This is a genomic window from Enterobacter sp. JBIWA008 (assembly GCF_019968765.1).
In the GTDB taxonomy this organism is placed as follows: Bacteria; Pseudomonadota; Gammaproteobacteria; order Enterobacterales; family Enterobacteriaceae; genus Enterobacter.
Genome location: NZ_CP074149.1, coordinates 1,831,705 through 1,888,617 on the forward strand (window position 1 = coordinate 1,831,705; position 56,913 = coordinate 1,888,617).

The window sequence follows — 56,913 nt, forward strand, 5'->3', positions numbered from 1 at the left end:
AAAAAACATATGAGATTGATGCACAAAAGGTACAAACCATAACCAGTATTTTTGAATGGTATCGCGATGGCTATGGCGTGACTGAAATCGTCAACCGACTTAATAGTGAAGGCAATAGGTACAATGGAAGAGGCTGGAACACGGTCACAGTTTATAACAAGTTAAGAGATCGCCGTCTCAATGGTTATCTAATCGGTAAGTACAAAACAATTCCAAAGAAAGATAGTGAAAGTACTACTGACACTGAAAAGCGAATCTTAGAAAATATCAAGATTAAGAAAGAAGCAAATGATAATGCACAGCGTATCTATCCTGTAGTGATTGATGATGAATTGTTTACAAAAATTCAATCCATGATGGATAGAAACGTATCTTCCAAAAAACAAAGAAGTACTACGACGAAGCAAAGAAATCTCTTTAACGGTTTAACTAAGTGCCATGAGTGCGGTAGTCCTATGATCGTTCAAAGTATGTCTAATGGTGGACAGTATTTGAGGTGTTATAGACAACGTACAAAAGATGAGAAATGTAATTCAAAAATGCTTCGGTACTTTGAAAGTGAGAAGGTTCTATTAGGACACATTAAAAATCTTAATCTTGATGAAATTTATAGTGACCGAAAACACGCCCAATCGTTAGATGTACTGAAAAGACAACTTTCAGATGTTAATGAAAAAATAGTGTTGCTTAATGATAAGGTCAAGAGTGCCAGTGATGAAGATGAACTTTTTGCTATCATGGAATTTAAAAGGAAACGTATACTAGAAAAAGATGAGTTAAATCAGAAGATAAGTTCACTTGAAAACGAAAGCGAAATCGTACGTCTGAATTATAACTATGATATAGATAAGCTCACAGACCAGGACAACACAGCACTTAGACGTAAGGCTAATGAGCATATAGCGAAGGTTATTTCTGCAATTAAATGCCGAAGAATTGATTCGAGTTACATAGGTGCTTACTATCTTTATGATATCACCTACCATAGAGATATACTAAAGCACATACTGATTACTGATAACAGCGGCAAGCTGATTAGTGAAATCACCATATCCGAAAAAGACAACGAACGTACTTATCTGGTAAGAGAAGAAGATCAAACTGTATTCAAGGTAGAATCTAATGGCAATACGTGGGTAATGTATGCGAGTAGAACAAAAACAATAGATGATCTACTCTATTATATAAACACAATGATGGTAGGAAGAGAGCCTGATGATTTCGCATACCAACTGAACGAAGACCATATAGAATGGATTGACTAATACTGAAGATGTTAAATGACATGTGGATTAACCCACTTATAGATATGATACTTGGTATTGGCCTAGTGTGCGGTATTGGTTGGTTAATCATTAGGTTTTGGCCTTACTTCTTTAGTGTAGTATTCATAATGGCGACGATTTATGAAGTGTGGAATATCTTCAGATGATAGATACGCCGAAAGGGGGGTTGCGGGATTAGTAACTATCTATAACTATGAATAGTACTGAAAAGATTCAGAAAGGTAGTTTCATCATTTAAAACTTAATTTTGACCTCACCTGATGCTCTGTGTGAGGTTTTTTTGTATAAGGAGTGTGTTTCTGTGTCTGAAGAAATCAGACGCATATGGAGCGTTAAAGGGGTCGTTGTGAGGTGCTATTCAAATAACTGAAGACTGAACCTAAGCTATACACTTGCTTTTGTAGAGAGCAGATCCGATATGAGAAAAGAGAGGAAATCTCTCTAATTCAATCACTTGCGTGATTTTTGGGATAATCGACTGAAAATAGATAAAAAAAAGTAAGAAAATCTATAATAGATGAAAGCTAATAAAAAATGATTTTTAATAGCTTAGTGTCTCACGGAATTAATAAAAAGTCAACATCTGAAATTACAATACCGCACCCAGTGGGTTTGATTTCATCAATTGAAGTAACATTGTACCACTCTTGATTGTAACTTGTCAAAATCCTGTTTGATTTCATTTAAGTAACTTTTTGACTAAGCCGTTTTCCGCCCTTACCATAGCAACTGTCAAAACGAGATGGTTTCAATACACGAGTAAAACAATAGATAACAGGAGGTAGCCCATGAGATGACTTTTAATTTAGACAACAAAGGGGGTCTCTATGACCGTATCAAAACGTGGCCGTGTGCCAAAAACAATCAAAGAAGCAGTACAAGCACAGTTTGCTCACATGGGGGAGGGCTATACAACACTTACAAAGTGGAAGAAGACTGAAAGCGTAGCCTACTTTAGTGTCTATCGTGAGTTGCCAAATGAACCAGAACCAATAATCTATACATTTGCTATTCATGGTGATGAAATACGCTACACATGTTGTGACGTGAACACCTGTGAAGCAACTCAGATATCATTAGCCTACTCAGAGGATGCTTTCTTTCAGTTCATGTTCAAATGTAATCTACCATTAGAATTTGAAGCATTTTCAGAAATAATGCGTCTGATAACTATACATGGGATAGACGTTTCAGCATTCTATAAATAAAAAGAATGAGAGGCATTATATTATGCCTCTTCTATATCAACTCCTATTTTTGCTAGTCACTATAAATAGTACTACATGAATAGGAGAGTGATTATGGTTTGGTTAGGTAATGTACTCATTGAAGTACTTGCTACTATTGTATATATGTTTGTACTATTCCCACTTTGGGTAGTGCTATATCTTTGTTTTATGGTTTTAGTGTTACTGTCACTTCCCCTAAAGATTACGATGATTAGAAGGTGCCTCGGAGTTAGTAACTCACAAGATTCTACAAAAGAAGATAATTAAAACGTAAGACAGAAAAATGAAACGGGATTTGTTTACATGGTATAATATAAGTATCTTGGGACACTTGGGGATCTATGTCCTATAATAAGATGTTGCTATTTGTATAAAGTCGAAAAACATCCAGATAGCCGAAATCCCCACTCTATCTACAGAGAATAAATAGTAGTAATAACATTATAACTCCTCCTATTGCTAATTAAAGATAGTCCTTTTAGGGCTACTTTTTTACGCATGAGAACGTGAATTATGTAACACAAAAGGTATACATTATGGAAAAGAAAAATAAAGATATTCCAGTATCTATTCGTATCACGGCAGAACAAGCTGAAGCAATTCAAAAGATGCTAGTTGATACCGGCAAGGCAAAGAACCGTTCCGCAGGTATTCAGTATTTGATCACTCAAATGATGATTCAGGGATAAATTATATAATGGTTGTCTACTAACCACACAATAAGTAGAAACGTAGTTACAGGAAGTAACGCGGAATCATAAGGAAACAAACATGAGAAGACAAGTAAGTTATAGTAAATTGAAAAGAACAATCAGGACTAATAGAAAGTCATTGAACAAATCAATACAAAAGAAAGAAAAGGTAAATTTCATTCAACTAACATTTTCACAGTACGAAAATATCCTACTAAGCGATATGACAAGTGCTAGAATTTGTAATGTACTAAAAGTGAATTGTGATAAACATTTCATTAGCAATCTACGCAAAAATAAAGTTCCAGAGTATCGTGAATGGTTCAAAAAGGTACGCGGAGTGTAATGCCTTCCCAAATTTTCCGGAGTAAAAAAGCCTGAGTGCTAGGAACACATCAGGCCAGTATTAATTAACATTTTTATAGGGATAATTATCATGACGAAAAAGAAAGAAGCACATGAACTAAAGAAACGTGGACGAAAATCGAAAGAACACGACAATGCAGAATTACAAGATCATCTAAGAGGGGTACGCTACCTCAATCAACTTACAGATGAAGCACGTAGAGTAATATCCAATTCAGTAAAAAGTTACTTTGAGAAGAACAAGAAACGTAAGACTTTTGCAAACAAAAACATGCTGCTATTAGTAACTTCTACACGCTACATCACTGATATATCAATAAAGCACAATATTGAGTTCTACGATGCTTTTACACAAAAGGAGTATGGCGATTCATCAGTACGTGATTACAAGATGGTTACGATAGCCATATGTGAGGGTTTAAATGAACTTCTAAACAGTGGTAAGCCTATCAGAAGTGATACACCAGAGGGAGCAGAGTACCTAACAGGTGAGGAAGCGTATCAACTACGCGAAGCTATTGATGCTGGGTGCTCTAAAGCCGATTTACTAAAGGTTATAGCTTCAATTTATCCCGAATTAAAACATTCTATGTAGTGTTTTAATTCAGGGTCAAATGTCGTAATTCGGGTTAAAGTGGGGTTTTATAGGGAAAATTAGTGATTTAGGTACTCCATTTAGTGGTGTAAATGGCCTAAAAATCACCATATATAGTGATTCCCGAATTTCGACACCATAATTAGAAATTATTAAGACCTCTTGAACTACGTCCAAATCGGTCTTTGAGTGCCTACACTCCCTGCGGTCGTATAGTCACTGAAACACAAATTAAACCGATCCTTGCGTTTTTTCTCGGTAGTACTCGAAAAGAACGCGAGGGATTTTACTCGCTTTCGCTCAGACAAGTAACAGTACTGTCAAAGTAACAAAAACCCAAGAGCTACTATCAAAGTAATTAATCAAAGTATTTGTGAGTCACCACGGAGTTACGCCTGAACGAGTCACCCGCACACGCAGCCGCCCACAGAGGGCATTACTAACAAGAAGGAATACCTAATGAAACCTAACTGGAAACACGGCCAGTATTGACTTTATTAAATATTTCTCTAAAGGGGTTCACTTTTTAATTCAGTCTGGAATAATAGACTTATCAAACACACACGAGGATGATAGAAATGACCACATACACAAAGATTTATGGGAGATATGCCGTTAACGCTGATAAAGTAGATACGGTTATATTGTATGATGGAATTACTAACCAGCAATTACCATCAGATGCACAAATCAATTTACCAGTTAGTGATATCCAGAAAATGTTTGAACAGGCCTATAATAGGAAAGGTGATTCAGATACTTTCGATAACTAATTCACTACTAAATATGAATTAGAAGATAAAGCCGCAAATTATATGCGGCTTTTTTACTGGGCAAAACCTGTATGCTAATAATCCCAATTATATGTACTTACCAAACAGTGTAATACTTACTGGATGGTACTGAGTAGTAGAGAGGCCAGCCAGTTGGCAGGGATGCTTGAAAAAATTCATTGTATTAATTTAATTTTTTACAGCCTCATTTAAGCATTATCAGTAAATACATTGAAGGGTTAGCTATACTAACCTAATAACAGGATTTAAATATGCTTAGAACAGAATTTCAAACTTATGATGATGATTCATTTTACTTTCTATATGTTACAGACAAGATAAGAATAGAAACTGATGGCGATAGTGGTTTGGTACTTGAACATATTGGCTCATTTAGGCAAGAACCAATAGACATGAACTATTATCTGAACCTGCCAGATGATGAGGCTGCTTACTTCCAGCAATCATTGGTAAACTCAGAACTGGATACAATAATTAAGGGGATGAATATTTTATATGTCAATTTATACTGGAGTCTTCATAATCCCCCTTCAAAGGTATAGGGGGAGTATATCCGATTACAAACTATGATTTTTATATCTTGGAGTTCTAAATCTGAATTGACGAATACGATTGTCATCATTATTCGATGTGTCTTTTATTTTTTTATCACAAAAAAATAATGTTGTTCCAACAGAATAAATAAAGGCGAGGAAGTAGAAGATAGATAAATATAGATGGCTGCTAAATATATTATAAAAAGAATAACAAAAACATGCGAGCCATACAGCTATAATAAACCTGCTCAGATAAATGTTTATTTTTGATACTGATGGTCGCTTTGTATGCTCACTTTCGAAAAAAAATGCTTTGTAAAGATTTCCTGTTATGTAGTATTCAATTTTATCAATTATAAATTCCCAGTTCTCTTGCCAATACTTGCTGCCAACATTTACATAATAAAAACAGCAAGAAAATACAACGCCAATTATGGCAATGGCTGGGGCAAGATGGCTATAACGGTAATTAGATAAAGTTAGTCCAAAAGCAGTAGTAACAACAGTGAAAAAAGCGAAGAAATAAGTAGCACGTTTCCAGTATAACTCTATTTCAAACTTTCTAATATCATGGGCTTTTTCTAACGCAAGTCCTAACATCTTATGATGTCGTGATTCTTCTTCGAAACTCGACACATCTTCTTCAAAGAAATGGCTAAAAAACTCTCTATCTTGCGGACGTATAACTATTGCATTTTTTACTTTCATTTTGATTTATTTCCGTATATATGATAAGAATTACTTTACCACTATAAACTCAATCAAGTACACTCACAACCTCACGCCCCCCACGATGGGTAGGTTTGTTAAAGGTGTGGGTGTGGCGTGAAGCTATCTTATGGTAATCCTCAGTACTGATTTACTCCCTTCAGTTCACATGTAAGTAAAGAAATTCTACTTAAGGCCGATACTACCCATGATAGGAAATCTGTTGTTGATTTCCTAACTATCATTACTGATAGCTTATAAGGACGAAAATGAAAAAACTATTATTAGCAACATTATTCATGGCGAGTTCATCACAGGCCGCTACTATCTCTGAGGGTTTTTACTGCGACAGCTACGGCAATCTGATGAAGATGATTAGTGCTATCTCGACTAAAGATCAGGGTGTGATGTTGAAGATGGTCAAAGCTGGTAGTTGCGTTACGGTTGAAGAACCTATGACGATACGTAACGTACAGGTTATGGATCATGGGTTCGTGTCATTCGGTCATTCAGGCGAAGTAGGGTATTCAGTACAACAATTCATTAAGGAATGATGATATGGTAATCACAGAAGCAGGCATTAAACGTACATTCACTGGTACTAAAGCATTGGCAGTACTCTCTATCCTGGGTGGTGTGTTAGTGATGTTCAATGTTAGAAGAGAAGACGGATATGTCTCTACATTCATGGGGGATACTGCTGTATTCATACTTGGGATGATTGCTACAGTACTGTATGGTTGGGTAGGTATGTTGGTCGGATTACTGACTATTCCAATTGCGAAAATGTTTAGCATTGAGAGTAGTAAACTCAAGAAAGTATTAAGCATAATTTACTGGTTCGTAATTTCGTGGGCTGTTTATGTCATTGGATTTATCGTCACTTACTTTATTTTCGGTGATGATGAAATGACTTTAATGGAACTTAAACCAGCAGTAGCCGTTGCCTCATTGGTTGTAGCGAGTATTCACACCGGGCTGTTTAGAGAAATGTTGAATAAAGAAGCATTACCAAATTAAAAAGAAATGCCCCTCTAAGTAGGGGCTTTTAATTATAAATTATAAAGCTAATCAACCTTTGAGTAAAACTAAATAGACGTTAGCCTTTATTAAGATTGTTTTTCTCAAATAGACATTCATCAGTAGATATTAATTTAAACTTATTATCCCCAAGTCTTACAACGACAGATGAATCCTGCGTTTCATAAATGACAAAGCCATTACAAGTTAAATCAAGTTTAGATGTCATTGCTACAAGTCCACCTAATAAATGCGAAATAGAGATTGCTATCATAAATAAAATCAAATAAATATTGAAGTTGGTTTTGGTTGCCTTAGCAAATAAATTAAGAACGTTTGACTGAGATTGTTCTTTTGCATTTTCATCAATACTTTGGGAAAGTGATAGATCACGTTTAAATAGCAGTGGAATTAGAATGTCATTAGCAACTAATGTTAACAAGAAAAGAAATTGCAGTATGGTACTCAGAAGTGACATCACATGATGAAAGACAATAATATATAAAAAGAAAACTATGAACATGAATATATAAGTTAGTATAGTACTATTGATTGGTGTTTGTTGATTAATTTTCTTGCGTTCATAAATTATTTTTGAAATGAGATTTGCAAAAGGAATGAAGATAACGAAGGTGAATGATAGAAAGATAAATCCAAAAGTGATAAGTGTTTTAAGATTAACATTGATTAATTCGTTGGGAAGCTCAAAGTATCGGAAGTAACCACTTTCATAACTAAATGTCAATAAATAGCACGTAGTTGTGAGAAGTAAAACACGAACGCCATCAGAAAGGCTCATCCTCAAAACCCCATCATCAGTAAAAAAAATATTATAGGTACTCCTACGCGAAGTGTCTAGTAGCGAGTTTTCGGCAGCGGGTTTAATTATTTATGTGTTAGAAAAATAATCATACCCGCACCGCATTAAATTACGGCGAAGCCGATGTTTCTTTCTTCACAATCACATTCAACATCATCACCACAATCGCATAGCTTCATTACTTCATGATAACCATACTCATAACCATCAATGTAACTTTTGATTTTTGCTACACTACGGGGGGAGCAATTCAAATGAAAACCAACACACCAAAATGATCTGGTGTCGTAAACACATCTCTTGATTGCATTTATTTTTTTAATGTCCTTTTCAAATCCATTAATCAATGGTTGAATGTCGCGAGAGCATTTTAATTCTAGGAAAATGAAGGAATTTAAACGAGTACGCTTTTTTCTTATGGCGAGATCTATAAACATATTATATCTCTCGCGTAACATACGGTTATCTGGAATTGCCTCAATTTCTCTTTCTACTTGGATGCCCTCTGTTTGTGTAATGAAGTATTCAAGCTCAACCTGTAACCATTTCTCCCAGTCATTTCTATTTCTTTCACGAATCATCTTAAGCCTGGCTTTTACGCCTTCATCTTTAAGAAACTGAACCATTATTGTTCTAACTGTTATGGCATCGGCTTTATAGGTCATAAATAGGTCCATAGGATAAATGAATATTGTTATCGGCAAACTGGATAAATACTTTAACAAAAAAAGGATAAATCATGATTACTATAAGATCACTGGCCGCACAGTACGGATATGATGAAAGTACGGTACGCCAATGGAAAGCAAACGGTATGCCTATAGGTGAAGGTACTGAAGAAGCTGATACACGAGCATGGATAGTACAGAATGTAATTCTACCATTACGTAATACCGATACACGCGAACAAATAGATCAAGAACGCCTACGTAAGCTAAAAGCAGAAGCGGCATTATCTGAGCTTGAATTACAGGTGAAAAATGGAACGGTAGTTAGTACTGAATATCTTGAACAAGTACTAACTGAATACCTATTTCAAGTTAAAACAGCAATGAGAGCAATCCCTTCTAAAACATACTTAGAGTTATTCGCACAGACAGACGCAAAAGATTTACGAGATATATTAAAACAACATATTGATAGTACTTTATTCCAGCTAGGAAGCATGGAATTTGAACTACCCACGGATGAAGAAATATTAGAAGATGGAAACGAACAAGAAGAAATTAATGCAAGTACTGATGAAAGTACTGCCGACGATACAGCCACCGAAGATACAGAAAACAAGTGAATGGATTAGTAATGGTGTAGTTAAGTTTGTTGACGGGCCGAATATGGGGCTTGATTGGGTTCCGTTTTCCTTTCAACGCGAACCAATGGATATAGCACAACATAGAAGTACTAAAAAGATCATTCTACAGTCATGTAGTCAGCTTTTAAAAACCACTGTTTTACAATCAATAGCATTTAACCTAATGGCAAATGATCCATGTAATTTTGCTTTTGGTAGTTCTTCAGAATCTGAAGTGAAGAAATTCAAGGATGGTAAATTTCTACCAGCTATTGAAACTAGTGAAGTACTAAGCCTACTGGTAACAGACAAGAACGATAAGAACGCCGCCAATAACGCAAAACAAACACAAATGATAAACGGTACTTTTGTGTACTGGCTAAACCTCAATACACCAGGAAACCTACGCGGGATTACTTGCCGTGTGGTTCTATTGGATGAGGTGAGTAATGTTTCTATTACAGAAGAAGGTTCACCAATAAAACTAGCAGAAGCACGTACTAGTACTTTCGGTGATGATGCTCTTGTAGTCATTTCCAGTACTCCACTGTATAAAGATGATCTAATTAACAGTGAATATAATCTCTCTGATAAACGCCGTTGGTTTGTTACTCACACTTGCGGTCATGAATATACTTTTGAATGGGAACAAGTAGCATTTGAATTCAAACAACTTGAGAATGGTAGAGCAATACCAGACAGTACAACTACCCGTTTAATTTGTCCCCATTGTCAGGAAGAGATAGACGAGCATACACGCCACCAAATGATCGATAACGGGCGATGGATAGCTACTAGTACTGATGGTGATCCGGGTGTAGTTGGCTATCAAATATCACGTATGTATTCCCCATTAAATACTATTTCCGAAATGGTAAGTAAGTTTGCCGATGCTCTTTATAATTTCAATCTTCAAACATTTTATAATAATGAATTGGGATTACCCTATGAAGATGAATATGCGAAAGAACTAGATATACTTCGATTGGAATCGCTACGTGAAGATGAATTTAATCTACATAGAATACCAGAATCAACACTCGGAATTTGTATAAGCGTAGATCAACAATTGGATAGGTGTGAGGCTACAATATTAGGCTTTGATGAAAAGAACATTTATGTACTTGGTCATGAATTTTTCTATGGTCATGACTGTACCAAGATTGAATCTCAAGCATGGAAGGACTTAGATCAGTTTTGCCGTCAAGATTTCCGAAGCATTGATGGTCGCATAGTACCTACACTTGCCGTATTCGTGGATAGTTCGAACGGTAACGCTACAGATACAGTTAAGAAGTTTACCGCACGTTGGGCTAAGTATCATCCTATTAAGGGTTCTAGCAGTACTACAAGTGACTTATTCAAACAGAGTACACAGGCGGGATATAAACTACAGATCCTAAATGTTCATGAGCAAAAGAATACTATTCGTAAACTTTTAAACTTGATGCTCAGTACTGAAGCAGAGAACGCACCAATTCAATTACGTTTTTCCAGTACTCTACCATCAGATTACTTTGAACAATTATCCTCTGAAGAACTAAAACCCGCTGGTGGTAAATTAGTATGGCGACTAAAGAAAGGGCAAAAGAGAAACGAGGCTCTAGATTGTCTGGTCTATGGAATGATCGCAATCGTATATTCTCAATCACAATTAGGTATACAACCGTTTAGAAAACTACGCGAACATAAAGCCAAATCATTACCACAAAAGATAAATAAACCAGAAGAATCACAACCTACCCAAAGTACCAGACGTTCTAGGCGTACTGGTGTGGGTTCAAGCTGGTTTGGAAAAACGTAAAATGATAAGGATATCCAATGGCAATTTTACCAGAAAAGATTTATATGGTTTCAAACCCATATGATTACTCTGTAACAATTCCTGCTAAAACACTTTTCGTTATTTCATATGTCAGTACTGGTAATTCAATTACATTAGATAACAGTAATAGTGATAGTGAAGGTTCATTTACTATCACCTTTGAAACTAACGTTGCTTCAGAAAAGGTATTCTGTACAACTATTACTAATGGCATTGCCAGTACATTCCAATGTGAAGTAATCGATCCAACAAAACATACTGAAGAATACGCACGTATTCGTAAGATGATTGAAGAGATCGAAGCGGTAATTGAAGCAAAAATACAAGGTGGTGCTAACTACAGCATTACAATAAATAATAAAACTCTAGTTAGTGAGTCATTAGCAAACTTAGAAGCAATCCGTGCTCGTTATATTGAACGTGCTAATTCTCTATGGGCTAAAATGAATGGTCAATCTACATCCGGTTCAAGTAAACCATTTAAGAGTATGACTGTATTCCGAGATCCTAACTATCCAAATCGTTGGGGTACTCGCTAATGTGGTTTAAGAAAAAACAACCAGAACAACCAAAACCAGTACAGAAAACTAATGAAGTCCGTGAACATGTTGGTAAAACATTACAACGTGATTTAAACCAGATTCGTACAACTAGTAATGGTGTGAATGCTTTTGGCTTTGGTGTCGGTACTAACTCAGTAAGTATTAATAACATCATTAAATGGCATTTATCAGAATGGCGTAGCCAATCACGTGACGCAACACTAGTAAACCCAATCGCACGTAAGTACATGATGCTTTCTGTAGATGGTGTAGTAGGCAGTAATGGTATCTATGTAAAACCATCAGTAGATATTGATGTTGATGAAGAAACCAAACATACCATTAACCAACAACTAGAAAAACTATTTGATAGTTGGGCTTATGATGCTAGTAAATTCTCTATTGATGGCTCAATGACTTTTGATCTATTCGCACAAGTACTAGAGAAACATCGTTGCCGTGATGGTGAAGCATTTGTACGTATTCATAATTTTAACCGCTCAATCAAAATTGAAATTATTGATTCTGCTAGATTGACTCAATTTAATAACGCAGTACTGGCAGATGGATATATTAGTAATGGAATTGAATATAACAAGTATCGTCAACCAGTTAATTATTATTTCGCTAAATATAATCCAGTAACATATACATATGATGCTACTAGTTATGAAGTTGTACCAGCAAGTGAAATCCTACATTACTTTGTTATGGATGATGCCACACAGGAACGCGGTATACCGGATCTAATTGCCAGTACTAAAGTATTAGCAGACCTAAAGAACTTCCAGGAAGCAGCATTACTTGCTAAACGAATCTCAGCCAGTGTAACCACATTCATTACCAATAATGGAAACAACAATGAATTAGCACTAACTGAAGGTGAACAAGATACAGCGATTTATAACGAGTACTTAGAACCTGGTGCTATCTTTGAATTAAATGCTAATCAAGATGTTAAATCAGTTGATCCTCGTAATGGTGTTGACGGTATAGCAGAATTCACAGATGTACTATTTGATAATATTTCAATGGGCTTAAACGTCACTAAGCAATCCCTAATGGGAAGTACTGCTGATGCGTCATTTAGTGCTGCGAAACTTGCCGAACGCCTACAAGCTACAACTTTCAGTACTCGAACTAATGTACTCATAAATAAAGTACTCAAGCCAATTTATACAGCTTGGTTAAAGAATGAAATGCTAAATAATAATAAGTTGAAATTAAGTTTTTCTGATTTCGATGATCTTGTATGTGCTCGTTATATCCCTACTAAACCTATTTCACTTGATCCATTGAAGGATATTCAATGTGAAGTAGCTGCTATTGATGCTGGTTTGAAATCCCGTACACAGGTAATTAGTGAAATGGGCGGTGATCCACGTGTTGTACTTCAAGAAATAGAGAATGAGAAAAATATGAACAAGGAAGTTCTAGATGAAAATAAAAAACCAGACGAGGGAATTAACCCTACCAACGGCGATTAATTCTGATAATCGTACCGTTGAAGTTGCTTTTTGCTCTGAAACTCCTGTAGCACGTGAAATAGAAGGAAAGTTATATAACGAAGTAATTCTATGTAATCCAGAAAATGTAGACCTATCGCGTTTGAACAATTCAGGGGCAGTACTTTTTAATCATGACCGAGATCATTTGATTGGCAAAGTACTAGCGGCACGTATTGATTCAGATAAGGTAGGCCGTGCTGTTTTACAGATTTCCAATGCTTCGGAAAAGGAATGGGAACAAATCAATGAAGGTGTATTAACACATATTAGTTTTGGTTACACAGTTAATGATTACCGTATTGAAGGAAACATTATCTATGTAACTCATTTCACCCCATATGAAATATCACTAGTAACAGTGCCAGCCGATGTATCCGCCGGAGTTGGTCGCTCATTGATAAATAACAATGATGACAACCAGAAGGATATGATCATGGAAGATGAAAAAGAAATTGAAAGTACTGAACCTGAAATCAATGATGAATCAGAAGTAGTTAGTACTGAACTTGAATCTGAAGAAGAAGTAGAAGAATCCCTAGAAGAAGAAATTACTGAAACTGAAGAAGTGCGTATGAGCGATGAAGAACTATTAGAACAAATTTCTAATCGTCCAGACTTGCTTGAACGAATGATAAATAAAATCGAAGTTGAAGAAACACGCGAAGAAGTACAAGAAAGTACTGCCAATTCTGAATCAGAAGATTCTACCGATGAAGTAGAACGTAAACGTGAATTGGAATCAATCGGCGTAGTTCTAAATATTGATGTGTCTGAAGCAATTGAAAATGGAATTTCAGTTGAGGACTTCAAACGCACACTAAATACAAAAACAAATCCTAATCATGATAAGGAAATCAAAATGGATAAATCCGTATTAAATGGCCTAATTCGTTCACTAAGTGAAGGTAATTTTGCTGGTAAAACTGAAATCCCTGCGAGCGATTTCGTTCGTACTTCTACTACTGTTGGCGGTGCTGCTCTAGTTAAAGAAGTATATGCTGATTCTTATATTGATGTGCTACGTGCTCAATCAGTATTTGCGAATCTACCTGTACAAGTATACTCAAATCTAGAAGGTGAGGGTAATCTAGTTCTACCTAAACTATCTTCTGATTTCACCGATAACTTCGGATATGTTACTGAAGGTGCTCCATCACCATCTTATAACGCAGCTTTTGAGAAGATTACTCTAAAGCCAGAAATCTTTACTGGTTCTGTTGAACTAACTCGTACTCTAATTAAATCCGCGTCTACTGCTGAACAATATATTCAAGACGCAATGGTTAAAGGTGCTGCTCTAAAACTAGAACGTCTAATTCTTACTGACGTTGTTGCTGCTGCTCCAGAAGTTACACTAACTGCTGCTATTACTAAACAAGATGTTATTAGTGCTCTAGCTACTCTAGCTGCTGCTAACGTCCGTATTGAAAACGTAGTTGCTATTGTACACCCTACTACCGCTGCTGTATTGCGTACTACTCTAGATGGTTCTAACACCGCTGCTAAGTACTTGCTACAAGGCTATATGGGTGACGGTATCCTAGCTGATTCAGTACGTATTGTTGAATCTACTCAAGTTGCTGCAGGTGCTATTGTTTTCGGTGATTGGTCAAATATCGTTATGGCTCAATGGGGTTCAGTAACTATGGATCGTGACGATACAACTCAACGTAACTCTATGGGTATCGTTCTACGTACCTTTAGCTTCCAGGCTCATGCTCTAGCACACGATGAAGCATTCCTAGTACTTAAGTTAGCTTAATACAAGGATGACAAATGAGAGCATTTTTTAGTAACTCACAAATAGAGTATCTATTAAATGCTTTTGGTGAAAAGCTCGTCATTGTTCAAGATGGTGTATCAATAACGATTACCGCAATTTTTGAACAAGACGAGCTTTTTTTCGATGATAGTCAAACTACCGTAACATATTTTAGTGCTAAGTCAGGAATTAAACTAAATAGCACCTTCACGATTGATAACACCGAATACGTAGTAAATAGAATAGATGATGATACGAGCGGTATCTCTAACTATCACTATGTTCGCAAGATCGATTTAGAAGAGGAAATATAATATGTTCACGGCAGACTATACAATAAGAAAGTATTTGATTAATAAATTAGCAGTAATTGTTAATCTACAATATCCATCAAAAGCAACGGTAGATGATACCACTATGGTTTACATTGGTGATTCTTCAGTACAACGTTCACAGATAGCCAAAGCAAATCAAATTGTAAACAATCAAATCGTACCTTCAACTATTAGAAATTTATGTGAATTTCGAGTTGAGTTTGTAGCTGTCGGACAATCATTTAAAAGTGCTTCAGATGAAATAGAAAAGATTCTTGAAGCACTTTATACATCTGGTTTCTTTGATGAACTAAACCAGCAACTTCCAATGCCATTATTCAATATCCGTATTGAAGATAGCCTAATGACTACTCAAGCCGAAGCAACGGAAACCGCTTATGTACACACGCAAACTCTATCTTTTAGCTATGGGGAATAATTATGGCTCAAACATTTTTAGGGAATCTAACTACAGTATGGATTAATACCGATACAACCAACGTTGATCCAAATGCCCGTACTTTTGTTCAAGTAGAAAACCTTTCAGCATTTCCAAGTATTAGTGAATCAACTTCTGTTTCAACTGTAGAAACATATGATAGTACTTACACCTCTAAAGTAGCGGGTGATAGTTCATATGGTGATATGACTATTTCAGTTAACTATATTCCAGGTGAAAACGCCGTACTTGATTCTGTTGTTGATTCTCAGCAATTAGTACAGGTCAAGGTAGAAATGCTTGATGAAGGTTTAAACGATACTACCATAAACTATGTGCTTTACAACGGTTACTTATCCAGCGTTTCCGATACGTCAGATATGGATCAGGTTGTTACCCGCTCTTACGTATTCACACCAGAAAGCCAGGTATCAGCAGGTATTCTTGATGAATCAGTAGTTGAACTCTATCGCGGTGATTGGGGTGTTGGTTCGAACGGTAACGAGTTTCCAAGCTATCAAGGCCGTGACGGTAACTCATTCGTTAAGATCGCAGCAGCCAACGCACCAACAGGTGTTGATATGTTGGGTATCACTAACCTTGATGGTTCTAACGGTACTCAATTGGTAATGAGCAAAACCGGTACGCCAGTACTCAATTTTCGTAACTTCTCAACAGCAAGTAACGGGGCATGGTACAAGGTCTACACCAGTGCAGATAAACCAACGTTAACAGAACTTGGTGCGGCAGCCGCTACCGATCTCAGTAACTACGTACTAATCACACGTACTGTCAATGGTAAAGCACTTACAGCCAACATTACTTTGGTAGCAGCAGATATTAGTGATGTTTACTCTAAGACCTACATTGATTCAAACGTAGTACCGAAAGTGTTTCAATTAAACGGACACGCATTATCAGGAACGGCGTTGAACTTAGTAGCGGCAGATATACTTGATGTGTATTCACAGACACAGGTTAACAATACCTTTGTAGCTAAAACGGTTACTGTTAACGGTTTGCCTTTGAGTAGCAATATCACACTAACGGCAGCACAACTTACTGATATGGCATCTTTAGCATATAGTAATAGTACTTATGTGCCTAAGACGTTCTTAATCAATAACAAGCCATTATCTGGTACTAACATTCAATTGGTAGCAGCAGATATTAGTGATGTGTATTCCCGTACTGAAAGCAACGGATTGTTCGCGTTACGTATCACTACAATTAACGGTTATGCTTTAAACAGTAACGTAACCTTGAACTATAACGATGTTGGAACGTATTCAAAAGCACAAATTGATGCCAAAGATGCCGCACTTCAAGCGAACATTGATACCAAAGTAACTATCACTCAAGACCTTCTAACAATAAATAACGTAGAAGATACATTAGAACTTGATATGTCTGATGGTAAACGTGTTTTCAAAGCAACTCTAACAGCACCAGTAACACAACTCAGTGTTATAAATGCGAGTGGAAGTAATTTAAACAGTCAAACTATCACGATGTTATTAAAGCAAGGAACAGGGGCAAATAAAATTTCATGGCCTTCTAATGTTAAATGGTCTTATGGGCGTGAACCAGTATTAACCTTTACGAAAGATTCAATTGATGTAATTCAATTCTTGTCAGTAGATGGAGGAAGTACCTGGTACGGCTCCTTACTAATGGCGGATCTACAAGAATGATAAGAAAACAAAATATCAGCAATGCCCAACAGATGATTGAAGGGCATTGGGAATTTTTAGAACGTAATACGGGTTTAGTTAATGATAATAAAACAGATCACTATGTACTAAACCCACAAAACGTTATATGTAACAACAGGCATTTTATAGCGGAAACTGGATGGGAAGCACAACCGGACGGTGACGCAACCACAGAAGGACAATCCTTAGCAATTCTTGGTGCTATCTATGCGTATCAGGCAACCAAAGAACCGTACTACCTACAGCGAGCTAAAGACTTTTTCAACGCCTATCACATGGCGTTCTTCCGTGGTGTAGCGTTCCCCGATCCACCTGATGGTTCATTGCGTTGTAACTGGATCTGTAATGGCAAGGCTCCAGTACTGGCACATTACCCATTAGATCCAGAGTATCCAACTCACGGCGGGTTCAAGGGCGTATTGTTCACATGGACGAACGGACAAACACAGATACCTCATGGTTCACCTAACTACGGTGAATACCTCGATGCTGTATGGTTTGCCTTTCCCGAAAGAGCGGGGCTTGGTTGGAATCAGGTAAACGCAACAGCCTACGCATGGTTAGCTAATGAAGATTCCATAGATTGGGATACTAAAGCACCCACGTATGATGTTGATTGGATTGTTGACCGTACAGGCCGTAAGGTAGATAGCAATGGTGATGTACTGGCAGAAGGACTAACAAGCCAGATCGGTACAGTCCAGCTCAAGGACACGTCTATAAACGGTAATTACCGATTCAACTACGCCACAAAGAACCCTGTATCAGAGGGTGGTTATCTGATGGGGCGTAATGAACGTTGGCACAACAGGCCAGTAAACGTACCCATTGATAACTACGGTTCACTTGATTTCGCTGATAACGCATCAGATGCTGAATTGTGGTTCTGTCAGGCGGCAAAGCTACTATGGGATATCACAGGCGAGCGTATCTATTACTTAGCATGGCAGAACTCACTACTTACATGTATTGGATATTCCGATATTGATAAATTTGATATGTTCTTTCGTAAAAGTACTCTTGCTATAACGCCTTTCACTGATGGCATTTCATATGATTATTTCTATCCGAGTAATCAAGTAGCATCATATTCACGTGATTCAGATGGCTATATAGTCATTAATCAAAGTGCCTCAGCACAAACAACGCTTGAACAACAATCTATATGGTTCAAATTTAATAATAGTTCAACTTTCCATGTTGAATATAGTGGTGTTGATACTACTGGCAAACCATTAAGCCTTGCTGTAGCAATGACAGTTAATAAAACTAAAACAGAAGATGGTGCTATAAGATACCGTTGCGGTTTACCCATTACCAATACTGACAACAGTATTATATCTATGGATATACCGATGAATCATTTTACACGTATTGCTAAACCAGATGGTGGACAGTACTTAACAGCAGATATGCGTATGATTTCCGATTATGGGGATAACACAGTAACTACCTTACAATATGTATCTGGTATCGCTGGAACGTACTATGACAACGTGATTTCTACTACTATGGATTCTGACGGTAGTTCTACAGTTGGTTTCTGGATCTTTGATGATGAAACACAGGATTTAAACAGCTTCACATACAGAACATATGCTGATGATTTTAATATCCGTATCGTTGATGATCTTGGTTGGCGTTGGTGGGCTATGCTACCAGCAAGTAACGGGGCATGGATAACACAAACGTTTAATGTACTGGATTTTAAATTGAGTTCTTATCAACCGGATCATGAAGAAGGTGATGAACAACCAGGACAACCAACACTAACAGGACGTACAGAGTTTACACTATTACTTGATACCGATCCGGTTGATGGTGTCTCAGGGCGTATTGACTGGTATTGTGTTAACGATTTACCAGCACTCTATAACGATGGTGGTACAGGTGATTATTCAGTGTTAGTAAGTTTAACATTCAATGATAGTACTGGTAATGGATATACAGCACGTTTAGGTGATTGTGTAATTCGTAATTACATGCTTGATAGCCTTTCATATACACCAGGACTAATACCATTCAGTAACATCACAGATCCATATGCTCAATTGTATTCCGGTTGGCGTGGATTACCATACCCTGGGTATCAATTGCCCGCGATTTGGTGCTTTAAGGGTACGACAATTGATCAAACCAGACTAAATAATAGTATTAAGTTCTTATGTGATGCTCAGGACTGGTTTACTAATAAATTCCATCCTACTTTACCTGGTCCGTGTGCTCAGGCTTATGTATGGAACCGTCAGGACGCTTTAGCATATGCCCCTGATGGTAAACCGGATCAATTCATTATGCAGCACTGGTATGAAGAAGCATGGTCAGGTTATGAACCTCGTGCGTTCTTTGCAGGTTGTGATGTAGTTCATGAGCTATATCAACGTGGTGATTATGCTATTCCACAGAACATTATCACTTACAGTAAGAACTGGATGAATTACTTAAAGTGGTTTATGAAAAATAATGATGGCCACGCACCAACACGATTTAAAGATGATGGTGAAGTAATTTATGATGGGTTTACAGGTCATATGTCTGGTTTGTGGCTTGCTGGTGCTTCAATGATGGCAATAGCAGGTTATCCAGATCACGAATTACTTGATTTACTATTCGCGGAAATTCAACAGAACTATAACATAGTTTCAGCTAATCACGTAATGAATGGTGGATGGTCATCAGCTATCAGAAGTGGAACACCTACAACACCAGAGAATAATTCAATGTTCTTTGGATTCTATACAGGTGAACTACTAAGAGGTTTAGCACTTTACATGAAGTACTACAACCAACATATATAAATAAACAGAAGGGGTATCAAGGACTGATTCCCCAAATATATAAAGGAATATTGAATATGGCTTTTAATTCTATTTTTGTAGGCAATAATGTAAAAGTTGAAATCGCTAATGCTCCAGCGGGTGGCGGTCAGGCAACTACCTTTACTGTTGTTGAAGAAGTTGGTGCTTTTCCATCAGCGGCAGGTGCGGAATCTAACGTTGTTAGTGTGAACACTTTCGGTCAACAGTACGCTAAGAAATTGCTTGGTTCTCGTTCAGTACCGGATCTAACTCTAACTGTTAACTGGAAACCAGGTGCGACAGGTCAAGAAATGCTTGCGGCAGCCGCAGCAGCACAAATACTAATCCAGGTTAAAGTAACCTATTTCCAGAATATTGATGATCAAGATGGTGCCGCTTATTACAGCATCGTAAACGGTTATGTAAGTTCTGATGTAGTTAATGGTGATTTTGATGGTGTAGTAACTCGTGATTTCGTTGTTTCCGTTACTGGTGCTCCAATTGCGGTTGGTGAAGTTACTGGTGCGTAAGTACTAAATACTACAAACCAACTAACAAGGATAAAGCGAAATGGATTTTACTAATCTTATGAATGCTATTGGTGTGAAATTAACACCAGTAGTACTAACACCAGAATGTACTGTATACATCAAACTACCAACTATTACCCAACACGCAGAAGTTTCAGATCCATATAAAGCGATCTTCTATTGTGTGGTTGATGAAAGTGGTAAACAGATTTTTGATTCACCTGAACAAGTTGAACAGAATGTTGATTTAACAGTACAACTAAAACTAAATGCCGAGATCGGTAATGTGTTTGCCAAATCCTTTAATGTTGAGGATGTAGAGGCAAAGTAAGACGCGATCCGATTCTCAGACTATCACTATCTTTATTGTATAACAGCGGGTGTAGTGTGGATGATCTCTACACTATGCCCATTTTGCTTTTCTTCTACCTATTAGTTTTCAAAGAATCGGTTGATCCTGATTCATCACAAATTGAACAAATCAGGCATACAGAACTACTACAGGCAATATGGTTAAGTACTGGCAATATCAAGAAAGAAGATATACCGAAATTTAGTATCTATGAACTCGATTCATTGAACATTATTTCAAATAAAACCTTAGCTGAACAACAAGCAGAGAGGGAGAAGAAGATCGTAGAACAACAAAAAGCAAACATGCTTAATTGGATGGGAGTAAAGCCTAATGGCAAACAATAATAAACAATCAATGATATTTGAAATCACAGGTGATGAATCTGGATTACAAAAATCATTAAAAAACGCAGCAAATGATATAGGGGATTTTGGGGATCGTGCTGGCGGTGTGTTCGGTAGTTTCAATACCGGACTATCAACCACGGCTAAAGCTATGTCTGGTTTCGCTGGTGCGGTAGGGGTGGCAGGTATCGCCATTGCCGCCACATTAGCCAACGTTCAAGCTCAATCAGAAAAGGCGTTTGAAGTCTTTCAGGCAGCATCACTATCACAAACTGGCATAGTACAGATCCAACAGGCGGCTAATATGTTTGCGGGTGTTGGTCTGACTATGGATCAAGTAGCCGATCAGATGAAAGATGCTAAGGATAAGTTAGGCGATGCGATCACTAATAACGCTGGTTCAATGCTTACTGATGTAATTCAACCATTGAAGTTGAATATGTTTGAGTTACAGAAAGCAGCAGAAAACGGTGAAGATATTATTGCTAAGATTTACTATCAAGCTAAACAAATGGGCTTTAGTCAGGCTCAGATTGTACAGATGATGGAAACCGTAGCTAACGATGCTACTAAACGCATGACTGTATATAGAGAATTTAGTACTGAACAAGAGTACCAAAATAGCCTTGCTAATGAAACTATACAGTTAACAGCAGAGCAATCACGACAATTTGAAGAATATAGAACGGCAACTAATAATCTATCAAGGGCGTGGGATGCGTGGCGAAATTCAACACTTGCCCCTGTTGCTAAAAGCCTTGCTGATATTCTTGATCTAATGACTAAGATACTTAACAGTAAGCCAGTGGCAGCAGCCGCAGCAGCTACCAGTAAGCAGGGTATACAGGCAGTACAGGAATATCAAAAACAGTACCAACAGCAGATACAGAAAAACTCTTCTATCTATGGTGCTCAGATGGTAGAGGAACAGCAGAAGCAACAAGAAGCCAATAACAAAACCTTTGAGAATCTTTTAGCTAATCTTGATGCCGCAAATAATCTACTTGATAAACAGAAAGAAGAATATAATAAAGGATCAGATAGAAGTGTTATTGATACAGCGTTGAAACCTTATCTTTCAGCTAAGCAGAAGACACAAGCACAGATTGATACACTTGATGCTACTCACAAGCAACTACGAGCAACAATTAAAGATTCTTTAGTACGTGCTTATAAGGGTGATGAAGCGGCAATGAATGCCGATTTAGCTAAACTTGATGAAGGTTATAAAGCTAACCGTGAGAAGTTAGTGAAAAGCCTAACAGCCGATGAAGATAAAGCACGTGAAGATAAAGCTAAGAAAGATGAAGCAGCAGCCAAGAAAGCACAAGCCGCACAAGATAAACTTAATGAACAAACTAAAAGAGCAAAAGCACTATTAGAACAAACCCTATCACAGATCGGTACTAACGAAGCTCAGATACGTATTACTCGTTTTAACTATGAACAAGATGAAATTGAAACGCGTATCAGTACAGCAGGTAAATTAGCTGGTAAGAGTGAAACTGAAATTACAGCAATGTTAGATCAGCAATATAAAAGTCGTGCGACTAAGTACAAAACTATGGTTGATGAAATGCTTGCTGAAACAGACCGTTTAAAACAAGCACAAAACATTGCCGCAATTGCCAGTGATCCGAATGCCACACCAGAGGCTAAAGCCAAAGCAGCAGCAGCGGGTAAGACATGGACAGGTGACACAGCAGGTCAGGGATTAGGGTATACAAACCCATTAGACTTCTCACCAGATCCAACGAAAGTACAGCAAGTAAACACTGAACAGCAAGAGAACCAGGATGGGGCTAAAGCTCTATACGATGCCAAAGTAATTGGGTTCCAGGAGTACCAGGATCAGCTAACAGCGATTCAGGCCAACGCCGATATGAAACGTGGTCGATTAACCGCAGACGCACTAACCAGTACTTTAGGTATGTGGCAAGCTGGGGCAGGTGATGTAGGAACTATCATGGCTGGGGTTTTCGGTGAGTCATCAGCAGCGGCTAAGGCAGCTTTTGCCGTAAGTAAAGGTATTGCTATTGCTCAGGCAGTGATCAACATCCAGCAGGGCATATCCGAAGCTATCAAACTTGGCTGGCCTATGGGGATCGCAGCAGGTCTACAGGTAGCAGCTCAAGGTGCGTCCATTGTCCGTACTATTAAAGGTACAGCTATCCAGGGGCAAGCCCATGATGGTTGGGATTCACTACCAAGTACTGGTACATACAATCTTGAAAAAGGTGAACGTGTAGTAGGTAAATCACTAAACCAGGATTTAACAAAATACTTGAGTAATCAGGATGGTAGTAAATCAGGTGATATTAAGATTGACGCACCGTTAATTATTAATAGTAATGGTCAAATCTCAGATTCAGATTTCCAAAAGATGTGTGATAAACACGCTGATACTATAGTTCAGGCAACACGTAAATCTCAGAAGAATAATGTATAAATATCATATAGCCCACATGGATTGTGGGCTAACTATTAAAGGAATAATAATATGTTAAATAACACTCTTATTAGTGAGTTCATGTTAACGGACAATATACCGCAATACCAAAACCAAACATGGACAGGTGAAACTATTACACGTGTTGTTGGTTCGCAGTACTTCACACTTAGTTTTAAAGTAACTCTAAACAAGATGAACCGTGCTGAACTCGCTAACTTCTATGCTCTATATGGTCAGGGTAAACCGTTCTCTATGCCTCTTGGATGGTGGAGTACATACAACGGTACTCAAACATCACAAGTACAGGCAACAGCAGCAAGGGAGGAGGGGGCAACATCCATTGCCGTTAATGCTAATACACTTGAAGTTGGTACGTTAGTTCAATTCAACGGTCACAAGAAACTATACCGAATCATAGCCAACACTGGCAACGTGATTACTATCTTCCCTGGATTAATCAAAAACATCCAACTTGGGGAAGTAATGAAATATGACAATATTCAAGGTTCATTTATTCTTACACCACAGAACGCAGCATATCAAATGCCAAGTACAAACATTATGGAAGTGACAATAAATGCAACCGAAAACATCAGAGGTTAATTTATGTCAATTCCAAGTAATGTACTAACTAATGCGGATCTTGTCGCGTACTGGAACCTTACACGAGGCGATAACAAAACCGTACTAACAGAAAAAGAATTATATCAATGTGGTGTTATGGTAAAGCTAATAGATGTACTTCCACCTACCGGAAGTAACATATATCTAACTGATGCCATTGCTGATCAAAACTATAATGGGATTAACTATAAGTCTGTACCTGATTTCCTTGATTCATCATTTGCTAACTATGTAGAAAAGAACCAAATCAACAATAACGGTACTTCTTTGAAAGTAAGTAATGTAAGCCAGGATTATCTATCTATGGCATTACGCGGATTGTGGAATGATGCCAAAGTTAATATCTGGATGGGTATTGTAAACCCAGCTACAGGGGGTATTCTATATGCCTATCGTATGTTTAGTGGTTACATAGATTACTTTAGTTCAGACTTTAACAACACAGCAGGTAATACCACAAATGAAACAACAGTAAATATAAATTCATTGTGGAAGAAGTTAGACCAAACACAACGCCTGTTATCAAGTACATCAGTACACCAATCATTACACACTGGTGATAAGTTCTTTGACCTAATCGGAATACTAAATAGTTCAGAGCAATTCTGGAAGAGTAGCAAGAAATAATGAAAAACGGATTTATAACAGAGTACCTAAGTGGTTTAGTTGGTGAACCTTTAGTGTACGGTACTAATGATTGTCATATCATGGTGCTAACAGTAATTGATATGATCACAGGTAGTAATTACCGTGATGAAATCTACCAGAAATACACAACACCAACAGCAGGTAGAAAATACGCAAAAGCAAACTGTAGTTATTCTACTCTACATCTATTGTGTAAAGAAAAAGGCGAATTAGTAACTGAACCACTTGACGGGGATATCATCATTTCATCAGGGCACAGTACAGTTTATTGGCGTGGGAAAGTAGTAATTTTATCAGAAGATAAATCTAACTATATCGTTTCTCAATATATCCCAAATGAAAATGACAAAATATACAGATTTAAAGGGGAATAACTATGGCAGTAGCAGCAGTTGCCGTAGCTATTATCGCAGGGGCATCAGCAGCGGCAGCAGCATACGCAGCAGGTTTAGCTTTAGCAGCAGTAGTAGCTATAGGTATTGGTACAGCAGCACTATCTTACATTAGTTCATCACAGATGATGAATGTAGGCCAAATGGGGGTAACGTATCCGAGTACGGGTAGTAACAATGCCCGATCAACATCACCAAGTACTGGCATACCGATTTCATACGGCGGTTCTAACCGCAACGCAACAGAGGTTGCTTATAACAAGTTAGGCTCTATTGTCGTATGGCAGAACGTCTATAAAGGTACTTCAAACCAGTTATGTACGGTTCACGCGATTAGTATCGGTGAAATCGGGCAAGTACCAGGGGAACAATCACAAGGCGTAATCAAGCAGATCTATTTTGATAATGCTCCGGTACTCATGGATGGTGCGTACATTACCACAGAGGGGATCGTACCTACCTCAATGATGATTGAGAAGTACCGCAAATACTTACAGATTGAGGTACGTTTCGGTAAGCCGTCCTACGGTGGTTCTATGACGCTTGCCCGTCAATATGGCGGTAGTCAATGGACTGACAACATGCGTGGTGATGGTCTTGTACAGATCTGTACCGTAATCAAGAAAACCAACGATTCATTGATTGATGGGATTCTAACGAACCAGAACTATACATTATCGGTAGAAATGCGTGGACGTATGATCTATGACTTAACTGATAATGTACGTAAACCAAGTTCAAACCCACCAAGCCAACTATATGACTTTATCACTAATACAGAATTTGGATTTGGGCTTGATCCTAATGATATTGATATTACCAGTTTCCGTAATATGGCAAACTATTGTGCTCAGAATCATTTCTATTCCAATGGTAATATTCAATATGATAAATCCTTTAAGGAAAACATTGAAAATATTCTACAAACATTTGGTGGTGTACTTTATGAATCAAACGGTAAGTACTATCTAACCGTTGATGCTCCAGATATTCCAAGTGTACATTTTGATGAAACAAATATTATTGGCAGTGTGAATATCACAACGGGTTCTAAGTCTGACTATTTTAATACAATGGACAGTACCTATACAAATCCAGGCAATGACTATTCACAAGATATTATCCGTTATCCAAGTGATGCCATTAGTAACGCATCCATTGCTAAAGATGGTTATATTATCAAAAAGGATTTAAACTATCTTTGGGTACAGGATAAGAATCAGCTTGCTATTCTTAGTAACATTGAATTACTAAAATCTAAGTACATTACGAACACAATTACTTTCAATACCTATGTGACAGATATGAAAGTATATGATGTGTTTAAACTTGATTTTAAAGAAGCTGGATTTAGTAATAAAAAGTACAGATGTATTCAACGTACTGTACCAATGACCGTTGATAAAGCAGGCATTGTCCAGATCACCGCGATTTCATATGATGATGGTATATATCAAGGAAAAGATCCGGGACAATTCCCACAGGATGGATTAACCAATCTACCTAATCCAACATACGTAGAACCGCCAAGTAGCCTACAGGCTCAACGTTTAGGGGCAACGGCATCAGGTAACACCGTTCTATTAACATGGGATTTATCACAGGATACAACTGTACGTGGTTATAAGATTCGCTATAAACGCAGTGATTCCAGTGTTTGGATCAGCATTGGTAACGTAGGGCAGTACTCTACTAGTTTTGAGATACTAAATCTTCTATATGGTGTTCAGTACGATTTTGCTATTGAGGCGTATAACACATTAGGTTATTCATCGGAATTAGTAGCTATCTATAATCAAACACCACAAGTTATATTCGCATTACCGAAGATTACTAACCTTGATATGGTGAACGATGATGTAGGTTTAAACCAGACATATGCTCAAGATTTTATTTTACGTTGGGATGATCAGGCTAACATAGCCGTAAATGGTAAAACATTTGCTGATTTCTTCAAACATTATGAAATTCGTGTGTATGACCGATACAGGAACTACATCACATCGTATTACACCACTACAAGCAACTGGACGTACTCATATTCAATGAATACCAGTGATGGCCTTAGCCGTTACCGTGTGTTTGGGATCATCGCTCATGGTTGGGGTACTGGTATCTATAGCGAAGAAGTTCAGATTGAAGTTAGTAACCCACAGCACCCACAGTTGTTAGGGATCAACCTTAAGAGTGGTTATGATTCCGTGTTTATCGACTGGACAGAATCAAACGTACCGGATTATGCGGGTGTTGTTCTTCAAATCGCACTTGATGAAGGGTTTAGCTCAGGGTCGAAGTACTTTAGCAGTACAAATCGATATTCAGCATCGTTTGGTATTGAAGATGGTTCATGGTTCGCTCGTGTAGCAGCCTATGACGTGTTCGGACAGGATGAATTGGTATGGTCGCCTACTATCGGTTTTAACCAGAATACGAAGGTTCCGTACAGCAAATTAAACGAAGATGTTATTGATGGCCTACTTAACAGTGATACGGCTACTGGCATTGTTGAGAAACAGATCGTAGATGAACTTGGTTCACGCTGGCAGGTTCAGGTATCAAATAATGGTAACGTTACTGGTATTGCCCTAGCAGCAGATGAGAAAACATCAGTGTTTACAGTGATGGCAGATCGCTTTTCAATTATCAGTACTGACTCAGCTAAACAAAGTGATAAGGTATATCCGTTTGTAGTTCAGAATGGTAAGACTTTTATTAACTCAGCAGTCATAGCCACGGCGAGTATTAATGAGGCGATGATAAATGATCTAAGCGTTTCACGAGCTAAAATTCAGAACGCCGCAATCGACAATACGAAAATTGCCAATGCCGCGATACGTAACGCCCACATCATGGACGGCGTGATCGACTCAGCGAAGATTAGCCAACAGATACAATCCAGTAATTGGGATGGTACTAATGGTTGGGCTATCAATAAAAATGGTAATGCCTGGTTTGGTAACGTATCTGTACGTGGAAATATACAGGCAACATCTGGTGTACTCAACAACGTTACTATCAATGAAAACTGTAACATTCTTGGTACTCTTAGTGCCGCACGTATTGTAGGTGATATTTGTCGTCCACAATCAACGGGCATTTCATCAGTACCGTTTATCTTTGGTTCACATACTGTTTCAGGTGGTCAGGCCGCTAATGATCCAGTTGCTTACCAGCACTATATAGCGTTACGTATTCGTGGTGAAGATTTTGATCGTATTCTTGATAGTAATATGACAATTACACTTACTTCATATGAACGTCAGTACTTCTATATTCGTATGGGTGGTGATGGTATCGGTATGACTAACTTAGAGTATGTTGATGCTGGTAATGAAGGACATAACACACCATTTACATTCCCAATCAATGGTATCTTTGTTCCTCGTGTTGGTCGTGGTAATTGGAATTATATCTATGTTATGTGTACTACATCACGTAGTGGTATAGCATCTTTAAATGTACCTTCATTACTAAATTCTTTCCTATATCGTGCGGGGGATCAACCTTTATATAATGCGTAATAAATAATATTGCCACAATATATAAAATAGGGAAATTCTAAAATGGGTATGGGAACAATTCTTGCTCTTGTTATTAGTGGTTTAGGCGTTTTATATACTATCTTTCGAGATAATACAAAAGATACTAATGATTTATTAAGTCGTGTATCAGATCTTGAAACAACCATTGCGGTACAGGATAGTAATATTACACGCCTAAGCGACGAACAAGACAAGATGAAGGAAACTTTGAGAAACCTTGAAATTCAAATTCACGAATTGGATATCAAACTTGAAAGAATTATTACGATTCTCGAACAATCAAAGCAATAAAAAAAAGGGATAGTATCAATTACGGTACTATCCCTTTTTCTTATTTGTTGGTTAATTGTGCGATCATCGCATTAACTCTATTTGGTGTCTGATGATACCATAAACTATCTTTTGCTTGTTTAACTGCTTCGGTGTAGTTGGCATCACGTAGTGCTTGAATCATTTTTTTAAACTTCATCGTTCCAGATAATCCAAGTTGAAAAATCATGATGATCATGAAGTCTTGCCAATCTTTAGGAATGATAAGGTTTAGTTTACTTAGCTGGCTTTCTGCTAAAGCAATATCTTTATCAAGTAGGTTAAGTGCTTCTACCTCATTAATACCATTATTGAAATTCTCGTTTGGTAGTACCTTATGTCCGTATCCTACGGTTAAGAATCCTTCACTATCTTTATATGGATAATACTTGTTATTTCTAAAGTACCCCATACGTGTTTGATATGCTCGTGAACCCTCATAATCTATGAGTCGTGTTTTTATATCCATTGAATAAATACCTTATGATAATTTTTATAAGGTATTTATATGGAAGCATGGCAATACAACGAAGATTGGAGTGAGAAGGAATTAACAAACGGTAGTTATGTAGGATTCGTGTACTTGTTCCAATTTGAAGATAACACAAGCTACATAGGTAGCAAACAGATGTACAAGAGAGTTAAGGATATTAAGAAACTCAAAGATAATTCAGTAGAAAACGGATGGCGTGAGTACAGTTCAAGTTCAAAAATAGTCAATTCAAAGATTGAAGAAGGGTTGAATTATACTCGTACCATCTTGTGGGCTTTCCCTTCGATGAAAGAAACACTTTTTGTAGAAACAGCCTTAATCATAAATGAAGGACTAAAAACGGGTAATCTAAACCTTGCCGTAATGCATAAGGCAAGATTACCGAGTGGGAAAGATGCTGTACGTATTCGTGGAATCCTTCAATCACTGTATGAAATACTCAATTAAGGAATTGATATGGCATGGAGAAACAGTAATAGTCCTAATGATATGAAGCGATTCATAAACAAGAATAGCCCAAAGATAGGCCAAGAATTTAAAAAAGAATTAAGTAGCCGTATGCGTATTGTTACACAGCACATTCAAAGAAAGATTGATAATGATGTAGCGGGTGGTGGTGTCGCGTTTACTGGAAAGAGTATGTACTTTAACTTTAGAAAGATAAGTGAGTTCAAGGCAATAAACCAAATCATTCTACTACCAAATCAAGCATCATATCTAAAGTACATTCTTGATCCAGCATATAAGAATGTTAATGAAGGTAAAATCATACCGCTTCCTAATGCTAAGTTAACTAAGCAAGGTAACATTACACAACTACGGTCTAGATCTAAGAGTAATAAATACAAAAAGGTGAAGAGTAAGAACGGTAATACGTACTTAATCGACACTACCAAGAAATCCTCTAAACGCAATCCTAAACTAGCACGTGAACAGAGGGTGATTGGTTACTATGGTTCCGTTGGTAGAAAACCATTGTTTGATTTCTATGATGAAACCGAGAAGCAAGTAATAGAACAATTAAGAACATTACGCGGTACGTTTGATTACCGTTGGAGGAAGTAAGATGGATAACTTAGAAAATTTCCCATGTTATGATCATTCTGTACTAACAGATTTTTCTTTTCAGACAATCCAACCAGTAAGTGTTACCTTACCATATGATAAAGCACTATCTGGTAGTAAGCTCATAAAAAAGAAAGTAGATAAAACAAAAGGTGATTTAGTCGTATATAGCTTCCATCATCATACAACACCTAAAGTAAATGAAGATGATGTATTGATGGTTGAACTACTAAAAAAACAAGTAGAAGTAAAGGTACTATTATCTTACAACCACATTTTTAAAGGTCATCGCGTAGTTTCTTGTGTTTGCCAAATACAAGGATAACATATGTTAAGTATTATCATTGACCTTATCAAATCAGGGATTAGCCTTTTTACTAAGAATAAAACCGAAGTTGCTAAGTCAAAAGACGAACTTGAAACAGAAAAAACGAATGAAGCACAGGAAACAAACCGTGAAGAGATCAAAGCTGGTAGAGGCTGGAGATCATTCTTAGGTTATGCGTGTACTTTCATTCTTGTGTATAACTATATCTTAGTACCTATCTTAGATTACTTTGGTATTGTTTTATTCTCTTTCCCACTATCTGACATTATCAGAGTCATCGTTTTGTTACTTAGTGGTAACTAAAGTTAAAGCCCCAACCGGGGCTTTTTTTTATTGTTTTATATTGTTCTTTTGTTATAAATGGTTTTCTGGCGTAAATGCTTGCAATACTATAAAGGTTACTTTATTCTTTGTGTGTTAATTTTTATGGAGTAGATTGCTAAAATGTCTTCCAACTTAAAAATAGTAATTTTTGCATCAGTGTTTTTTGTGTTTTTCATTATATATAAATCCAGTCCTGAATATATATCAGGAATAAAAATTACAGATTGGATTTCAGCCTTCTGTAATGTTTTTATGGCTGGGGCGGCAATTGGTGGTTTTTGGATAGCAAAGAATTGGCAAAGACAAAAAATGCATGAGGATGCTTATCAGTTATCAAAGAAAATCGTTCTAAATAATTATAGAGATATCTCTAATGTGTATTCTGATCTCTGTATTCGACTGGATTTTTATAGCATTTTCATTTCCTCATTACCACAAAGAGGAAAGGAGCATTTACCAGATATAGAAAAGGTTCATCAATTTAAAAATAAACTCAACTCACTCTATCATTTAAGAAGTGAACTTGAAGATAATGTTTTGTATATTGAAAAGCTTGGTTGGAAATTTAAAATTGAATTGCTGGCTTATGATGAGGAATTTAATAATATAGCTTTTGGCGATTTACTTCAAACAACTAAATCTGCTTTGGATACAATTGAGTTTATTATACTTAGCATCGAGAATGAAGACCAGAATGATATAGTTAAAGGTAAGCGTGAGTACTTAGAGTACATGATAACAATCAAACATGAGCAAAGATTGTTAGATGCTAAGTATGAGTACTTCAAAAACTTTTCAAAACAAGTTAATGGTTATTTTGATATTGAGTGATTCCATATTAAATGGAGAATTTTAACCCCATTTAAATGTATTAGCTCAAACTTGATCTGGTACTGTTGCTGCATAGGGCTTAACCTAAGCCGTCAGTCCGCTCTGTGCCAAAAAGCGGACATTGATGACATCGTAATCGACACAGATAATCTTAATCACCTATGTGATTACGTTCCATAGCTCTTAAAACCCTCTCTACAGAATCAAATACATCCATTCTCTGCATATCATGAGGGTATGGGGTGTATTCATAATCTTCTATGGTGAGATCCCATGTGCTTTTCTTGAATTCACACTTATATAACTGCACTGTCTTTTTTAAAATCAATTCCTCTAATGTACTGTTATTTTTAATAATATTATCAAATCCCTTGTTGTTGATTCCAATATAAATACCTGTTACCGATTTTAGATCAACTATTTTATCAATTAAAACAGAGTCATGATTTTGTAATGACTCTTTCTTTTTTATTATTCTGACTTCTTCTTCATACTGCCAATGCAATGATTTAGTAAGCAGTAATTTACTTATAATATCAGTGTCATAGATATCTTCTCGACTGATTTTTAGTTTGCTTTTTATTCGGTTCTCTAGATAGTTAATATCACCTTTCGAAGCTGTAATCAGGCATTTTTCTTCATCATCGAATCCTGCTCTTTGAGTGTCGATTGCTACAACAAAACCCTGATGTTTATCTGCGTAATGTGACCACATCAATACATTGAGAGGATTTTTAGAAAGGCATAGGCAAGCAAGGTTTTGATCGATCACATACCTCATAGTTAATGATTCAATTGATTCATCATCAAGTGCATATCCATAACTTTCGAAAGGATCATTAAACTCACTATGCGGTGTGAATTTTATAGAGATGTATCCATCTTTGAAAAATCGATTTAATGATGCATGGTCTATGTATTTGTACAGAATCATAAAATGCTCAGAATTATTTTTAGGTGTTATCAGTGTTCAGTCTTTCGGGTAGTCACGTTCGAATTGTTCTTCAATCATGTCAAATTCCCTAAATACCCGTACAACAATTGTACAAGGGTATTTTATGGCAAGAATTACAAAAAAGGAATCAGCATTACACATTCAAGTAATGGATCTCATCCACTCAGATAAGCAACTAACTCAAGACGATAAAGAGTTTATCTTCAACAACTACAAAGGTGATGGTATAGGGGCTACTGGTGCTTTCTTCACACCTGAAATGCTCGCATGGGATTTCATACTTGATGCTGGTTGTACTGGTCAGTGTATCGAACTATGTGCGGGTATCGGTCGCCTCAGCTATTACCAGTTCTTGAGAAACAACCCAGCACACATTACCTGTGTTGAACTCAATCCAGAGTACGTAATGATTGGGAAGAGGGTACTACCAGAGGCAGAATGGATCATTGGTGACGCTCTCCAGTACACCCCAGACCGTTTCTATGACGTTGCCTACGGCAATCCACCTTTCGGAAAAATCAACACATCAGAAGCGTATACAGGCCGTTATACAGGCTCAGAGTTTGAATACAAGGTGATTGAACATGCCAGTAACTTTTCCTCATATGGTGTATGGATTGTTCCGCAAGGTTCAGCAGGGTTCAAGTACTCAGGCCATAGGTACTATGACGCTTCAGTACAGACAGCCAAGTACCAGAAGTTTGTTAATGATACAGGGTACACGTTTCAACCTGGGGTAGGGATTGATACCAGTATCTACAAGGACGAATGGAACGGTACGAAGGTAATCTGTGAGAGCGTTTGTGTGGATTATGACGGTACAAACTTTTAATTGTAAGGTAAGTACATCCATAGATAGATACGAATCATGAAAATACAAGAGCTTACAGATGAACAGAAGCAGAAGTTACGTAAGAATTTAAGGGAAGCGATGAGAGTACTGGGAGAAATCGACCGGATAAAACAAGAAATTGCCAATATACGTAACAACTCAAATTATCCTACTACAAGGCTGAAAGGAACGATACAAAAGTGATTGTGGGAGAATCTGTGTGGGCTAAAACGACACAAATTTCAGATGTATTTCACTTTACGCTGCTTCCAGCGTGGCGTACATGGTCATTGGTGTCTCCCTGTTTTCCAGAAGGTTTCAGGGAAAGAATAGCTGAATATAAGATTCTGCAAGTATGAATGCGAAAATAAGCCGTCAGGCGTTCGTCTTATTCCGTCACGGGCCGTAACGCGCGGGACAAACTGAACCATGAATAAATGGCATTGAACAACACGACGCCCGCCGTCACGATAAAGACGGCGCGAAAACCGAAGCTGGCGGAGATCCCGGCTCCGAGCAGCGGCCCGGTGACGTTACCGATGTCGCGAAATGACTGGTTATAGCTGAAGATACGCCCGGCAATCTGGTTTGTGGAGTTGTAGACCAGCAGGGTCTGTACGGCGGGGAGTAAAGCGCCGTCGGCGGCACCCAGCAAAAAGCGAAGTAAGCCCAGCTGCCATGGAGACTGCACCATCGACATCGGGATAAGCAGCAGGACGGAGATCACCAGCGCGCAGATCAGGATTTTTTCCGGACCAACCCGGTCCCCCAGTTTTCCGAGCCTCGGGGCGCTCAGCAGCGCCGCCACGCCTGGCACAGACGCAATCAGCCCGCTGATGAACGCAATATTGCTGACGTTACCCGCCAGGTCGCGAACGTACAGCGTCAGAATAGGGGCAATCGACCCGGTAGCCACCTGGATAATCATTGTCGTCACGAACAGGCTCAGCACCAGTCTGGGATTTTTGAGCGAGGTCAGCACTTCCCTGGCGTGGAGCATCTCTTTCTTCGCAACAGGCGTGAAGTTTTCACGAATACAGAGCAGGGTGACGATAAAGCACAGGAACAACACGCTGGCGGTAATAAAGAATACCGGCCGCAGGCCATAGTTATCGGCCAGGAGTCCACCGGCCAGCGGTCCAAGCAGAGCACCGCTCACGCCGCCGGTGGAGAGCGTGCCCAGCGCCCAGCCGCTTTTATGGCGGGGAATTTGCGTGGCAATCAGGGCATTCGCGTTGGGAATAAATCCCCCCAGCAGGCCCAGCAGCGCGCGCAGGATTAGAAACTGCCAGACGTTCTGCGCCACCCCCATCAGCGCCATGATAATGGCCATCCCCAGCGCCGAACGCAGCAGCATGATTTTACGCCCCTTGCGGTCGGCCAGGCCGCCCCAGAACGGTGAGGCCATCGCGGAAAAGAGAAACGTGATGCTGAATACCAGGCCAGACCACATATTGAGCGCGCTGTGGCCCGTCACGCCAAGCTGTTCGACGTAGAGCGGCAGGAAGGGCATAACCAGGCTAAAGGCCGCTCCGGTAAGAAAACAGCCGAGCCACGCAACCGTGAGGTTACGCTTCCAGTTTATGGGGGCATCTGAGGGTGACATAACTATCCGCATAATGAGGTGCAGAACACCTGAGGCATAAAGTAGTAAGCCTGCTAATTATGCGCCTGGGTTATGATTGCCGCAATGATGAGGAGCTTTTAAAGCTAAAACGGCATGCGGCCCTGAGGACCGCATGAGGATTAATAGCGGGACGGCGTGCCTTGTGGACGCGTTTTAAAACGGCGATGCAGCCACATGTACTGCTCGGGCGCCAGCATGATGCACTTCTCCACAACGCCGTTCATCCAGCGCGCGGTGGTTTCCGCATCGTCAAGCGGCGGCGCAAGTTCCGGCTCCAGCATCATCAGTTCATAGCCTGAACCATCCGGCTTACGGCGGGGAACAAAAGGAACGATGGCGGCTTTGGACATGCGCGCCAGCATCCAGGTACCGGTCGTTGTGGCGGCCTCTTCAACGGCGAAGAAGGGGACAAATACGCTGGCCTGTGGGCCATAGTCATGGTCGGGAGCATACCAGACCACTTCACCGGATTTCAGCGCGCGGATCATCCCCTTGAGATCCTTACGGTCGATCATGCTTTTGTTGGAGCGCATGCGGCCGTTGGTCTGGATTAAATCGATGACCGGGTTATCGTTAGGGCGATAAACGCCAATGCCCGGCGCCTGCATGCCGAACATGCGCGCCCCGATTTCCAGCGTCAGGAAATGGACGCCGATCAGCAGAACGCCCGTCTGGTTGGCCTGAAGTGTATGCACAGGCTCCATGCCGGTTCCCGTCACCTCGCTCCAGCGGGCCATGCGTTTGTCTGGCCAGAACCACGCCATCCCGGTTTCCATGAGCCCCAGCCCGACGGATTCGAAATTCTTCGAGACCATATCGTGGCGCTCTGGCTCGCTCATCTGTGGAAAACACAGTTCAAGATTGCGGTACGCGATTCTGGCGCGACGCTTCATAAACAGATGTGCTAAACGGCCCAGAAATTTACCCAACCGAAAAATAACAGGGTAGGGGAGCTGTACCAGAAGCCATAAAAAGCCGATGCCAAGCCAGGTCAACCAATAGCGGGGATGCAAAAGGGCGGCAGTAAATTTTGGTAACTGGGTCATGTCTTTCCTGTGTTCAAACGTCCTGTTTTGCTAGTGTCTCATTTTTTGAGACGTAGCCAAAATATCTGCTGTCGAAGGGTGCACGAATACAGCAATTGTTAAGCCTGATTAATCAGAGTGTGTGAAATGTAGCGTAAATTGTGTGGATGTAAATTGGTTTTGTTTGCTATATGATGCCGACCGATTTTTCATTCTCTCTAACGATTCCAGGACTGTACACCATGCCAGTGTTACACAACCGCGTTTCGAATGAGATGTTAAAAGCGCGTATGTTGGCTGAAACCGAACCGCGCACAACCATCTCATTCTATAAATACTTCACGATCGACGATCCGCAGGCGACCCGCGATGCGCTTTATCAGGCGTTCACGGCCCTGAACGTATTCGGGCGCGTCTACCTTGCCCGTGAAGGCATCAACGCGCAAATTAGCGTGCCGGAAAGCAAAGTCAGCGCCTTCCGCGACGCTCTTTATCACTTCGATCCGGCCCTTAACGGCTTACGCCTGAACATTGCCCTGGATGATGACGGGAAATCCTTCTGGGTGCTGCGCATGAAGGTGCGTGAACGCATCGTGGCGGACGGTATCGACGATCCCGAGTTTAACGCGGCGGATGTCGGTGAATACCTGAAGGCGGCGGAAGTGAATGCGATGCTGGACGATCCGGATGCCGTGTTCATTGATATGCGTAACCACTATGAGTATGAAGTGGGGCATTTTGAGAACGCGATGGAAATCCCGGCCGATACCTTCCGTGAGCAGCTGCCCAAAGCGGTTGAGATGATGCAGGAACATAAAGATAAAAAGATCGTTATGTACTGCACCGGCGGTATCCGCTGTGAGAAAGCCAGCGCGTGGATGAAGCACAACGGCTTTAATAAGGTCTGGCATATTGAAGGCGGCATTATCGAGTACGCCCGCCGCGCCCGTGAGCAGGGTTTACCGGTACGGTTTATCGGGAAAAACTTTGTCTTCGACGAGCGTATGGGTGAGCGTATTTCGGAAGACGTAATTGCCCAGTGCCACCAGTGCGGCGCACCGTGCGATACCCATACCAACTGCAAAAACGACGGGTGCCATCTGCTGTTTATTCAATGCCCGGCCTGTGCCGAGAAGTTTAACGGCTGCTGTAGCGAGCTGTGCAGCGAAGAGAGCATCCTTCCGGAAGAAGAGCAGCGTCGCCGTCGCGCAGGACGTGAAAACGGCAACAAGATTTTTAATAAATCACGTGGCCGTCTGAATACCAAACTGGGTATCCCTGACCCGGAATGATAATAACGCCCGGCACGGTGAAAGCCTGCCGGGCAAATTTATTATGATTTCTGCTGTACACCTTCAACGGAAATAATCAGCTCAACGTCCTGAGATGCCGGGCCTAAATCCGTTGTGATGTTAAAATCTTTCAGGTGAATTTTCCCTGCCGCTTCAAATCCTGCGCGTTTGCCGCCCCACGGGTCGTCACCCTGACCCAGTAATTTAGCATCAAGCGTGACCGGTTTTGTTACGCCGTTAAGCGTCAGGTTGCCGGTAATATTCAGCCTATCACCGTCCTTTTTCACTTCCGTGGAGGCGAAAGTAGCCTTTGGATATTTCGCGACATTGAGGAATTCCCCACTGCGCAGATGTTTATCGCGTTCAGCATGATTGGTATCAACGCTGTTAGTATTAATGGTCACGTTGACCTTGTCGGCGGCAGGATTTTTCTCGTCAAATGTGAATGTGCCGTCAAAATCCTTGAAGGTGCCGTACAGCCAGCTGTATCCCAGGTGCTGAATACGGAAATTGACGAAAGCGTGCTGGCCCTCTTTATCAATTTTATAATCAGCCGCCACGGCGGAACCGGCGGTGAATAACAGAGAACCCAGGGCGATACCCAGCAGGTGTTTTTTCATTTTATGCTCCAGAGTCAACTGACGAGCGGCCAAGCATGCGCTTTAGCGTATCGTCTTTATCAATAAAATGGTGCTTGAGGGCGGCAAGCCCGTGCAGCACGGACAGGATCACCACGCTCCAGGCAAGCCAGAGGTGAACAACCCCGGCGGTGTCGGCCTGAGCGCCCGCATCGCTGAGCGTTGCCGGAACGTCAAAAAGGCCAAAGACGCTAATAGGCTTACCGTCCGCCGTCGAGATAAGGTAGCCGCTAATCAGAATGGCAAACAGCAGTGCATAGAGGGCAATATGCGCGGCGACTGCACTGACGCGAGTAAATTTGCTGTGGGTTTTTGGCGCGGCGGGCGGCGGAGAAATATGTCGCCAGATCACGCGAAAAACCAGACCCAGCATCAGGAGAACGCCAATGCTTTTATGCAACTCTGGCGCCTGATGATACCAGCCATCGTAATAGCTGAGCGTGACCATCCAGAGCCCAAGCCCAAACATACCGTAGACAGCAAGAGCAAATATCCAGTGCAAGACTATGGATATTATTCCGTAGCGTCGGGAGGTGTTATGCAGTTGCATCAGAATGTCCATTTTCAAATTAACCGAAGGGTAAAAATGAACGGGAAGATGTGATATTGCAACTGAAATAAGTATCTATTGATTTTTATTTTATTTATTTCAGCGTTTTTGAACAGAATTGACAAAGGTAATTCAATGTCTTCGTGCAAGTAAAATTGAGAGTTTCAGTAAAGCTAAATAAATGTCAATTATTGTAAGTCAGGGCTTTCAATAAAATACAATGTAAACAAAATCAATAATGGCCAGCAGCGCCCACAATAAGATATAGAGCATAAAGTGCTCGCGAATATTATTCATAAGAAAGCTAACGATCCTGCGCATAACGCCCCGTAATGCAGTGTGAATGAAACGGGCCCCGGTACGTCCGGAGCCCGTGGCGGATTATCCGTTAAAACGCGAGAGGGAGAAGGGCGTCAGATCAAACTGCGGCGTGATGCCCTGGGCAAACTGCGCGGCGATCTCACCCAGCACGGAAGCAAACTTAAAGCCGTGGCCGCTCAGCCCGGTGATAAGCAGGGTGTCGTCATGCCCGGGCAGCGTATCTATGATGAAGTCTTCATCCGGCGTGTTGTCGTAGGTACAGGCCGCGCCATACAGCAAGCCGCCGACGCCCGGAAGAATAGTGCGCAGGAACGAGAAGGCTTCTGAACCATCCTGTGGCCAGGCGCCGAAAGGCTTACGCTCTTCAGGAGAGGCGATAGCCTGGCCCCCGTTGTGTTTACCGATTTTTAGCGCGTCTTTTTCTGACGGGAAGCCGTAGAACTGGTCGCCATTCGGCAATTCGCCGGTGAAGGCCGGAAATTTATTCTGCGCGCTATAGCGACCATCCGACTGGAACCAGGAGAAGACCTTGCGCACCGGCTGGATTGGCAGTTCCGGCAGCAGGCGCGTGACCCAGGTTCCTGCGCTGACGAGCAGGCGGGGCGCTGAATAGTCGCCGTCAATCGTCGTTACCGTGACGCCATTCTCGTCATGGGTAATAGCCTCCACCGGACAGTTAAACAGCTGCGCACAGCCGGCTTTCGCGGCAAGGTCGATCCAGGTTTTGATCGCCGTTTCACAATGCAGCACGCCGGAGTGGGCTTCAAAGAGGCCAATGTAATCGTCCGGGACGGTAATTTCAGGCCAGCGCGCGGTAATGCCCATCGCGTCCAGCTTCTCAACATCAAGATTAAAGGCTTTTGCGCTGCGCTCGACGCTGGCGAGAAAATCAGAATGAGCAGGGCCAAGGTTGATCACGCCGGTACGCTCGAAAATACGCTCTTCGGTGTGTGTCGCCAGTTCATCCCAAAGCGTCTGGGCGCGAAGCACCAGCGGTACATAGCGCTCGCCTTCTCCATATGCATGGCGCATGAGGCGGGTATCGCCATGATGGCTACCCTCCGCATGGGGAGGAAGATGTGCATCGATCATCAGGACCTTCAGACCTGCCTGTGTTGCGTAATAACCGGCAGCGGAACCCACGGAGCCGCTACCAATAATGATTAAGTCGTATCTCATATGCATCTCGTAAACTGACGTTTTGTTAGCAGAGTAATTAACAACGCAGGGTTAGACAAGGGAGAAATAAATAAGGCACCGCGAGGGTGCCTGTAGAGAGAAAAGTGGGCATAAACTTAGTGCCGTTTATACTCATTTTCCTGATAGTCGCCAGATTCTATTTTTGCAATACCTGCCTCTAAAATAGAAATAAACTGACGGGCGACGTCTGTTGTAAGCCACAGCGTCTGTCCAACTTCCGCTTCTTCACGGTTGAGTTGATTCGGGGTCTGGTAGTGCAAACGCAGCATCAGCGCATCGTAGCTATCTACGGTACTGATATCCCAGCCAACAAGCGGATGGGTCTGGATCACTTCACTATTCTTTTCCATTATAACCCCCTTAATGCGTGTTAGAAGACAACGGCTCTGAGGTTCAATGCATGTTTTTCTGAAAGCATCTTCAGTATACCAAGTAATAAGGGTTCCGACGGGAAAAATAAACAGGTGGCAACACATTTTTCTGCTTTTTAGGATTGTTAGAACAATAAAACACCATCTTGTTCACGATTCTTAAAGAAGATGCCGAATTAATTTGAACTTACAGAATTTTTAGGCAAAAAAAAGCCGGGGCGACCCGGCAAAAAAACACAATGAGGGAGCAGTGTTAATCTGTGATAAACCAGTCGTCTGCGCTTTCCCACGTTTCCTGCAGTATTTCGCTGATGCGGTCTTTATCTTCTTTCGCAGCACCAATGACGGAGAGGTTGTTCGCCGCGGCGTAACGTACCGTTACGGCCCCCGCATTGTCGGGAAAGGTGTTGTTAATACGGCGGGATAATTCGCCTGCAAGTGCATCAAGCGCGCCGGCAGGCAGAACGGTTGTTTTGGCTATGGTGACTTCAATACGCATAAATGCCCCCTGTGTAATATACTGTTTATTTATACAGGTATATTATCGGTTTGACAACAAGGGGCATTGATTTTTTAACGTTTTATCGTCCAGTTGACGGTTTCGCCTGCCAGGAATGGGATCAGCGTGTCATCCGTCAGCGCAATGAACTCCTCAACGTGGCTCGCTTTACGCTCCAGTTCAATGAAGGTGTCGTTGACCGGCAGGCCGTAGAAGCGCGGGCCGTTAAGGGAGCAGAACGCTTCGAAATGCTCCAGCGCGTTCATCTCTTCAAATACGGTTGCGTAGCTGGCAAGCGCCGTTGGGGCGTTAAAGCAGCCTGCGCAGCCGCAGCTCGTCTCTTTACGATGGCGGGCGTGAGGCGCGGAATCGGTGCCAAGGAACGCGCGGGAGAACCCGCTGGCAACCAGCTCTCGCAGCGCCTGCTGGTGAATGTTGCGCTTTAGAATCGGCAGACAGTACAGGTGAGGGCGCACCCCGCCCACCAGCATATGGTTACGGTTAAACATCAGGTGCTGCGGCGTAATGGTGGCGGCGATAAGATCGTTGCCGTCACGCACATACTCTGCCGCGTCTTTGGTGGTGATATGCTCAAAGACTACTTTAAGCGCGGGCAGGCGCTGGCGCAGAGGCTCCATCACGGTTTCGATAAAGCGGGCTTCACGGTCGAAGATGTCAATCTCGGCGTGCGTGACTTCACCATGGACCAGCAGCGGCATGCCCAGTTTCTGCATGCGTTCCAGAACCGGCATGATGGCATCAATGCTGGTGACGCCGTGGCTGGAGTTGGTGGTGGCATTCGCCGGGTAGAGTTTCGCTGCCGTAAACACGCCTTCGTTAAACCCGCGCTCCACTTCGTTCGGATCCAGCGAGTCGGTCAGATAGCAGGTCATCAACGGGGTAAAATCGTGCCCCGCAGGCACGGCATCCAGGATGCGCTGGCGATAGGCCATCGCGGCATCAACGGTGGTGACTGGTGGAACCAGGTTAGGCATGACAATCGCGCGGCCATAAATTTCGCTGGTATATGGCACGACGGTTTTCAGCATATCGCCATCACGCAGATGGATATGCCAGTCGTCTGGGCGGCGGATTTTAAGAACCTGGGGTTGTGCAGTCATGGAAGCTCCGGCTTGTCAGGAATCAGTCATAAGGATGGCTGTTTTTGCCGGACACAAATCATAAGCGGAAACGTTTTCGTTTGCACACTTTTCCGTAAAAAAAAGGCGCCGGAGCGCCCTTCAGGTTAATCGGTGAAAGGAATGATAATTTCTCCCGGTTTCACCTCTATCCCTTTTGCATATTTTTTCGCCAGAGCTTCACCCTTACTTTTGTCTTCGCTTAAGACGTACGCGGGCTGCTGGTTAAAATAATTGCGCAGCGACTGGTTCAGATAGGGCATCAGGGTTTGCAGAACCGGTGCCATCTTGTCCGGCGACACCTTCGCATCGACAACTTCCATCTCCTGCAGGAAAATCGCCCCTTTCTCTTTGTTGAAAACGGGCAGGGCCTTCAGCTTGAGCTTGATGTTGGCTTTCTGATTGCCAAAGAGGGAAGACATATCGAGATCCGCATCACCGGCAAGGGTGACTTTGTTTGGCTCTTCACGTCCAATCTGGCTGGTCAGATTCGTGAGCACGATATGCGCGTCCGCCAGCCCCGGCACGCCAATGTCTTTAGAGAAATTGTTATGTTTTTCCAGCGCCTGATTAATTTCCTGTTCACTGACGGTATATTGCGTGAGCTGGTTACAGCCAACCAGCAGACCGCTGACAACTAATGCCGCGGCAAAGACAATTTTCTTCATAGTGTTCCTCAACGAAAAATCGGCGCTTCTGTCCTGTTGCGCCAGTATGTCAGTGTGAATTGGCAGAAACCAGCAGAAAAAACTGAGAAGTGGGGCGGGAGGGGGGCCCGCCCGAGGGAAAGGCTACGCGCCAGGCTCAAGCATGCCGCTCGCGCTGCGTTTCTGGCTGAACTGCCACCACAGGGCAAGGAGCGTCATAAGGCCCACCGCGCCGAGCATCATCCACGGGAGTTCGGGCTGGTTTAACGCTTTTCCGGCATCAAACAACCAGCCGCCACCGGCGTAACCTAATGCGCCGCCAAGCGCCAGCCCCAGCCGGCTGAAACCCATATAGCTGCCGCGCGCACGCGCATCCGCAAGCGAGGCGCTCAGCGTTTCACGGGCAGGCTCGGCGATGATTAAGCCAATATAGAACGTGCAAATCAGCGTAAACAGCTGCTGGAGAGAGTTCACCAGACCGATCGGCATCATGCTTAGCGTCATCAGGAACAGCCCGGCCATCAGGCGATGCTCCAGACGAAAACGCCGCTCGCTCCAGCGGGCAATCGGATAAAGCAGCGTTAACGACAGGCAGGCTTCGATGGCGTACATCCATTTCACGGCTGCAGGGGTCCCCGCGATGTCGTTAACCATGATCGGCAGCATCAGCATGACCTGTACAGCCAGCATGTAGTATCCCGTCAGGGTCAACACATAGGTGACAAAACGCCTGTCGCGCAGGACGCGGCCAAGCCCTTCCCGGACCGGCGCTTTAACCGTCGACAGTTTCCAGGCGGGCAGGAACAGGCCATTAAACAGCGCGCACAGAATAAAGAGCACCGCGCCAGCGGCGCAGACCAGACGGAAGTCATACTGCAGCAGCCAGCTTCCCAGCAGGGCGCCGATAACCGCCCCGGCACTGTCCTGCATCATCAGAATCGAGAAGAAACGGCCGCGGTGCTGCGGGCGAATCAGCTTTACCACCAGTGCGGTGCGTGGTGGATCGAACAGCGTGCCCCCGATACCGGAGAGGATGCAGGAGAACCAGAGCAGCCAGGGCTCCTGAGCGACCGCCATCGTGGCAAAGCCTGCCGCGCGCAGCAGCATACCGGTAACGATCATCGGCTTTGCACCAAAGCGGTCAGCGATGGCCCCGCCAAAGACGCCCAGGCCCTGCTGGACAAACTGGCGTAACCCCAGAGCAATACCAACCATTAATGCCGCCCAGCCCATCTGATCGACAAAGCGGATCGATATCAGCGGAAAAACGACAAAAAAGCCGAGCACGACCAGCATGTTATCGACGAGCAGGAAATATTTACCCAGGCTCCTGGCCTGTGATACGCGGGACATTTTCCCTCCAGGGAAAATAAGAAGGTGAGCACGCTAACATTCTGCGGTGTCGCCGCGTTTTTTCCCACCCCCGGGCGTGACAATATTTTTTTATCAAAAGGGTGCTTTGATAGAGAGTTCTCATCGAAAATAGTGAAAAGAGGGCAAAATGGTATGTCACTGTTTTCACAGACGGCGCAGGCGCAGGTATAGTAAAGCTAATGGGTTAGCAGAAGTGACTGGAAGGAGTGGTATCGATGTTTGGCTATCGCAGTAATGTGCCAAAAGTGCGTCTGACAACGGACCGGCTGGTCGTTCGTCTGGTGCATGAGCGTGATGCCTGGCGTCTGGCGGATTATTACGCCGAGAATCGCCAGTTTTTAAAACCCTGGGAACCCGTTCGGGATGAGAGCCATTGTTACCCTTCCGGCTGGCAGGCGCGCCTCAGCATGATTACGGAATTTCACAAGCAGGGCAGCGCGTTCTATTTCGCGCTACTGGATCCTGAAGAGAAAGAGATTATCGGGATCGCCAATTTTTCCAACGTGGTGCGGGGATCGTTTCACGCCTGCTATCTTGGCTACTCCATCGGCCAGAAATGGCAGGGGCAGGGGCTGATGTATGAGGCGTTAACGGTGGCGATCCGCTATATGCAGCGCACGCATCATATCCATCGCATCATGGCGAACTATATGCCGCATAACCAGCGCAGCGGAAATCTGCTGGCGCGTTTAGGGTTCGAGAAAGAGGGTTACGCCAAAGACTATCTGCTGATAGACGGAGAGTGGCGTGACCACGTTCTGACGGCGTTAACTACCCGGGACTGGACCGCAGGTCGTTAAGGAGAAAAGATGAAGTATCAGCTAAACGGTACAGAAGCGCGCGTGATCGGGTGCTTACTCGAAAAACAGGTCACCACGCCGGAGCAGTATCCGCTCTCCGTCAACGCCGTGACCATGGCCTGCAACCAGAAAACCAACCGCGAGCCGGTCATGAACCTCAGCGAACATGACGTTCAGGAGGTGCTGGACGCGCTGGTAAAACGCCACTATCTGCGCACCGTCAGCGGCTTTGGCAATCGCGTGACCAAATACGAACAGCGTTTTTGTAACTCCGAATTCGGTGACCTGAAGCTGAGCAGCGCGGAAGTGGCGGTCATCACCACGCTGTTGCTGCGCGGCGCGCAGACGCCGGGGGAACTGCGCACGCGCGCTTCCCGTATGCATGAGTTCAGCGATATGCAGGAGGTCGAGCAGACTCTGGAAGGGCTGACTACTCGTGAAGACGGCCCGTATGTGGTGCGTCTGGCGCGCGAGCCGGGTAAACGTGAAAGCCGCTATATGCACCTGTTCAGCGGCGACGTTGATGTCGCTACCTTGGAGAGCGACGCAGGATCCTCAGCAAGCACTGACACGCTTGCCGCGCGCGTAGAGGCGCTGGAAGAAGAGGTCGCCGGGCTGAAACAGCGCCTGGATGCATTGCTGGCACATCTGGGGGACTGACGGTGAAAAAATTACGCGTAGGCGTGGTGGGACTCGGCGGCATCGCGCAAAAAGCCTGGCTGCCTGTTTTAGGTGTGGCGACGGACTGGACCCTGCAAGGGGCATGGTCACCCACGCGCGAGAAGGCCGAGCGGATCTGCGAAACCTGGCGCATGCCGTATGCGGCATCGCTTCAGGATCTGGCCCGCGAGTGCGATGCGGTCTTTGTTCATACCTCAACGGCAACCCACTATCAGGTGGTGAGCGAGCTCCTTAATGCGGGGGTCCACGTCTGCGTGGATAAGCCGCTGGCTGAAAATGTTCAGGATGCCGAACGGCTGATTGAGCTGGCCGCGCGCAAAAAACTGACGCTGATGGTGGGCTTCAACCGCCGCTTCGCACCGCTTTATCAGCAGCTAAAGGCGCAGTCGGACACGCTCGCCTCGCTGCGGATGGATAAGCACCGTACCGACAGCATTGGGCCAAACGATCTGCGCTTCACCCTTCTGGATGATTACCTGCACGTTGTGGATACGGCGCTGTGGCTGACCAACGGTAACGCACAGCTGAAAAGCGGCACCCTGATGACGAACGATCAGGGGCAGATGGTCTACGCGGAACACCACTTTGCCGTTGAGCATCTTCAGATTACCACCAGCATGCACCGTCGGGCGGGAAGTCAGCGTGAATCCGTGCAGGCGGTGACCGAGGGCGCGCTGTACGACATTACGGACATGCGCGAGTGGCGGGAAGAGAAAGGCAACGGCGTGGTGACGCTCCCGGCGCCAGGCTGGCAGAGCACTCTGGAGCAGCGTGGTTTCGCAGGATGCGCCCGCCACTTTATCGCCTGCGTGCAAAATCAGACGGTTCCTGAAACGTCCGGCGAGCAGGCCATTATGGCGCAGCGCATTGTGGAAAGGCTCTGGCGCGATGCCATGAGCGAATAACTCGCTGTAACATCTGCGGATAGTAATTCGTTGAAATCCGGTTAGACTAAGCGCCGCTTGTTGGCTTTGCCGGGTGGCGCTTACGCTAACCCGGCCTACAAATCCGTATGGTTCTGGAAATTCACGTTAATGAACTTATTAAAATCGCTGGCGGCCGTCAGCTCGATGACCATGTTTTCCCGCGTGCTGGGTTTTGCGCGCGACGCCATTGTGGCAAGGGTATTTGGTGCAGGGATGGCCACGGACGCCTTTTTCGTCGCGTTCAAATTACCGAACCTGCTGCGTCGTATTTTTGCTGAAGGGGCGTTTTCTCAGGCATTCGTGCCTATCCTCGCGGAATATAAAAGCAAGCAGGGTGAAGACGCGACGCGCGTCTTTGTTTCTTATGTATCCGGGCTGCTGACGCTGGCTTTGGCGGTGGTGACCGTACTCGGGATGCTGGCCGCGCCCTGGGTGATTATGGTGACCGCGCCCGGTTTTGCCGATACGGCCGACAAGTTTGCCCTGACCTCACAGCTTTTGCGCATTACCTTCCCCTATATTCTGCTCATCTCGCTGGCCTCGCTGGTGGGCGCGATCCTGAATACCTGGAACCGCTTCTCTGTCCCGGCGTTTGCGCCGACGTTTCTCAACGTCAGCATGATCGGTTTTGCCCTGTTCGCCGCGCCGCACTTCAACCCGCCGGTGCTGGCGCTGGCCTGGGCGGTCACCGTCGGCGGCGTGCTGCAGCTGGCGTATCAGCTGCCGCATCTGAAAAAAATCGGCATGCTGGTGCTGCCGCGCATCAATCTCAAAGATGCCGGGGCGATGCGCGTGATCAAGCAGATGGGACCTGCCATTCTCGGCGTCTCCGTCAGCCAGATCTCGCTTATCATCAACACCATCTTTGCCTCTTTCCTCGTGTCCGGATCGGTATCCTGGATGTACTACGCCGACCGTCTGATGGAGTTCCCGTCCGGGGTGCTGGGCGTGGCGCTGGGGACCATCCTGCTGCCGTCCCTGTCGAAAAGTTTTGCCAGCGGCAATCATGATGAGTATTGCCGCCTGATGGACTGGGGATTGCGTCTCTGCTTCCTGCTGGCCCTGCCAAGCGCCGTTGCGCTGGGTATTCTGGCCAAACCGCTGACGGTGTCGCTCTTCCAGTACGGGAAATTCACCGCCTTTGATGCCGCCATGACCCAGCGCGCGCTGATTGCCTATTCGGTTGGATTGATGGGGCTTATCGTCGTCAAGGTGCTGGCTCCCGGGTTCTACTCGCGTCAGGACATTAAAACGCCGGTGAAAATTGCCATCGTGACGCTGATTATGACGCAGCTGATGAACCTGGCGTTTATTGGTCCGCTGAAGCATGCTGGTCTGTCGCTGTCTATTGGTCTGGCGGCCTGCCTGAATGCCGGGCTGCTGTACTGGCAGCTGCGCAAGCAGGATATTTTCACGCCGCAGCCGGGGTGGGGAAGTTTCCTGGTACGTCTGATCGTTGCGGTACTGGTGATGTCTGCCGCGCTGCTCGGCATGATGTACGTGATGCCGGAGTGGTCCCTGGGCACTATGCCCTACCGTCTGATGCGGCTGATGGCCGTGGTGGGCGTCGGAGTGGTGGCTTACTTTGTCACGCTCGCGGTGCTGGGGTTCAAAGTGAAAGAGTTCGCCCGCCGTACGGCATAAACGCCAAAAGGGGAGTTCACCTTATGGTGCTCCCCGCTGCATGATTTGTCGCACAGGCGTCAAATCGAAATCTTTTTAACTCCCGCAATACGCGCAGTCGCCGTCTGACCATCCGCACCGTATAGTCCGGTTTCTTTATGCGGCTTCAGTACCTCAAGCGCCTGCTGATTACGCTCAATCTGACCTTCCAGCAGCCAGCCGTTGTGCTGGTTAAGGTCGCGCAGGTGCTGGGTTTTTTTGGTAATGGTTTGCCAGCGCTCAACGATATCGTAATTGGCGCTGCGCTTAGGATCTTGCTCCGCGCGGCGCTGCTGCTCCAGATAATCCAGCGTCGCAAGAAGCGAGCTCTTATCTTCAGTAATACGCTGCAGCGCGCTGCCGTTGATGTGACCGGAAGAGAGATGCTGCTGTTCAGCGTCCATTACCGTTTTCAGGTCGTTCAGAACAACCGTCATTTGATCCAGTATTTCTGACAGTCGACTCATACGGTTAGTTACTCTGTAAGAAACTCTGTGCTTCCTGAATCAGGGCGTCAGCGATTTTGCTGGTGTCCATTTTCAGCTCACCGTTACGAATAGCTGTTTTCAGCGCTTCAACACGTTCCATATTGATATCGTTGCTGCCTGGCTGCATCAGTTTTGCCTGCGCGTCGCTCAGGGTTACGCTGGTACTGTTGGACGTTGACGGTTTTTCCAGACGCGTTTTCTGCGGCGTAGCGTCATTCGTTTCGCGAGGTTGTACAGCGCTTACCGGCTTCAGGGCTGATGTACGATCAATGCTCATAGTGTTGTCCTCATCGAGGGTTCGCGGCGTTTGCGCCTGACATCATCATTAGTGGAATATTTATCGGCACACGGCGCGAAATCTTTAAAAAGATTATAGGTTAATCAGAATATTCCCATCAGAATCGACGGTTCCGCTCACCACCTGGCCTGAGGACATTCTGACGCGGGCGTTTTGCGCCACCGCGGCATTGTTCAACGCTTTCCCTTCACTGTTGATGCTAAAGCCATCTCCGTTGGCCACTACCTTCACCTGTTGGCCAGCTTTCACCCGCCATGACTGACGCAGCATTGAGAGCTGTATAGGCTGGCCGGGTGCGACGTCGCGCAGGCTGACGGCGTCCTGTGCCTGGTTTATTTCCAGCATGGTGCGTGGAGGCAGCTGATCCAGACGGCCGCGCTTTAACGTCACGCTGTTTGTCTGCAGCACGCTACCGCGCGCAATGGGCACGGCGGCAACAACATAATTGCCCGTCGCCTGAACGGCAACCTGCAAATAGCGTTTTTCGTTGGCGCAGCGTGCCAGCACGTTCACATTTCCCCAAAGCTTTGTGAACCCCACCACGCTGAATGAAGGCTGGTCACACGTAGGGTACAGATTCGGTGGCGTGCGTACGGTCACGGAAACGTCATCGCTAAAGCCCGCCAGCTTTTCAGCAAAAAAAGCCGTCAGCCGATCCTGTAAGCCTTCAGCCTGCACCAGCGGGCTAAACAGCAAGAATATTGCCATCAGGCTACGTTTTAACGTTTGCATCGCAAGTCCCACCGTTTCCAGAGTTGGATGAATTCTACCTGCAGTGGTTTTGCATCAACGGAATAAATAGCGACGCATTTTGCGCTTATTCCGTCGATAGGGGAGACCGGGTGAGATTTAAGCTGTGAACTGAAATTTTGCCATCAGCGGAGGAGACATGCTCGATAAACTCGACGCCGCGTTACGTTTTCAGCAGGAAGCGCTCAATTTACGCGCCCAGCGGCAGGAGATTTTAGCCGCCAACATCGCTAACGCCGATACCCCGGGGTTTCAGGCGCGCGATATTGATTTTTCCAGTGAACTCAAAAAGGTGATGGAGCGTGGACGTGCCGAAGGAACGGGTGTTGCACTTGCCATGACATCCTCTCGCCATATTCCTGCTCAGGCGATGACCGCGCCAGCGACCGATTTACTTTACCGCATTCCCGATCAGCCCTCACTCGACGGTAACACCGTGGATATGGACCGGGAGCGCACGCAGTTTGCCGATAACAGCCTGAAATATCAGACGGGCCTGACCCTACTCGGCGGACAAATCAAAGGCATGATGAACGTCCTGCAGGGGGGGAACTGATAGATGGCCTTGCTGAATATTTTTGATATCGCCGGTTCGGCGTTAACCGCGCAGTCCAAACGCCTGAACGTGGCTGCCAGTAACCTGGCGAACGCCGACAGCGTAACCGGACCAGACGGCCAGCCTTATCGCGCCAAACAGGTTGTTTTTCAGGTCGATGCTGCGCCGGGCGCGGCGACGGGCGGCGTGAAGGTATCTGAAGTGGTCGAGAGCCAGGCGCCGGACAGGCTGGTGTATGAGCCGGGAAACCCGCTCGCGGATGCCAGCGGATACGTGAAAATGCCAAACGTGGATGTGGTGGGTGAGATGGTGAACTCCATGTCGGCTTCTCGTAGCTACCAGGCCAACGTCGAAGTGCTTAATACCGTGAAGAGCATGATGCTCAAAACACTCACTCTCGGCCAGTAAAGGAGACATGCATGTCCATCGCCGTAAATGTGAATGATCCTACGAACTCGGGTGTTAATAACACGAAGAGTACGACGGGTTCTAACTCCCTCACCGGGAGCAATGCTGCCGATCTTCAGGGCAGCTTTCTGACGCTGCTGGTGGCGCAGCTTAAGAACCAGGATCCCACGAACCCAATGCAGAACAACGAACTAACCACGCAGCTTGCGCAGATCAGCACCGTTAGCGGCATTGAGAAACTCAACACCACCCTCGGTTCCGTCTCCGGCCAGATTGGCAGCAGCCAGTCCCTGCAGGCCGCGAGCCTGATTGGTCACGGGGTGATGATCCCGGGCACCACCATTCTGGCGGGCACCAGCACCACCGAAGGCAACGCCACTACGACCACCACGCCGTTTGGCGTTGAGCTCCAGCAGCCGGCTGACAAGGTTACTGCCACGATCACGGATTCCACCGGCGCGGTTGTCCGAACCATTGACATCGGCGAGCTGAAGGCGGGCGTTCACACCTTTACCTGGGATGGCAGCCTGACCGACGGTACCAAAGCACCAAACGGATCCTACAAAGTGGCTATCAGCGCCAGCAACGGGACGACCCAGCTGGTGGCGCAGCCGCTGCAGTTCGCGCTGGTGCAGGGCGTGATTAAAGGAAGCGACGGCAACAAACTGGATTTGGGTACCTCGGGTACCACCACACTCGACGAAGTTCGGCAGATTATCTAAGCCTTAACACTTATCAGGAGTAAGTCATGGCCTTTTCTCAAGCGGTCAGCGGCCTGAATGCTGCGGCCACCAACCTGGACGTCATTGGCAACAACATCGCCAACTCCGCGACCTATGGTTTTAAATCCGGTTCTGCCTCATTTGCAGATATGTTTGCCGGTTCCAAAGTCGGCCTGGGCGTGAAAGTTGCGGGCATCACTCAGGACTTTACCGACGGCACCACCACCAACACCGGTCGTGGTCTGGACGTTGCCATTAGCCAGAACGGTTTCTTCCGTATGGTTGATTCTAACGGCTCCGTGTTCTACAGCCGTAACGGTCAGTTCAAGCTGGACGAAAACCGTACGCTGGTTAACATGCAGGGCATGCAGCTGACGGGCTATCCGGTAGCCGGCACGCCATCAAAAGTCCAAACCGGTGCCAACCCACAGGCGATCACTATCCCAACAACGCTGATGGCAGCCAAGTCAACGACTACGGCATCCCAGCAGATCAACCTTAACTCTACCGATACCGCGCCAACGGCGGCATTCGACCCGACTAACCCGGATACCTATAACAAAAAAGGGACTGTGACCGTCTTTGATAGCCAGGGTAATGCGCACAACATGAACCTGTTTTACGTCAAAGATGCTGCGCCCGCTAACTCATGGAAAGTGTATTCCCAGGACGGTAGCGTGGCAGGTAGCGCGGCAACACTGGCAACCACGCTAACCTTCGATAACAACGGTTCGCTGACCGGTGGTGGAAACATTAACTTAACGACCGCGACCATCCCTGGTGCGACGCCTGCGACCTTCGCAATGAGTTTTGCGAACTCCATGCAGCAGAATACCGGTGCGAACAATATCGTGGCGACCAGCCAGGACGGCTTCAAGCCGGGCGACCTGGTGAGCTATCAGATTAACGATGATGGCACCGTTGTGGGGAACTACTCCAACGAACAGACTCAGGTTCTGGGGCAGATCGTGCTGGCAAACTTCGCGAACGACGAAGGTCTGAAATCGGAAGGCGACAACGTTTGGTCAGCCTCTCAGTCCTCCGGCGTGGCGCTGCTGGGTACCGCGGGCACCGGTAACTTCGGCAAGCTGACCAACGGCGCGCTGGAAGCCTCCAACGTGGATATGAGTAAAGAACTGGTGAACATGATTGTCGCGCAGCGTAACTATCAGTCGAACGCGCAGACTATCAAAACCCAGGACCAGATCCTCAACACGCTGGTTAACCTGCGTTAAGCGGCTAACAGGAAAGCGCAATGGATCACGCAATATATACAGCGATGGGCGCGGCAAGCCAGACGCTCAATCAGCAGGCCGTGACCGCCAGCAACCTGGCGAACGCCTCCACGCCGGGCTTTCGCGCGCAGCTTAATGCGCTGCGTGCGGTGCCGGTCGAAGGGCTTTCATTGCCTACGCGTACGCTGGTGACGGCATCCACTCCCGGCGCCGATATGACGCCGGGCCAGATGGATTACACCTCACGCCCGCTGGACGTTGCCCTGCAGCAGGACGGCTGGCTGGCGGTGCAAACGGCAGACGGCGGCGAAGGCTATACCCGTAACGGGAATATCCAGGTGAGCGCAACCGGGCAGTTGACCATTCAGGGTCATCCGGTGATGGGCGAAGCCGGTCCGCTTACGGTACCGGAAGGCTCTGAGCTGACTATCGCGGCAGACGGCACCATTTCGGCGCTGAACCCGGGCGACCCGGCCAACACCGTTGCGCCCGTCGGGCGTCTGAAGCTGGTGAAAGCGGAAGGCAAAGACGTGCAGCGTGGCGACGACGGCATGTTCCGTCTGACCCAGGCGGCGCAGGCGACGCGTGGCCCCACGTTACAGGCCGATCCGAGCATCCGCGTAATGTCCGGCGTTCTGGAAGGCAGTAACGTCAAGCCGGTCGAAGCCATGACCGACATGATCGCCAGCGCCCGTCGTTTCGAAATGCAGATGAAGATCATCAGCAGCGTGGATGAAAACGCGGGCAAGGCTAACCAACTTCTGGCTATGAGTTAACAGGACTCCTTATGATCAGTTCCTTATGGATCGCGAAAACAGGCCTGGACGCCCAGCAAACCAACATGGACGTGATTGCCAACAACCTGGCAAACGTGAGCACCAATGGTTTCAAGCGTCAGCGCGCCGTTTTCGAAGATTTGCTTTATCAAACCATCCGCCAGCCGGGTGCGCAGTCTTCTGAACAGACGACGCTGCCATCGGGCCTGCAGATCGGTACAGGTGTTCGCCCGGTGGCCACCGAGCGTCTTCACAGCCAGGGCAACCTGTCCCAGACCAACAACAGTAAAGACGTGGCAATCAAAGGCCAGGGCTTCTTCCAGGTGCAGCTGCCTGACGGGACCTCTGCCTATACCCGCGACGGTTCGTTCCAGGTCGATCAGAACGGCCAGCTGGTGACGGCGGGCGGTTTCCAGGTTCAGCCTGCGATTACCATCCCGGCGAACGCCCTGAGCATCACCATCGGTCGTGACGGTGTGGTCAGCGTAACCCAGCAGGGACAGGCCGCGCCGGTTCAGGTTGGGCAGCTCAACCTGACCACCTTCATGAACGATACCGGCCTGGAAAGCATTGGTGAGAACCTCTACACCGAAACGCAATCTTCCGGTACGCCAAATGAGAGCACCCCGGGTCTGAACGGCGCGGGTCTGCTGTACCAGGGTTATGTTGAAACGTCCAACGTGAACGTGGCGGAAGAGCTGGTGAATATGATCCAGGTCCAGCGCGCGTATGAAATTAACAGTAAAGCAGTGTCGACGACCGACCAGATGCTGCAGAAACTGACGCAACTCTAAGGTGTAGCCCGGTGCGGTAAACGCCGCACCGGCTCCCTGTTTTCGAAGATGAAGGCAATGCAAAAAAACGCGGCGTTTCGTTATCCGATACTGACTGTTCTGGCTGTCACCCTCAGCGGGTGTGCTTTGATCCCGTCTAAACCATTGGTCCAGGGTGCGACGACTGCCCAACCCGTTCCTGGCCCTGCGCCAGTGGTCAACGGCTCCATTTTCCAGACCGCGCAGCCGATTAATTACGGCTATCAGCCGCTGTTTGAAGATCGCCGCCCGCGTAATGTCGGCGATACATTGACCATTGTGCTGCAGGAAAACGTCAGCGCGAGCAAGAGCTCGTCGGCGAATGCCAGCCGCGATGGCAAAACCAATTTTGGCTTCGATACCGTGCCACGCTATCTCGAAGGGCTGTTCGGCAACGCGCGTGCTGATGTGAACGCGTCCGGCGGCAATACCTTTAACGGCAAAGGCGGCGCGAACGCCAGCAATACCTTCAGCGGTACGCTGACGGTCACGGTTGACCAGGTACTGGTTAACGGCAACTTACACGTTGTGGGTGAAAAACAGATCGCCATCAACCAAGGCACTGAATTCATTCGCTTCTCGGGCGTGGTTAACCCTCGCACTATCAGCGGCACCAACACCGTTCCGTCTACCCAGGTGGCGGATGCGCGCATTGAGTACGTCGGTAACGGCTATATCAATGAAGCGCAAAATATGGGTTGGCTGCAGCGCTTCTTCCTTAATTTATCGCCGATGTAAGCGAGGTGACCCATGTTTAAATCGATCTTCGCCGTGGCGCTCGCGCTGGTGGCAACGTTTGCCCAGGCTGACCGTATTCGCGATCTCACCAGCGTTCAGGGTGTACGCGAAAACTCCCTGATAGGCTATGGCCTGGTGGTGGGCCTGGATGGGACCGGTGACCAGACAACCCAGACGCCGTTCACCACCCAAAGCCTGAACAACATGCTTTCCCAGCTCGGCATTACCGTGCCGGCGGGAACCAACATGCAGCTGAAAAACGTGGCCGCGGTAATGGTCACCGCGTCCTACCCGGCATTTGCGCGTCAGGGGCAGACCATTGATGTAGTGGTCTCCTCAATGGGTAACGCCAAAAGCCTGCGCGGCGGTACGCTGCTGATGACCCCGCTGAAAGGCGTTGACAGCCAGGTCTATGCGCTGGCGCAGGGGAACATTCTGGTCGGCGGTGCGGGTGCATCCGCAGGCGGAAGCAGCGTGCAGGTGAACCAGCTGAACGGCGGACGGATCACCAACGGGGCGATCATTGAGCGTGAACTGCCGACTCAGTTTGGTGCGGGCAATACCATCAACCTGCAGCTCAATAATGAAGACTTCACGATGGCGCAGCAGATTGCCGATACCATCAACCGCAGCCGCGGCTACGGTAATGCAACGGCACTCGATGCGCGCACCGTACAGATCCGTACCTCCACCGGCAGCAGCAACCAGGTGCGCATGCTGGCAGATATCCAGAATATGGAAGTGAACGTTCCGGTCCAGGATGCGAAGGTGATCATCAACTCCCGTACCGGCTCGGTGGTCATGAACCGGGAAGTGTCGCTCGACAGCTGCGCCGTGGCGCAGGGTAACCTCTCCGTGACGGTAAACCGCTCCGCGAACGTGAGCCAGCCGAATACGCCATTTGGTGGCGGTCAGACGGTGGTGACGCCGCAAACGCAGATTGATATGCGTCAGAGCGGCGGGTCACTGCAAAGCGTTCGCTCCAGCGCCAACCTGAACAGCGTGGTGCGTGCCCTGAATGCCCTGGGGGCAACGCCGATGGATCTGATGTCTATCCTGCAATCGATGCAAAGCGCGGGCTGCCTGCGCGCCAAACTGGAAATCATCTAATGCT

At 44.4% G+C, this 56,913-nt stretch carries 65 protein-coding genes (2 of these 65 cut by a window edge); 46 read left to right on the plus strand and 19 right to left on the minus strand.

Annotation, left to right across the window (positions count from 1 at the left end; translation table 11 throughout):
• The 6 genes from KGP24_RS08805 to KGP24_RS08830 form a co-directional block, all read left to right on the plus strand.
• Nucleotides 1-1,265, plus strand: the 3' portion of a protein-coding gene (locus KGP24_RS08805; RefSeq protein WP_063252792.1) for a recombinase family protein. The gene continues 571 nt to the left of window position 1, outside the view; 1,265 of the gene's 1,836 nt are visible here — the last part of the coding sequence; its start codon lies off the left edge, out of view; its stop codon occupies nt 1,263-1,265.
• A gap of 848 nt (nt 1,266-2,113) precedes the next feature.
• The gene (locus tag KGP24_RS08810) at nt 2,114-2,494 is read left to right on the plus strand and encodes a hypothetical protein (RefSeq protein ID WP_063252789.1); all 381 of its coding nucleotides are present in this window, start codon (nt 2,114-2,116) and stop codon (nt 2,492-2,494) included.
• 557 nt (nt 2,495-3,051) lie between these two features.
• Complete coding sequence (locus tag KGP24_RS08815; RefSeq protein WP_223563056.1) at nt 3,052-3,204, plus strand: hypothetical protein; 153 nt, start codon at nt 3,052-3,054, stop codon at nt 3,202-3,204.
• Nucleotides 3,205-3,643: 439 nt separating this feature from the next.
• A complete protein-coding gene (locus KGP24_RS08820) occupies nt 3,644-4,168 on the plus strand; it encodes a hypothetical protein (protein WP_063252787.1) in 525 nt (174 codons plus the stop codon).
• 578 nt (nt 4,169-4,746) lie between these two features.
• Complete coding sequence (locus KGP24_RS08825) at nt 4,747-4,941, plus strand: hypothetical protein (protein WP_064597064.1); 195 nt, start codon at nt 4,747-4,749, stop codon at nt 4,939-4,941.
• Between the two features lie 272 nt (nt 4,942-5,213).
• On the plus strand, nt 5,214-5,504 hold the full coding sequence (locus tag KGP24_RS08830) for a hypothetical protein (protein WP_064597067.1): 291 nt from the start codon (nt 5,214-5,216) through the stop codon (nt 5,502-5,504).
• A gap of 15 nt (nt 5,505-5,519) precedes the next feature.
• Here KGP24_RS08830 and KGP24_RS08835 read toward each other — a convergent pair whose 3' ends face one another.
• Complete coding sequence (locus KGP24_RS08835; RefSeq protein WP_064597070.1) at nt 5,520-6,206, minus strand: hypothetical protein; 687 nt, start codon at nt 6,204-6,206, stop codon at nt 5,520-5,522.
• A gap of 269 nt (nt 6,207-6,475) precedes the next feature.
• Here KGP24_RS08835 and KGP24_RS08840 point away from each other — a divergent pair, with 269 nt between their 5' ends.
• Nucleotides 6,476-6,760, plus strand: a complete 285-nt coding sequence (locus tag KGP24_RS08840; protein ID WP_223398171.1) for a hypothetical protein — start codon at nt 6,476-6,478, stop codon at nt 6,758-6,760.
• Between the two features lie 4 nt (nt 6,761-6,764).
• Entirely contained in the window at nt 6,765-7,226 is a 462-nt protein-coding gene (locus tag KGP24_RS08845) for a hypothetical protein (protein WP_223563057.1), read from the plus strand.
• A gap of 79 nt (nt 7,227-7,305) precedes the next feature.
• Here the strand turns inward: KGP24_RS08845 and KGP24_RS08850 are convergent, their stop codons facing one another.
• Together KGP24_RS08850 and KGP24_RS08855 are read right to left on the minus strand one after the other, a co-directional pair.
• Complete coding sequence (locus KGP24_RS08850) at nt 7,306-8,025, minus strand: hypothetical protein (protein ID WP_041461137.1); 720 nt, start codon at nt 8,023-8,025, stop codon at nt 7,306-7,308.
• Between the two features lie 125 nt (nt 8,026-8,150).
• The gene (locus KGP24_RS08855; protein WP_223563058.1) at nt 8,151-8,711 is read right to left on the minus strand and encodes a hypothetical protein; all 561 of its coding nucleotides are present in this window, start codon (nt 8,709-8,711) and stop codon (nt 8,151-8,153) included.
• Between the two features lie 74 nt (nt 8,712-8,785).
• On the opposite strand from KGP24_RS08855, the gene KGP24_RS08860 reads away from it, so the two are divergent.
• Genes KGP24_RS08860 through KGP24_RS08945 form a run of 18 tightly spaced genes read left to right on the plus strand, consistent with a single transcriptional unit; the run spans nt 8,786 to nt 29,418 of the window.
• Nucleotides 8,786-9,337, plus strand: coding sequence for a terminase small subunit (locus KGP24_RS08860; protein WP_074144852.1), 552 nt, complete (start codon nt 8,786-8,788; stop codon nt 9,335-9,337).
• Nucleotides 9,276-11,141 (plus strand): terminase gpA endonuclease subunit, encoded by a 1,866-nt coding sequence (locus KGP24_RS08865; protein WP_223563059.1) that lies wholly within the window; start codon nt 9,276-9,278, stop codon nt 11,139-11,141. Before KGP24_RS08860 ends, KGP24_RS08865 begins: the two co-directional genes overlap by 62 nt.
• Before the next feature lie 17 nt (nt 11,142-11,158).
• Complete coding sequence (locus KGP24_RS08870; RefSeq protein ID WP_159425439.1) at nt 11,159-11,701, plus strand: hypothetical protein; 543 nt, start codon at nt 11,159-11,161, stop codon at nt 11,699-11,701.
• Nucleotides 11,701-13,191 carry a phage portal protein gene (locus tag KGP24_RS08875; RefSeq protein WP_223563060.1) on the plus strand — a complete coding sequence of 497 codons (1,491 nt, stop codon included), beginning with the start codon at nt 11,701-11,703 and terminating at the stop codon, nt 13,189-13,191. Before KGP24_RS08870 ends, KGP24_RS08875 begins: the two co-directional genes overlap by 1 nt.
• Nucleotides 13,142-14,974 carry a phage major capsid protein gene (locus tag KGP24_RS08880; RefSeq protein WP_223563061.1) on the plus strand — a complete coding sequence of 611 codons (1,833 nt, stop codon included), beginning with the start codon at nt 13,142-13,144 and terminating at the stop codon, nt 14,972-14,974. The genes KGP24_RS08875 and KGP24_RS08880 overlap by 50 nt, the downstream gene beginning before the upstream one ends.
• Nucleotides 14,975-14,988: 14 nt before the next feature.
• Complete coding sequence (locus KGP24_RS08885; protein WP_032986646.1) at nt 14,989-15,288, plus strand: hypothetical protein; 300 nt, start codon at nt 14,989-14,991, stop codon at nt 15,286-15,288.
• A 1-nt stretch (nt 15,289) separates the two neighbouring features.
• The gene (locus tag KGP24_RS08890; protein WP_063252769.1) at nt 15,290-15,727 is read left to right on the plus strand and encodes a hypothetical protein; all 438 of its coding nucleotides are present in this window, start codon (nt 15,290-15,292) and stop codon (nt 15,725-15,727) included.
• Between the two features lie 2 nt (nt 15,728-15,729).
• Nucleotides 15,730-17,421 carry a hypothetical protein gene (locus KGP24_RS08895; RefSeq protein ID WP_223563062.1) on the plus strand — a complete coding sequence of 564 codons (1,692 nt, stop codon included), beginning with the start codon at nt 15,730-15,732 and terminating at the stop codon, nt 17,419-17,421.
• Nucleotides 17,418-20,240: a hypothetical protein gene (locus tag KGP24_RS08900; RefSeq protein WP_223563063.1), complete on the plus strand. Its 2,823-nt coding sequence runs from the start codon at nt 17,418-17,420 to the stop codon at nt 20,238-20,240. The genes KGP24_RS08895 and KGP24_RS08900 overlap by 4 nt, the downstream gene beginning before the upstream one ends.
• Nucleotides 20,241-20,296: 56 nt before the next feature.
• Complete coding sequence (locus KGP24_RS08905) at nt 20,297-20,770, plus strand: hypothetical protein (RefSeq protein ID WP_223563064.1); 474 nt, start codon at nt 20,297-20,299, stop codon at nt 20,768-20,770.
• Nucleotides 20,771-20,810: 40 nt separating this feature from the next.
• Complete coding sequence (locus KGP24_RS08910; RefSeq protein ID WP_032659434.1) at nt 20,811-21,101, plus strand: hypothetical protein; 291 nt, start codon at nt 20,811-20,813, stop codon at nt 21,099-21,101.
• 56 nt (nt 21,102-21,157) lie between these two features.
• Nucleotides 21,158-21,469 carry a hypothetical protein gene (locus KGP24_RS08915; RefSeq protein ID WP_223563065.1) on the plus strand — a complete coding sequence of 104 codons (312 nt, stop codon included), beginning with the start codon at nt 21,158-21,160 and terminating at the stop codon, nt 21,467-21,469.
• Nucleotides 21,456-23,918, plus strand: coding sequence for a hypothetical protein (locus tag KGP24_RS08920; protein WP_177317323.1), 2,463 nt, complete (start codon nt 21,456-21,458; stop codon nt 23,916-23,918). The genes KGP24_RS08915 and KGP24_RS08920 overlap by 14 nt, the downstream gene beginning before the upstream one ends.
• A gap of 51 nt (nt 23,919-23,969) precedes the next feature.
• Nucleotides 23,970-24,524, plus strand: a complete 555-nt coding sequence (locus KGP24_RS08925; RefSeq protein WP_223563066.1) for a hypothetical protein — start codon at nt 23,970-23,972, stop codon at nt 24,522-24,524.
• A gap of 3 nt (nt 24,525-24,527) precedes the next feature.
• Nucleotides 24,528-25,172: a DUF2163 domain-containing protein gene (locus KGP24_RS08930; protein ID WP_223563067.1), complete on the plus strand. Its 645-nt coding sequence runs from the start codon at nt 24,528-24,530 to the stop codon at nt 25,170-25,172.
• Entirely contained in the window at nt 25,172-25,567 is a 396-nt protein-coding gene (locus KGP24_RS08935) for a hypothetical protein (RefSeq protein WP_223563068.1), read from the plus strand. Before KGP24_RS08930 ends, KGP24_RS08935 begins: the two co-directional genes overlap by 1 nt.
• Nucleotides 25,568-25,569: 2 nt before the next feature.
• The gene (locus KGP24_RS08940) at nt 25,570-29,106 is read left to right on the plus strand and encodes a fibronectin type III domain-containing protein (protein ID WP_223563069.1); all 3,537 of its coding nucleotides are present in this window, start codon (nt 25,570-25,572) and stop codon (nt 29,104-29,106) included.
• A gap of 42 nt (nt 29,107-29,148) precedes the next feature.
• Nucleotides 29,149-29,418 (plus strand): hypothetical protein, encoded by a 270-nt coding sequence (locus KGP24_RS08945; RefSeq protein WP_063215038.1) that lies wholly within the window; start codon nt 29,149-29,151, stop codon nt 29,416-29,418.
• A gap of 40 nt (nt 29,419-29,458) precedes the next feature.
• Here KGP24_RS08945 and KGP24_RS08950 read toward each other — a convergent pair whose 3' ends face one another.
• Nucleotides 29,459-29,905, minus strand: coding sequence for a glycoside hydrolase family protein (locus KGP24_RS08950; RefSeq protein ID WP_223563070.1), 447 nt, complete (start codon nt 29,903-29,905; stop codon nt 29,459-29,461).
• 39 nt (nt 29,906-29,944) lie between these two features.
• Between KGP24_RS08950 and KGP24_RS08955 the strand changes: the two genes are divergently transcribed.
• The 5 genes from KGP24_RS08955 (at nt 29,945) to KGP24_RS08975 (ending at nt 32,477) form a co-directional block, all read left to right on the plus strand.
• Nucleotides 29,945-30,376 (plus strand): hypothetical protein, encoded by a 432-nt coding sequence (locus KGP24_RS08955; protein WP_223563071.1) that lies wholly within the window; start codon nt 29,945-29,947, stop codon nt 30,374-30,376.
• Between the two features lie 9 nt (nt 30,377-30,385).
• The gene (locus tag KGP24_RS08960) at nt 30,386-30,994 is read left to right on the plus strand and encodes a hypothetical protein (RefSeq protein WP_223563072.1); all 609 of its coding nucleotides are present in this window, start codon (nt 30,386-30,388) and stop codon (nt 30,992-30,994) included.
• Nucleotide 30,995: 1 nt separating this feature from the next.
• Nucleotides 30,996-31,319 (plus strand): hypothetical protein, encoded by a 324-nt coding sequence (locus KGP24_RS08965; protein ID WP_139152907.1) that lies wholly within the window; start codon nt 30,996-30,998, stop codon nt 31,317-31,319.
• A gap of 3 nt (nt 31,320-31,322) precedes the next feature.
• Nucleotides 31,323-31,625, plus strand: coding sequence for a holin family protein (locus KGP24_RS08970; protein ID WP_223563073.1), 303 nt, complete (start codon nt 31,323-31,325; stop codon nt 31,623-31,625).
• A 141-nt stretch (nt 31,626-31,766) separates the two neighbouring features.
• A complete protein-coding gene (locus KGP24_RS08975; protein WP_223563074.1) occupies nt 31,767-32,477 on the plus strand; it encodes a hypothetical protein in 711 nt (236 codons plus the stop codon).
• A gap of 151 nt (nt 32,478-32,628) precedes the next feature.
• Here the strand turns inward: KGP24_RS08975 and KGP24_RS08980 are convergent, their stop codons facing one another.
• A complete protein-coding gene (locus tag KGP24_RS08980; RefSeq protein WP_216981858.1) occupies nt 32,629-33,411 on the minus strand; it encodes a DUF2971 domain-containing protein in 783 nt (260 codons plus the stop codon).
• A gap of 124 nt (nt 33,412-33,535) precedes the next feature.
• Here KGP24_RS08980 and KGP24_RS08985 point away from each other — a divergent pair, with 124 nt between their 5' ends.
• Nucleotides 33,536-34,264: a methyltransferase gene (locus KGP24_RS08985; RefSeq protein ID WP_063252748.1), complete on the plus strand. Its 729-nt coding sequence runs from the start codon at nt 33,536-33,538 to the stop codon at nt 34,262-34,264.
• A 388-nt stretch (nt 34,265-34,652) separates the two neighbouring features.
• Here the strand turns inward: KGP24_RS08985 and mdtG are convergent, their stop codons facing one another.
• A complete protein-coding gene (gene mdtG, locus KGP24_RS08990; RefSeq protein WP_223563075.1) occupies nt 34,653-35,870 on the minus strand; it encodes a multidrug efflux MFS transporter MdtG in 1,218 nt (405 codons plus the stop codon).
• Nucleotides 35,871-36,010: 140 nt separating this feature from the next.
• Complete coding sequence (locus KGP24_RS08995; RefSeq protein ID WP_223563076.1) at nt 36,011-36,937, minus strand: Kdo(2)-lipid IV(A) acyltransferase; 927 nt, start codon at nt 36,935-36,937, stop codon at nt 36,011-36,013.
• Between the two features lie 221 nt (nt 36,938-37,158).
• Here KGP24_RS08995 and KGP24_RS09000 point away from each other — a divergent pair, with 221 nt between their 5' ends.
• Complete coding sequence (locus tag KGP24_RS09000; protein WP_223563077.1) at nt 37,159-38,208, plus strand: rhodanese-related sulfurtransferase; 1,050 nt, start codon at nt 37,159-37,161, stop codon at nt 38,206-38,208.
• 41 nt (nt 38,209-38,249) lie between these two features.
• Here KGP24_RS09000 and KGP24_RS09005 read toward each other — a convergent pair whose 3' ends face one another.
• The 9 genes from KGP24_RS09005 to mdtH form a co-directional block, all read right to left on the minus strand.
• Complete coding sequence (locus tag KGP24_RS09005) at nt 38,250-38,828, minus strand: YceI family protein (protein ID WP_223563078.1); 579 nt, start codon at nt 38,826-38,828, stop codon at nt 38,250-38,252.
• 1 nt (nt 38,829) lies between these two features.
• Nucleotides 38,830-39,396, minus strand: a complete 567-nt coding sequence (locus tag KGP24_RS09010) for a cytochrome b (protein ID WP_223563079.1) — start codon at nt 39,394-39,396, stop codon at nt 38,830-38,832.
• A 207-nt stretch (nt 39,397-39,603) separates the two neighbouring features.
• Complete coding sequence (locus tag KGP24_RS09015; RefSeq protein WP_032638658.1) at nt 39,604-39,717, minus strand: YceO family protein; 114 nt, start codon at nt 39,715-39,717, stop codon at nt 39,604-39,606.
• A 60-nt stretch (nt 39,718-39,777) separates the two neighbouring features.
• On the minus strand, nt 39,778-40,896 hold the full coding sequence (gene solA, locus KGP24_RS09020; RefSeq protein ID WP_223563080.1) for an N-methyl-L-tryptophan oxidase: 1,119 nt from the start codon (nt 40,894-40,896) through the stop codon (nt 39,778-39,780).
• Nucleotides 40,897-41,012: 116 nt separating this feature from the next.
• Nucleotides 41,013-41,267: a biofilm formation regulator BssS gene (bssS, locus tag KGP24_RS09025; RefSeq protein ID WP_008500827.1), complete on the minus strand. Its 255-nt coding sequence runs from the start codon at nt 41,265-41,267 to the stop codon at nt 41,013-41,015.
• A 274-nt stretch (nt 41,268-41,541) separates the two neighbouring features.
• Entirely contained in the window at nt 41,542-41,787 is a 246-nt protein-coding gene (dinI, locus tag KGP24_RS09030) for a DNA damage-inducible protein I (RefSeq protein ID WP_008500826.1), read from the minus strand.
• A gap of 74 nt (nt 41,788-41,861) precedes the next feature.
• Nucleotides 41,862-42,908: a dihydroorotase gene (gene pyrC / locus KGP24_RS09035; protein WP_223563081.1), complete on the minus strand. Its 1,047-nt coding sequence runs from the start codon at nt 42,906-42,908 to the stop codon at nt 41,862-41,864.
• A gap of 125 nt (nt 42,909-43,033) precedes the next feature.
• Nucleotides 43,034-43,594: a lipoprotein gene (locus KGP24_RS09040; RefSeq protein ID WP_223563082.1), complete on the minus strand. Its 561-nt coding sequence runs from the start codon at nt 43,592-43,594 to the stop codon at nt 43,034-43,036.
• Between the two features lie 123 nt (nt 43,595-43,717).
• Nucleotides 43,718-44,926, minus strand: a complete 1,209-nt coding sequence (mdtH, locus tag KGP24_RS09045; protein WP_223563083.1) for a multidrug efflux MFS transporter MdtH — start codon at nt 44,924-44,926, stop codon at nt 43,718-43,720.
• Nucleotides 44,927-45,162: 236 nt separating this feature from the next.
• Between mdtH and rimJ the strand changes: the two genes are divergently transcribed.
• From rimJ to murJ, 4 genes are all read left to right on the plus strand, one after another.
• The gene (gene rimJ / locus KGP24_RS09050; RefSeq protein ID WP_223563084.1) at nt 45,163-45,747 is read left to right on the plus strand and encodes a ribosomal protein S5-alanine N-acetyltransferase; all 585 of its coding nucleotides are present in this window, start codon (nt 45,163-45,165) and stop codon (nt 45,745-45,747) included.
• Nucleotides 45,748-45,756: 9 nt separating this feature from the next.
• A complete protein-coding gene (locus KGP24_RS09055; protein ID WP_223563085.1) occupies nt 45,757-46,407 on the plus strand; it encodes a YceH family protein in 651 nt (216 codons plus the stop codon).
• A gap of 2 nt (nt 46,408-46,409) precedes the next feature.
• Entirely contained in the window at nt 46,410-47,333 is a 924-nt protein-coding gene (locus KGP24_RS09060) for a Gfo/Idh/MocA family oxidoreductase (RefSeq protein ID WP_223563086.1), read from the plus strand.
• A gap of 129 nt (nt 47,334-47,462) precedes the next feature.
• On the plus strand, nt 47,463-48,998 hold the full coding sequence (murJ, locus tag KGP24_RS09065; protein WP_223563087.1) for a murein biosynthesis integral membrane protein MurJ: 1,536 nt from the start codon (nt 47,463-47,465) through the stop codon (nt 48,996-48,998).
• A 59-nt stretch (nt 48,999-49,057) separates the two neighbouring features.
• Here the strand turns inward: murJ and flgN are convergent, their stop codons facing one another.
• From flgN to flgA, 3 genes are all read right to left on the minus strand, one after another.
• Entirely contained in the window at nt 49,058-49,483 is a 426-nt protein-coding gene (flgN, locus tag KGP24_RS09070) for a flagella biosynthesis chaperone FlgN (RefSeq protein ID WP_223563088.1), read from the minus strand.
• A 4-nt stretch (nt 49,484-49,487) separates the two neighbouring features.
• Entirely contained in the window at nt 49,488-49,781 is a 294-nt protein-coding gene (gene flgM / locus KGP24_RS09075) for a flagellar biosynthesis anti-sigma factor FlgM (protein ID WP_014883360.1), read from the minus strand.
• 93 nt (nt 49,782-49,874) lie between these two features.
• Nucleotides 49,875-50,534 (minus strand): flagellar basal body P-ring formation chaperone FlgA, encoded by a 660-nt coding sequence (flgA, locus tag KGP24_RS09080; RefSeq protein WP_223563089.1) that lies wholly within the window; start codon nt 50,532-50,534, stop codon nt 49,875-49,877.
• 157 nt (nt 50,535-50,691) lie between these two features.
• Here flgA and flgB point away from each other — a divergent pair, with 157 nt between their 5' ends.
• The 9 genes in view from flgB to flgJ are tightly spaced (at most 57 nt apart) and all read left to right on the plus strand, a layout consistent with a single transcriptional unit that may run on beyond the window.
• On the plus strand, nt 50,692-51,108 hold the full coding sequence (flgB, locus tag KGP24_RS09085; protein WP_023335263.1) for a flagellar basal body rod protein FlgB: 417 nt from the start codon (nt 50,692-50,694) through the stop codon (nt 51,106-51,108).
• Between the two features lie 3 nt (nt 51,109-51,111).
• Nucleotides 51,112-51,516, plus strand: coding sequence for a flagellar basal body rod protein FlgC (gene flgC / locus KGP24_RS09090; RefSeq protein WP_223563090.1), 405 nt, complete (start codon nt 51,112-51,114; stop codon nt 51,514-51,516).
• Nucleotides 51,517-51,527: 11 nt separating this feature from the next.
• Nucleotides 51,528-52,238, plus strand: a complete 711-nt coding sequence (flgD, locus tag KGP24_RS09095) for a flagellar hook assembly protein FlgD (protein ID WP_223563091.1) — start codon at nt 51,528-51,530, stop codon at nt 52,236-52,238.
• 26 nt (nt 52,239-52,264) lie between these two features.
• Nucleotides 52,265-53,473: a flagellar hook protein FlgE gene (gene flgE, locus KGP24_RS09100; protein WP_223563092.1), complete on the plus strand. Its 1,209-nt coding sequence runs from the start codon at nt 52,265-52,267 to the stop codon at nt 53,471-53,473.
• Nucleotides 53,474-53,493: 20 nt separating this feature from the next.
• Nucleotides 53,494-54,249 (plus strand): flagellar basal body rod protein FlgF, encoded by a 756-nt coding sequence (locus KGP24_RS09105; protein ID WP_223563093.1) that lies wholly within the window; start codon nt 53,494-53,496, stop codon nt 54,247-54,249.
• An 11-nt stretch (nt 54,250-54,260) separates the two neighbouring features.
• A complete protein-coding gene (gene flgG, locus KGP24_RS09110) occupies nt 54,261-55,043 on the plus strand; it encodes a flagellar basal-body rod protein FlgG (protein ID WP_008500810.1) in 783 nt (260 codons plus the stop codon).
• Between the two features lie 57 nt (nt 55,044-55,100).
• A complete protein-coding gene (flgH, locus tag KGP24_RS09115; protein ID WP_024909015.1) occupies nt 55,101-55,799 on the plus strand; it encodes a flagellar basal body L-ring protein FlgH in 699 nt (232 codons plus the stop codon).
• A 12-nt stretch (nt 55,800-55,811) separates the two neighbouring features.
• Nucleotides 55,812-56,909 carry a flagellar basal body P-ring protein FlgI gene (locus KGP24_RS09120; protein WP_029740346.1) on the plus strand — a complete coding sequence of 366 codons (1,098 nt, stop codon included), beginning with the start codon at nt 55,812-55,814 and terminating at the stop codon, nt 56,907-56,909.
• Nucleotides 56,909-56,913 carry the start of a flagellar assembly peptidoglycan hydrolase FlgJ gene (gene flgJ / locus KGP24_RS09125; RefSeq protein WP_223563094.1) on the plus strand. It continues 949 nt past the right edge of the window, so the window shows 5 of its 954 coding nt (coding positions 1-5); its start codon is at nt 56,909-56,911; the stop codon falls past the right edge of the window. Before KGP24_RS09120 ends, flgJ begins: the two co-directional genes overlap by 1 nt.

Coding starts and splice junctions, on each gene's coding strand:
- KGP24_RS08810 (WP_063252789.1), top strand. CDS start 2,114: ATGACCGTATCAAAACGTGGCCGTGTGCCAAAAACAATCAAAGAAGCA.
- KGP24_RS08815 (WP_223563056.1), top strand. CDS start 3,052: ATGGAAAAGAAAAATAAAGATATTCCAGTATCTATTCGTATCACGGCA.
- KGP24_RS08820 (WP_063252787.1), top strand. CDS start 3,644: ATGACGAAAAAGAAAGAAGCACATGAACTAAAGAAACGTGGACGAAAA.
- KGP24_RS08825 (WP_064597064.1), top strand. CDS start 4,747: ATGACCACATACACAAAGATTTATGGGAGATATGCCGTTAACGCTGAT.
- KGP24_RS08830 (WP_064597067.1), top strand. CDS start 5,214: ATGCTTAGAACAGAATTTCAAACTTATGATGATGATTCATTTTACTTT.
- KGP24_RS08835 (WP_064597070.1), bottom strand. CDS start 6,206: ATGAAAGTAAAAAATGCAATAGTTATACGTCCGCAAGATAGAGAGTTT.
- KGP24_RS08840 (WP_223398171.1), top strand. CDS start 6,476: ATGAAAAAACTATTATTAGCAACATTATTCATGGCGAGTTCATCACAG.
- KGP24_RS08845 (WP_223563057.1), top strand. CDS start 6,765: ATGGTAATCACAGAAGCAGGCATTAAACGTACATTCACTGGTACTAAA.
- KGP24_RS08850 (WP_041461137.1), bottom strand. CDS start 8,025: ATGAGCCTTTCTGATGGCGTTCGTGTTTTACTTCTCACAACTACGTGC.
- KGP24_RS08855 (WP_223563058.1), bottom strand. CDS start 8,711: ATGACCTATAAAGCCGATGCCATAACAGTTAGAACAATAATGGTTCAG.
- KGP24_RS08860 (WP_074144852.1), top strand. CDS start 8,786: ATGATTACTATAAGATCACTGGCCGCACAGTACGGATATGATGAAAGT.
- KGP24_RS08865 (WP_223563059.1), top strand. CDS start 9,276: ATGCAAGTACTGATGAAAGTACTGCCGACGATACAGCCACCGAAGATA.
- KGP24_RS08870 (WP_159425439.1), top strand. CDS start 11,159: ATGGCAATTTTACCAGAAAAGATTTATATGGTTTCAAACCCATATGAT.
- KGP24_RS08875 (WP_223563060.1), top strand. CDS start 11,701: ATGTGGTTTAAGAAAAAACAACCAGAACAACCAAAACCAGTACAGAAA.
- KGP24_RS08880 (WP_223563061.1), top strand. CDS start 13,142: ATGAAAATAAAAAACCAGACGAGGGAATTAACCCTACCAACGGCGATT.
- KGP24_RS08885 (WP_032986646.1), top strand. CDS start 14,989: ATGAGAGCATTTTTTAGTAACTCACAAATAGAGTATCTATTAAATGCT.
- KGP24_RS08890 (WP_063252769.1), top strand. CDS start 15,290: ATGTTCACGGCAGACTATACAATAAGAAAGTATTTGATTAATAAATTA.
- KGP24_RS08895 (WP_223563062.1), top strand. CDS start 15,730: ATGGCTCAAACATTTTTAGGGAATCTAACTACAGTATGGATTAATACC.
- KGP24_RS08900 (WP_223563063.1), top strand. CDS start 17,418: ATGATAAGAAAACAAAATATCAGCAATGCCCAACAGATGATTGAAGGG.
- KGP24_RS08905 (WP_223563064.1), top strand. CDS start 20,297: ATGGCTTTTAATTCTATTTTTGTAGGCAATAATGTAAAAGTTGAAATC.
- KGP24_RS08910 (WP_032659434.1), top strand. CDS start 20,811: ATGGATTTTACTAATCTTATGAATGCTATTGGTGTGAAATTAACACCA.
- KGP24_RS08920 (WP_177317323.1), top strand. CDS start 21,456: ATGGCAAACAATAATAAACAATCAATGATATTTGAAATCACAGGTGAT.
- KGP24_RS08925 (WP_223563066.1), top strand. CDS start 23,970: ATGTTAAATAACACTCTTATTAGTGAGTTCATGTTAACGGACAATATA.
- KGP24_RS08930 (WP_223563067.1), top strand. CDS start 24,528: ATGTCAATTCCAAGTAATGTACTAACTAATGCGGATCTTGTCGCGTAC.
- KGP24_RS08935 (WP_223563068.1), top strand. CDS start 25,172: ATGAAAAACGGATTTATAACAGAGTACCTAAGTGGTTTAGTTGGTGAA.
- KGP24_RS08940 (WP_223563069.1), top strand. CDS start 25,570: ATGGCAGTAGCAGCAGTTGCCGTAGCTATTATCGCAGGGGCATCAGCA.
- KGP24_RS08945 (WP_063215038.1), top strand. CDS start 29,149: ATGGGTATGGGAACAATTCTTGCTCTTGTTATTAGTGGTTTAGGCGTT.
- KGP24_RS08950 (WP_223563070.1), bottom strand. CDS start 29,905: ATGGATATAAAAACACGACTCATAGATTATGAGGGTTCACGAGCATAT.
- KGP24_RS08955 (WP_223563071.1), top strand. CDS start 29,945: ATGGAAGCATGGCAATACAACGAAGATTGGAGTGAGAAGGAATTAACA.
- KGP24_RS08960 (WP_223563072.1), top strand. CDS start 30,386: ATGGCATGGAGAAACAGTAATAGTCCTAATGATATGAAGCGATTCATA.
- KGP24_RS08965 (WP_139152907.1), top strand. CDS start 30,996: ATGGATAACTTAGAAAATTTCCCATGTTATGATCATTCTGTACTAACA.
- KGP24_RS08970 (WP_223563073.1), top strand. CDS start 31,323: ATGTTAAGTATTATCATTGACCTTATCAAATCAGGGATTAGCCTTTTT.
- KGP24_RS08975 (WP_223563074.1), top strand. CDS start 31,767: ATGTCTTCCAACTTAAAAATAGTAATTTTTGCATCAGTGTTTTTTGTG.
- KGP24_RS08980 (WP_216981858.1), bottom strand. CDS start 33,411: ATGATTCTGTACAAATACATAGACCATGCATCATTAAATCGATTTTTC.
- KGP24_RS08985 (WP_063252748.1), top strand. CDS start 33,536: ATGGCAAGAATTACAAAAAAGGAATCAGCATTACACATTCAAGTAATG.
- mdtG (WP_223563075.1), bottom strand. CDS start 35,870: ATGTCACCCTCAGATGCCCCCATAAACTGGAAGCGTAACCTCACGGTT.
- KGP24_RS08995 (WP_223563076.1), bottom strand. CDS start 36,937: ATGACCCAGTTACCAAAATTTACTGCCGCCCTTTTGCATCCCCGCTAT.
- KGP24_RS09000 (WP_223563077.1), top strand. CDS start 37,159: ATGCCAGTGTTACACAACCGCGTTTCGAATGAGATGTTAAAAGCGCGT.
- KGP24_RS09005 (WP_223563078.1), bottom strand. CDS start 38,828: ATGAAAAAACACCTGCTGGGTATCGCCCTGGGTTCTCTGTTATTCACC.
- KGP24_RS09010 (WP_223563079.1), bottom strand. CDS start 39,396: ATGCAACTGCATAACACCTCCCGACGCTACGGAATAATATCCATAGTC.
- KGP24_RS09015 (WP_032638658.1), bottom strand. CDS start 39,717: ATGCGCAGGATCGTTAGCTTTCTTATGAATAATATTCGCGAGCACTTT.
- solA (WP_223563080.1), bottom strand. CDS start 40,896: ATGAGATACGACTTAATCATTATTGGTAGCGGCTCCGTGGGTTCCGCT.
- bssS (WP_008500827.1), bottom strand. CDS start 41,267: ATGGAAAAGAATAGTGAAGTGATCCAGACCCATCCGCTTGTTGGCTGG.
- dinI (WP_008500826.1), bottom strand. CDS start 41,787: ATGCGTATTGAAGTCACCATAGCCAAAACAACCGTTCTGCCTGCCGGC.
- pyrC (WP_223563081.1), bottom strand. CDS start 42,908: ATGACTGCACAACCCCAGGTTCTTAAAATCCGCCGCCCAGACGACTGG.
- KGP24_RS09040 (WP_223563082.1), bottom strand. CDS start 43,594: ATGAAGAAAATTGTCTTTGCCGCGGCATTAGTTGTCAGCGGTCTGCTG.
- mdtH (WP_223563083.1), bottom strand. CDS start 44,926: ATGTCCCGCGTATCACAGGCCAGGAGCCTGGGTAAATATTTCCTGCTC.
- rimJ (WP_223563084.1), top strand. CDS start 45,163: ATGTTTGGCTATCGCAGTAATGTGCCAAAAGTGCGTCTGACAACGGAC.
- KGP24_RS09055 (WP_223563085.1), top strand. CDS start 45,757: ATGAAGTATCAGCTAAACGGTACAGAAGCGCGCGTGATCGGGTGCTTA.
- murJ (WP_223563087.1), top strand. CDS start 47,463: ATGAACTTATTAAAATCGCTGGCGGCCGTCAGCTCGATGACCATGTTT.
- flgN (WP_223563088.1), bottom strand. CDS start 49,483: ATGAGTCGACTGTCAGAAATACTGGATCAAATGACGGTTGTTCTGAAC.
- flgM (WP_014883360.1), bottom strand. CDS start 49,781: ATGAGCATTGATCGTACATCAGCCCTGAAGCCGGTAAGCGCTGTACAA.
- flgA (WP_223563089.1), bottom strand. CDS start 50,534: ATGCAAACGTTAAAACGTAGCCTGATGGCAATATTCTTGCTGTTTAGC.
- flgB (WP_023335263.1), top strand. CDS start 50,692: ATGCTCGATAAACTCGACGCCGCGTTACGTTTTCAGCAGGAAGCGCTC.
- flgC (WP_223563090.1), top strand. CDS start 51,112: ATGGCCTTGCTGAATATTTTTGATATCGCCGGTTCGGCGTTAACCGCG.
- flgD (WP_223563091.1), top strand. CDS start 51,528: ATGTCCATCGCCGTAAATGTGAATGATCCTACGAACTCGGGTGTTAAT.
- flgE (WP_223563092.1), top strand. CDS start 52,265: ATGGCCTTTTCTCAAGCGGTCAGCGGCCTGAATGCTGCGGCCACCAAC.
- KGP24_RS09105 (WP_223563093.1), top strand. CDS start 53,494: ATGGATCACGCAATATATACAGCGATGGGCGCGGCAAGCCAGACGCTC.
- flgG (WP_008500810.1), top strand. CDS start 54,261: ATGATCAGTTCCTTATGGATCGCGAAAACAGGCCTGGACGCCCAGCAA.
- flgH (WP_024909015.1), top strand. CDS start 55,101: ATGCAAAAAAACGCGGCGTTTCGTTATCCGATACTGACTGTTCTGGCT.
- KGP24_RS09120 (WP_029740346.1), top strand. CDS start 55,812: ATGTTTAAATCGATCTTCGCCGTGGCGCTCGCGCTGGTGGCAACGTTT.